57 protein-coding genes and 4 pseudogenes (1 of these 61 running past the window's edge) are annotated in these 57,365 nt (G+C 40.8%); 30 read left to right on the top strand and 31 right to left on the bottom strand.

What is annotated here, in order from left to right:
- Window positions 1-130: the end of a DUF4336 domain-containing protein gene (locus C7B70_RS01675; protein WP_106367338.1), read on the top strand. The gene continues 1,073 nt to the left of window position 1, outside the view; only the last 130 of its 1,203 coding nucleotides appear in the window; its start codon lies beyond the left edge, outside the window; the stop codon is at window positions 128-130.
- A gap of 18 nt (window positions 131-148) precedes the next feature.
- Here the strand turns inward: C7B70_RS01675 and C7B70_RS01670 are convergent, their stop codons facing one another.
- Both C7B70_RS01670 and patD read right to left on the bottom strand, forming a co-directional pair.
- Entirely contained in the window at window positions 149-1,792 is a 1,644-nt protein-coding gene (locus C7B70_RS01670) for an ABC transporter ATP-binding protein (RefSeq protein ID WP_106367337.1), read from the bottom strand.
- Entirely contained in the window at window positions 1,789-2,142 is a 354-nt protein-coding gene (gene patD / locus C7B70_RS01665; protein ID WP_199191993.1) for a heterocyst frequency control protein PatD, read from the bottom strand. Before patD ends, C7B70_RS01670 begins: the two co-directional genes overlap by 4 nt.
- Window positions 2,143-2,348: 206 nt before the next feature.
- Here patD and C7B70_RS01660 point away from each other — a divergent pair, with 206 nt between their 5' ends.
- A complete protein-coding gene (locus tag C7B70_RS01660; protein WP_106367336.1) occupies window positions 2,349-4,586 on the top strand; it encodes a bifunctional (p)ppGpp synthetase/guanosine-3',5'-bis(diphosphate) 3'-pyrophosphohydrolase in 2,238 nt (745 codons plus the stop codon).
- Here C7B70_RS01660 and C7B70_RS01655 read toward each other — a convergent pair.
- Window positions 4,552-5,355, bottom strand: a complete 804-nt coding sequence (locus C7B70_RS01655; RefSeq protein ID WP_106367335.1) for a pyridine nucleotide transhydrogenase — start codon at window positions 5,353-5,355, stop codon at window positions 4,552-4,554. The genes C7B70_RS01660 and C7B70_RS01655 overlap by 35 nt on opposite strands.
- A 357-nt stretch (window positions 5,356-5,712) precedes the next feature.
- Here C7B70_RS01655 and C7B70_RS01650 point away from each other — a divergent pair, with 357 nt between their 5' ends.
- The 4 genes and pseudogenes from C7B70_RS01650 to C7B70_RS25840 form a co-directional block, all read left to right on the top strand.
- Window positions 5,713-14,370 carry a type I polyketide synthase gene (locus C7B70_RS01650; RefSeq protein ID WP_106367334.1) on the top strand — a complete coding sequence of 2,886 codons (8,658 nt, stop codon included), beginning with the start codon at window positions 5,713-5,715 and terminating at the stop codon, window positions 14,368-14,370.
- A gap of 6 nt (window positions 14,371-14,376) precedes the next feature.
- Complete coding sequence (locus tag C7B70_RS01645) at window positions 14,377-15,780, top strand: YdiU family protein (RefSeq protein WP_106367333.1); 1,404 nt, start codon at window positions 14,377-14,379, stop codon at window positions 15,778-15,780.
- 181 nt (window positions 15,781-15,961) lie between these two features.
- Entirely contained in the window at window positions 15,962-16,639 is a 678-nt protein-coding gene (locus tag C7B70_RS01640) for an HAD family hydrolase (protein WP_106367332.1), read from the top strand.
- Between the two features lie 39 nt (window positions 16,640-16,678).
- Window positions 16,679-16,882 (top strand): annotated as a pseudogene (locus C7B70_RS25840) (protein adenylyltransferase SelO family protein); the annotation flags it as partial.
- A gap of 479 nt (window positions 16,883-17,361) precedes the next feature.
- On the opposite strand, the gene crtW reads toward C7B70_RS25840, so the two are convergent.
- A complete protein-coding gene (crtW, locus tag C7B70_RS01635) occupies window positions 17,362-18,084 on the bottom strand; it encodes a beta-carotene ketolase CrtW (protein WP_106367331.1) in 723 nt (240 codons plus the stop codon).
- Window positions 18,085-18,503: 419 nt separating this feature from the next.
- Here crtW and C7B70_RS01630 point away from each other — a divergent pair, with 419 nt between their 5' ends.
- A complete protein-coding gene (locus C7B70_RS01630; protein ID WP_106367330.1) occupies window positions 18,504-19,316 on the top strand; it encodes an SDR family oxidoreductase in 813 nt (270 codons plus the stop codon).
- Between the two features lie 299 nt (window positions 19,317-19,615).
- On the opposite strand, the pseudogene C7B70_RS01625 reads toward C7B70_RS01630, so the two are convergent.
- Window positions 19,616-19,894: pseudogene (locus tag C7B70_RS01625) on the bottom strand (glucosidase); the annotation flags it as partial.
- 176 nt (window positions 19,895-20,070) lie between these two features.
- Between C7B70_RS01625 and C7B70_RS01620 the strand changes: the two are divergent.
- Entirely contained in the window at window positions 20,071-20,271 is a 201-nt protein-coding gene (locus C7B70_RS01620) for a hypothetical protein (protein ID WP_106367329.1), read from the top strand.
- Window positions 20,272-20,339: 68 nt separating this feature from the next.
- Here the strand turns inward: C7B70_RS01620 and rfbB are convergent.
- The 3 genes and pseudogenes from rfbB to C7B70_RS01605 all read right to left on the bottom strand — a co-directional run bounded on the left by rfbB (window position 20,340) and on the right by C7B70_RS01605 (window position 23,732).
- Window positions 20,340-21,346: pseudogene (gene rfbB / locus C7B70_RS01615) on the bottom strand (dTDP-glucose 4,6-dehydratase).
- A 35-nt stretch (window positions 21,347-21,381) separates the two neighbouring features.
- Window positions 21,382-22,893: a hypothetical protein gene (locus tag C7B70_RS01610; RefSeq protein WP_106367328.1), complete on the bottom strand. Its 1,512-nt coding sequence runs from the start codon at window positions 22,891-22,893 to the stop codon at window positions 21,382-21,384.
- Window positions 22,894-23,012: 119 nt separating this feature from the next.
- Complete coding sequence (locus tag C7B70_RS01605) at window positions 23,013-23,732, bottom strand: precorrin-2 C(20)-methyltransferase (protein ID WP_106367327.1); 720 nt, start codon at window positions 23,730-23,732, stop codon at window positions 23,013-23,015.
- A gap of 26 nt (window positions 23,733-23,758) precedes the next feature.
- On the opposite strand from C7B70_RS01605, the gene C7B70_RS01600 reads away from it, so the two are divergent.
- Window positions 23,759-24,454, top strand: coding sequence for a lipase (locus C7B70_RS01600; protein WP_106367326.1), 696 nt, complete (start codon window positions 23,759-23,761; stop codon window positions 24,452-24,454).
- Between the two features lie 75 nt (window positions 24,455-24,529).
- On the top strand, window positions 24,530-25,165 hold the full coding sequence (locus C7B70_RS01595; protein WP_106367325.1) for a cytochrome b N-terminal domain-containing protein: 636 nt from the start codon (window positions 24,530-24,532) through the stop codon (window positions 25,163-25,165).
- 17 nt (window positions 25,166-25,182) lie between these two features.
- Here C7B70_RS01595 and C7B70_RS01590 read toward each other — a convergent pair whose 3' ends face one another.
- The 5 genes from C7B70_RS01590 to bchB form a co-directional block, all read right to left on the bottom strand.
- The gene (locus C7B70_RS01590; protein ID WP_369831799.1) at window positions 25,183-25,677 is read right to left on the bottom strand and encodes a CHAT domain-containing protein; all 495 of its coding nucleotides are present in this window, start codon (window positions 25,675-25,677) and stop codon (window positions 25,183-25,185) included.
- A gap of 200 nt (window positions 25,678-25,877) precedes the next feature.
- Window positions 25,878-26,492, bottom strand: coding sequence for a hypothetical protein (locus C7B70_RS01585; protein WP_233220788.1), 615 nt, complete (start codon window positions 26,490-26,492; stop codon window positions 25,878-25,880).
- A gap of 5 nt (window positions 26,493-26,497) precedes the next feature.
- The gene (locus C7B70_RS01580) at window positions 26,498-26,872 is read right to left on the bottom strand and encodes a hypothetical protein (RefSeq protein WP_233220787.1); all 375 of its coding nucleotides are present in this window, start codon (window positions 26,870-26,872) and stop codon (window positions 26,498-26,500) included.
- Entirely contained in the window at window positions 26,859-27,650 is a 792-nt protein-coding gene (locus C7B70_RS01575) for a TIGR04255 family protein (protein ID WP_106367321.1), read from the bottom strand. Before C7B70_RS01575 ends, C7B70_RS01580 begins: the two co-directional genes overlap by 14 nt.
- A gap of 156 nt (window positions 27,651-27,806) precedes the next feature.
- Window positions 27,807-29,333, bottom strand: a complete 1,527-nt coding sequence (gene bchB / locus C7B70_RS01570; protein ID WP_106367320.1) for a ferredoxin:protochlorophyllide reductase (ATP-dependent) subunit B — start codon at window positions 29,331-29,333, stop codon at window positions 27,807-27,809.
- Window positions 29,334-29,635: 302 nt separating this feature from the next.
- Between bchB and C7B70_RS01565 the strand changes: the two are divergent.
- A pseudogene (locus tag C7B70_RS01565) lies at window positions 29,636-30,582 on the top strand (DNA adenine methylase).
- Here C7B70_RS01565 and C7B70_RS01560 read toward each other — a convergent pair.
- From C7B70_RS01560 to rph, 3 genes are all read right to left on the bottom strand, one after another.
- On the bottom strand, window positions 30,579-31,352 hold the full coding sequence (locus C7B70_RS01560) for an XRE family transcriptional regulator (protein ID WP_106367319.1): 774 nt from the start codon (window positions 31,350-31,352) through the stop codon (window positions 30,579-30,581). The pseudogene C7B70_RS01565 and the gene C7B70_RS01560 sit on opposite strands and share 4 nt — an antisense overlap.
- A 146-nt stretch (window positions 31,353-31,498) precedes the next feature.
- Window positions 31,499-31,759: a helix-turn-helix domain-containing protein gene (locus C7B70_RS01555; protein WP_233220784.1), complete on the bottom strand. Its 261-nt coding sequence runs from the start codon at window positions 31,757-31,759 to the stop codon at window positions 31,499-31,501.
- An 86-nt stretch (window positions 31,760-31,845) separates the two neighbouring features.
- Window positions 31,846-32,565, bottom strand: a complete 720-nt coding sequence (gene rph, locus C7B70_RS01550; protein ID WP_106367318.1) for a ribonuclease PH — start codon at window positions 32,563-32,565, stop codon at window positions 31,846-31,848.
- Between the two features lie 197 nt (window positions 32,566-32,762).
- Here rph and C7B70_RS01545 point away from each other — a divergent pair, with 197 nt between their 5' ends.
- On the top strand, window positions 32,763-33,299 hold the full coding sequence (locus tag C7B70_RS01545) for a P-loop NTPase family protein (protein WP_106367317.1): 537 nt from the start codon (window positions 32,763-32,765) through the stop codon (window positions 33,297-33,299).
- 98 nt (window positions 33,300-33,397) lie between these two features.
- Window positions 33,398-33,961 carry a dCTP deaminase gene (dcd, locus tag C7B70_RS01540; RefSeq protein WP_339376708.1) on the top strand — a complete coding sequence of 188 codons (564 nt, stop codon included), beginning with the start codon at window positions 33,398-33,400 and terminating at the stop codon, window positions 33,959-33,961.
- On the opposite strand, the gene C7B70_RS01535 is transcribed toward dcd, so the two are convergent.
- The gene (locus C7B70_RS01535) at window positions 33,947-35,461 is read right to left on the bottom strand and encodes a thymidylate synthase (RefSeq protein ID WP_106367315.1); all 1,515 of its coding nucleotides are present in this window, start codon (window positions 35,459-35,461) and stop codon (window positions 33,947-33,949) included. The genes dcd and C7B70_RS01535 overlap by 15 nt on opposite strands.
- Window positions 35,462-36,098: 637 nt before the next feature.
- Window positions 36,099-37,169: a 23S rRNA (adenine(2503)-C(2))-methyltransferase RlmN gene (gene rlmN, locus C7B70_RS01525; RefSeq protein ID WP_106367313.1), complete on the bottom strand. Its 1,071-nt coding sequence runs from the start codon at window positions 37,167-37,169 to the stop codon at window positions 36,099-36,101.
- Between the two features lie 120 nt (window positions 37,170-37,289).
- On the opposite strand from rlmN, the gene lgt reads away from it, so the two are divergent.
- Window positions 37,290-38,162, top strand: coding sequence for a prolipoprotein diacylglyceryl transferase (gene lgt / locus C7B70_RS01520; RefSeq protein ID WP_106367312.1), 873 nt, complete (start codon window positions 37,290-37,292; stop codon window positions 38,160-38,162).
- Between the two features lie 124 nt (window positions 38,163-38,286).
- Window positions 38,287-39,090, top strand: a complete 804-nt coding sequence (gene cobM / locus C7B70_RS01515) for a precorrin-4 C(11)-methyltransferase (RefSeq protein WP_106367311.1) — start codon at window positions 38,287-38,289, stop codon at window positions 39,088-39,090.
- A 97-nt stretch (window positions 39,091-39,187) separates the two neighbouring features.
- On the opposite strand, the gene tatA is transcribed toward cobM, so the two are convergent.
- Window positions 39,188-39,355, bottom strand: a complete 168-nt coding sequence (gene tatA, locus C7B70_RS01510; RefSeq protein ID WP_106367310.1) for a twin-arginine translocase TatA/TatE family subunit — start codon at window positions 39,353-39,355, stop codon at window positions 39,188-39,190.
- Window positions 39,356-39,620: 265 nt separating this feature from the next.
- Between tatA and C7B70_RS01505 the strand changes: the two genes are divergently transcribed.
- From C7B70_RS01505 to C7B70_RS01495, 3 genes are all read left to right on the top strand, one after another.
- Window positions 39,621-39,938: a hemolytic enterotoxin gene (locus tag C7B70_RS01505; protein ID WP_106367309.1), complete on the top strand. Its 318-nt coding sequence runs from the start codon at window positions 39,621-39,623 to the stop codon at window positions 39,936-39,938.
- A 106-nt stretch (window positions 39,939-40,044) separates the two neighbouring features.
- Entirely contained in the window at window positions 40,045-40,647 is a 603-nt protein-coding gene (cbiT, locus tag C7B70_RS01500; protein ID WP_106367308.1) for a precorrin-6Y C5,15-methyltransferase subunit CbiT, read from the top strand.
- A gap of 133 nt (window positions 40,648-40,780) precedes the next feature.
- Window positions 40,781-41,644, top strand: a complete 864-nt coding sequence (locus tag C7B70_RS01495; protein WP_106367307.1) for a phosphatidate cytidylyltransferase — start codon at window positions 40,781-40,783, stop codon at window positions 41,642-41,644.
- Here the strand turns inward: C7B70_RS01495 and C7B70_RS01490 are convergent.
- Window positions 41,641-42,336, bottom strand: coding sequence for a DUF2993 domain-containing protein (locus C7B70_RS01490; RefSeq protein WP_233220783.1), 696 nt, complete (start codon window positions 42,334-42,336; stop codon window positions 41,641-41,643). The genes C7B70_RS01495 and C7B70_RS01490 overlap by 4 nt on opposite strands.
- Before the next feature lie 75 nt (window positions 42,337-42,411).
- On the opposite strand from C7B70_RS01490, the gene C7B70_RS01485 reads away from it, so the two are divergent.
- Both C7B70_RS01485 and C7B70_RS01480 read left to right on the top strand, forming a co-directional pair.
- Complete coding sequence (locus C7B70_RS01485) at window positions 42,412-43,233, top strand: pseudouridine synthase (RefSeq protein ID WP_106367306.1); 822 nt, start codon at window positions 42,412-42,414, stop codon at window positions 43,231-43,233.
- Window positions 43,234-43,244: 11 nt separating this feature from the next.
- A complete protein-coding gene (locus C7B70_RS01480) occupies window positions 43,245-44,033 on the top strand; it encodes a RodZ domain-containing protein (RefSeq protein WP_106367481.1) in 789 nt (262 codons plus the stop codon).
- A 35-nt stretch (window positions 44,034-44,068) separates the two neighbouring features.
- Here the strand turns inward: C7B70_RS01480 and malQ are convergent, their stop codons facing one another.
- Window positions 44,069-45,580, bottom strand: coding sequence for a 4-alpha-glucanotransferase (malQ, locus tag C7B70_RS01475; protein WP_106367480.1), 1,512 nt, complete (start codon window positions 45,578-45,580; stop codon window positions 44,069-44,071).
- 120 nt (window positions 45,581-45,700) lie between these two features.
- Between malQ and C7B70_RS01470 the strand changes: the two genes are divergently transcribed.
- From C7B70_RS01470 to C7B70_RS01445, 6 genes are all read left to right on the top strand, one after another.
- Window positions 45,701-45,964 carry a type II toxin-antitoxin system ParD family antitoxin gene (locus tag C7B70_RS01470; RefSeq protein ID WP_106367305.1) on the top strand — a complete coding sequence of 88 codons (264 nt, stop codon included), beginning with the start codon at window positions 45,701-45,703 and terminating at the stop codon, window positions 45,962-45,964.
- On the top strand, window positions 45,961-46,266 hold the full coding sequence (locus tag C7B70_RS01465) for a type II toxin-antitoxin system RelE/ParE family toxin (protein WP_106367304.1): 306 nt from the start codon (window positions 45,961-45,963) through the stop codon (window positions 46,264-46,266). The genes C7B70_RS01470 and C7B70_RS01465 overlap by 4 nt, the downstream gene beginning before the upstream one ends.
- Window positions 46,267-46,293: 27 nt before the next feature.
- Window positions 46,294-46,728: an NUDIX hydrolase gene (locus C7B70_RS01460; protein WP_106367303.1), complete on the top strand. Its 435-nt coding sequence runs from the start codon at window positions 46,294-46,296 to the stop codon at window positions 46,726-46,728.
- 2 nt (window positions 46,729-46,730) lie between these two features.
- Window positions 46,731-47,120 (top strand): RidA family protein, encoded by a 390-nt coding sequence (locus C7B70_RS01455; protein ID WP_106367302.1) that lies wholly within the window; start codon window positions 46,731-46,733, stop codon window positions 47,118-47,120.
- On the top strand, window positions 47,120-47,908 hold the full coding sequence (locus tag C7B70_RS01450) for an HAD family hydrolase (RefSeq protein WP_106367301.1): 789 nt from the start codon (window positions 47,120-47,122) through the stop codon (window positions 47,906-47,908). Before C7B70_RS01455 ends, C7B70_RS01450 begins: the two co-directional genes overlap by 1 nt.
- A gap of 342 nt (window positions 47,909-48,250) precedes the next feature.
- The gene (locus C7B70_RS01445) at window positions 48,251-48,595 is read left to right on the top strand and encodes a DUF1815 family protein (RefSeq protein ID WP_106367300.1); all 345 of its coding nucleotides are present in this window, start codon (window positions 48,251-48,253) and stop codon (window positions 48,593-48,595) included.
- 89 nt (window positions 48,596-48,684) lie between these two features.
- Here C7B70_RS01445 and recA read toward each other — a convergent pair whose 3' ends face one another.
- On the bottom strand, window positions 48,685-49,767 hold the full coding sequence (recA, locus tag C7B70_RS01440) for a recombinase RecA (RefSeq protein ID WP_106367299.1): 1,083 nt from the start codon (window positions 49,765-49,767) through the stop codon (window positions 48,685-48,687).
- A gap of 211 nt (window positions 49,768-49,978) precedes the next feature.
- On the opposite strand from recA, the gene xseA reads away from it, so the two are divergent.
- Window positions 49,979-51,211: an exodeoxyribonuclease VII large subunit gene (gene xseA, locus C7B70_RS01435; RefSeq protein WP_106367298.1), complete on the top strand. Its 1,233-nt coding sequence runs from the start codon at window positions 49,979-49,981 to the stop codon at window positions 51,209-51,211.
- Window positions 51,211-51,444 (top strand): exodeoxyribonuclease VII small subunit, encoded by a 234-nt coding sequence (xseB, locus tag C7B70_RS01430; protein ID WP_106367297.1) that lies wholly within the window; start codon window positions 51,211-51,213, stop codon window positions 51,442-51,444. Before xseA ends, xseB begins: the two co-directional genes overlap by 1 nt.
- A gap of 92 nt (window positions 51,445-51,536) precedes the next feature.
- Here the strand turns inward: xseB and C7B70_RS01425 are convergent, their stop codons facing one another.
- From C7B70_RS01425 to C7B70_RS01415, 3 genes are all read right to left on the bottom strand, one after another.
- Window positions 51,537-52,292, bottom strand: a complete 756-nt coding sequence (locus C7B70_RS01425; RefSeq protein ID WP_106367296.1) for a nucleotidyl transferase AbiEii/AbiGii toxin family protein — start codon at window positions 52,290-52,292, stop codon at window positions 51,537-51,539.
- Window positions 52,289-52,555 (bottom strand): hypothetical protein, encoded by a 267-nt coding sequence (locus tag C7B70_RS01420; RefSeq protein ID WP_233220782.1) that lies wholly within the window; start codon window positions 52,553-52,555, stop codon window positions 52,289-52,291. Before C7B70_RS01420 ends, C7B70_RS01425 begins: the two co-directional genes overlap by 4 nt.
- 106 nt (window positions 52,556-52,661) lie before the next feature.
- On the bottom strand, window positions 52,662-53,504 hold the full coding sequence (locus tag C7B70_RS01415; RefSeq protein ID WP_106367295.1) for a prephenate/arogenate dehydrogenase: 843 nt from the start codon (window positions 53,502-53,504) through the stop codon (window positions 52,662-52,664).
- A gap of 71 nt (window positions 53,505-53,575) precedes the next feature.
- Between C7B70_RS01415 and C7B70_RS01410 the strand changes: the two genes are divergently transcribed.
- The gene (locus C7B70_RS01410) at window positions 53,576-54,172 is read left to right on the top strand and encodes a DUF1517 domain-containing protein (RefSeq protein WP_199191992.1); all 597 of its coding nucleotides are present in this window, start codon (window positions 53,576-53,578) and stop codon (window positions 54,170-54,172) included.
- Window positions 54,173-54,262: 90 nt separating this feature from the next.
- A complete protein-coding gene (locus C7B70_RS01405; RefSeq protein WP_106367294.1) occupies window positions 54,263-54,661 on the top strand; it encodes a CAAD domain-containing protein in 399 nt (132 codons plus the stop codon).
- Between the two features lie 125 nt (window positions 54,662-54,786).
- Here the strand turns inward: C7B70_RS01405 and C7B70_RS01400 are convergent, their stop codons facing one another.
- From C7B70_RS01400 to C7B70_RS28220, 6 genes are all read right to left on the bottom strand, one after another.
- A complete protein-coding gene (locus C7B70_RS01400) occupies window positions 54,787-55,170 on the bottom strand; it encodes a type II toxin-antitoxin system VapC family toxin (protein WP_106367293.1) in 384 nt (127 codons plus the stop codon).
- Window positions 55,167-55,400 carry a type II toxin-antitoxin system Phd/YefM family antitoxin gene (locus C7B70_RS01395; RefSeq protein WP_106367292.1) on the bottom strand — a complete coding sequence of 78 codons (234 nt, stop codon included), beginning with the start codon at window positions 55,398-55,400 and terminating at the stop codon, window positions 55,167-55,169. Before C7B70_RS01395 ends, C7B70_RS01400 begins: the two co-directional genes overlap by 4 nt.
- 96 nt (window positions 55,401-55,496) lie before the next feature.
- On the bottom strand, window positions 55,497-56,258 hold the full coding sequence (locus tag C7B70_RS01390) for a hypothetical protein (RefSeq protein ID WP_146134000.1): 762 nt from the start codon (window positions 56,256-56,258) through the stop codon (window positions 55,497-55,499).
- Between the two features lie 250 nt (window positions 56,259-56,508).
- A complete protein-coding gene (locus C7B70_RS01385; protein WP_106367290.1) occupies window positions 56,509-56,847 on the bottom strand; it encodes a type II toxin-antitoxin system RelE/ParE family toxin in 339 nt (112 codons plus the stop codon).
- Window positions 56,831-57,091: a hypothetical protein gene (locus C7B70_RS01380; protein WP_106367289.1), complete on the bottom strand. Its 261-nt coding sequence runs from the start codon at window positions 57,089-57,091 to the stop codon at window positions 56,831-56,833. The genes C7B70_RS01385 and C7B70_RS01380 overlap by 17 nt, the downstream gene beginning before the upstream one ends.
- Before the next feature lie 9 nt (window positions 57,092-57,100).
- The gene (locus C7B70_RS28220) at window positions 57,101-57,223 is read right to left on the bottom strand and encodes a hypothetical protein (RefSeq protein ID WP_255409301.1); all 123 of its coding nucleotides are present in this window, start codon (window positions 57,221-57,223) and stop codon (window positions 57,101-57,103) included.
- Window positions 57,224-57,365 lie beyond the last annotated feature (142 nt).

The following is a 57,365-nucleotide window of genomic DNA, read 5'->3' as shown; positions in this document are numbered from 1 at the left end:
TTTCGCCTTTCTAGAACAGCCAATTAGTCCAGACAATTCTCTTTTAGAGGCAGACTTTGAACTAATAAAAAAAATTGATGCAGGTTTGCAAAAAACTGGCATTGTTCCACCACCCGCCAATCAGTTGTAGCGATCGCATCGGGAATAATCACGATCGCGCTAATAAAGGCGCGGCTTTTAACAACGTTTGCGTGTACGGGTGTTGAGGATGATTAAAAATGTCTTCGGTTGCACCAATTTCGACAATTTTTCCGGCTTGCATCACGGCAATGCGATCGCATAAAAATCGTGCCACAAAAAGATCGTGAGTAATAAATAAATAAGTAAGTTCAAATTGCTGTTTTAATTCCAGCATCAAATCTAATACTTGCGCTTGAATACTCGCGTCTAACATACTTACGGGTTCGTCGCAGATTAAGAGTTTGGGGTGTGTAATTACTGCGCGTGCGATCGCACAGCGTTGTTGTTGTCCTCCCGATAGTTGCGACGGGTAACGCTCGTAATACTCCTTTGCTGGAACTAAGCCAACTCTTTCCAACATCTTCATTGCTTGTTGCGACGCTGAAAAATCTGGGGTTTCTAGCTTGTGAATTAGTACGGGATCGGCAATATTTTCGCCTACTGTCATCATTGGATTTAGGCAAGCATGGGGATCTTGAAATACCATTTGCATTTGTCGCCGTTGCTGTAACAAGTTTTGCCGCGACAAGGTAGTAAGTTCTGTTTCTTGCAACTGTACTTTTCCCCCAGTAGGGCGAATTAGCTGCAATATGGTACGAGAAAGGGTACTTTTGCCGCAACCAGATTCCCCCACAAGTCCTAATATTTCCCCTTGATACAGTTCTAAATTGACATTATCTACTGCTTTAATGGTTTGCTCTTTTTCTTTAAAAAATCGCTCGATTAAATTGGGTTCGATGGTGTAGTGTTGCTGTAAGTTAATAGTTTTTAGTAAAGGCGATCGCTCTTGCTTATTTACTGTTGCTTTTTTATCGTTCTCGTGCAAACGTAAAGCCGCTTTTAAGAGGCTTTGCGTATATTCATGCTGGGGCTGCTGCAAGACGCTTTTAGAGTCGTTTAATTCCACAAGCGATCCCTGGTACATTACGCCCATGCGATCGCAGTATTTCCCTACTAGCGCCAAATCGTGAGATATCAATAGCAGTGCCATTTCTCGCTCTCGGCATAATCTCGTTAATTCGTCTAGAATTTGCGCGGCGATAGTTACATCTAAACTGGTGGTGGGTTCGTCTGCAACAATAAGTTTGGGATTGAGTAATAAGGCAAGTGCGATCGCAACTCTTTGTCTCATTCCGCCGCTAAACTCGTGGGGGTACTGATTAGCGCGACTTGCAGGAATACTAACGGCTTCTAAAGTAGCAATGGCTTTTTCTTTAGCTTGTTTGGCTGATAAGTGGGGTTGGTGCGAAAGCAAAGTTTCGGTACAATGTTTGCCAATCGTCATCAAAGGATCTAACCTTGTCATCGGATCTTGAAATATTAGCGCCACTGCTTCGCCACGAAACTTTCGCACTTGGGAACTATTCATTTCAAAAACTGGCTGACCATCAAAGTTAACGCTACCTTCAATTTGCGATGATGGTGGTAGCAAACGCATAACGGCTCTACCTAAGGTCGATTTACCACAACCCGACTCTCCTACTAAGCCTAAGCGATCGCCCCTTTGCAAGGTTAAAGATACATCATTTATTGCCCAATTAGGTTGTTGCCCACTTAGTCGGCGTTGGGGATAGGCTACTTTAAGATTTTCTATAGTTAGTAGAGATTTCATGTTTGACAAGCTTGAAGGATAGCGTTGCAATAATTAAGTAAAGTGGGGAGGCGCTGAAGTAGTTGTTTTTGTCTATTTGCGGCGGTTTCGGGTACTTTTGCTGCTTGCAAAAATATTACATCCATACCGATTAATTGCAACTGTTTGCTAATTTCTGTTTGATAAGAGCGGATTTGATAATTGTCTATTGGCTCTAATGTTAGTATCTGTTGAATGAAAAATTGCTGCGCTTTTTGGTGACTTTGGCGCAAAAGAGCCAAGTCTTGCTGTTGAGATTGCAGTTGCTCTATTAGTTTGACAAATTGCTGATAATGCTGGTGGTATTCTGGCAACATTGGGCTAATTAGCATAAGATTAATGTAAATAATTTTGCCCTATGAATAGATTTTAGAGGTTTAGCAGACAATTGCTAATCTACAAACATTTTTTATAACTGCGCCGCCTATGTTTTGGCACAATTGGCGCTACTATTAACAAACCTAATAATTTGTTTTGCTTTACCCGTCGCCTTTTTTAATAGTTCTACCCCAAATAGTTTATTGCAGCCCCGATCCCTATGAATGCCGTTGCGCCTACCGCTTCCTTTGATTGTGTTATTCCTGAATGGTTACAAAAGTGTTTAATTGCATCGTCAGATAATGATTCTAGCGATGCGGCAATTATCTGTCGCGCTTTTGATTTTGCCTATAAACTCCATGAAGGACAGTATCGCAAATCTGGCGAACCTTATATCTGTCATCCGGTAGCGGTGGCGGGTTTGTTGCGCGATTTAGGTGGCGGTAGCGCGATGATTGCGGCGGGTTTTCTTCATGATGTGGTTGAAGATACTGATATTACAATTGAACAATTAGAACAGTTGTTTAATCCCGAAGTGCGCCAATTGGTAGAAGGGGTTACTAAGTTATCTAAGTTTAATTTTTCTAGTAAAACCGAAAGTCAAGCCGAGAATTTTCGCCGAATGTTTTTGGCGATGGCAAAAGATATACGAGTAATTGTAGTCAAGCTTGCCGATCGCTTGCACAATATGCGGACTTTAGAACACTTAGCTGATGAAAAGCGCCGCCGCATTGCTCAAGAAACCCGCGATATTTTTGCCCCCCTTGCTCATAGACTGGGGATCGGGCGCTTTAAGTGGGAATTAGAAGATTTAGCTTTTAAATACCTAGAAGCCGATGCTTATCGTCAGATGCAAGAATTGGTGGCGGAAAAGCGCGGCGATAGAGAAGATAGACTCACTAGAGTTACAGAGATATTAAAAGCAAGGCTAGACCAAGCAGGGATTAATTACAGCGATGTTAGCGGTCGTCCTAAGCATCTTTACGGCATTTATCAAAAAATGCAGCGCCAACAGAAGGAATTTAGCGAAATTTACGACTTGGCGGCAATTCGGATTGTGGTACAAACGAACGAAGAATGTTATCGGGCTTTAGCCATAGCTCACGATGAATTTAAGCCGATTCCAGGGCGGTTTAAAGACTATATTGGCTTGCCCAAACCAAATCGCTATCAATCATTGCATACGGCGGTTGTAGGCTTCACAGGCAGACCCGTAGAAGTGCAAATTCGCACGATAGAAATGCACCACATCGCTGAGTATGGAATTGCCGCCCACTGGAAGTATAAAGAAAAAGGTAGCAGTCATACGCAAATGGCTCCAGGAGACGAAAAGTTGACCTGGTTACGACAGCTATTAGAATGGCAACACGACCTTAAAGACGTTAAAGATCCCCAGGAGTATTTAGAAAGCGTTAAAGATAATTTATTTGAAGATGATGTTTATGTATTTACTCCCAAAGGCGATGTAATTCCCCTTAGTCCCGGTGCGACTACGGTAGATTTTGCTTACCGGATTCATACAGAAGTTGGCAATCGTTGTAGTGGTGCGCGGGTAAATGGACGGATGGTAACGCTAGATACGCGGTTGAAAAATGGCGATATTGTCGAAATTCTTACCCAGAAAAACAGCCACCCCAGCTTAGATTGGTTAAATTTTGCCCGGACATCGGCGGCAAAAAATCGGATTAGACAATGGTACAAGCGATCGCACCGTGACGAAAATATTTCTCGTGGTCGAGATATGTTAGAAAAAGCAATAGGTAAAACTGGCTTTGAATCTTTGCTAAAATCTGAGCCAATGGTACAAGTTGCCCTCAAATGCAATTATCACAGTGTAGAGGACTTGTTGGCGGCGGTGGGTTACGGGGAAGTAACTTTAAACTTGGTACTCAATCGCTGGCGAGAAGTGTTTAAAACCCAGCAAACTATTGATACGACAGAAGTTATTATACCAACTACTGCAACCCGGACTCCTTTACCTACCAAAAAAGCCAGCGAATCGCCGATTGCTGGGGTTGAAGGTTTGTTATATCATTTGGCGGGTTGTTGCAATGCAATTCCTGGAGAGGTAATTATTGGTGTGGTGACGCGCAGCAATCGAGGGATTTCTATTCACCGCCAAGGTTGTCAAAATGTCGAAAATGTTGAAGGCGATCGCTTAGTTCCGGTAAGCTGGAATCCTGTAGACTCGAATAAAGGTCGTCCCCAAACTTATCCTATTGACGTGCAAATAGAAGCTATTGACCGCGTAGGTGTACTCAAAGATATTTTATCTCGCCTGAGCGACTATAGTATCAACGTGCGAAATGCCAACGTTAAAACGACAAATGGGGAACCTGCTATTATTGACTTGGGTTTGGAAATACGCGATCGGGTTCAATTAGAAAAAGTATTTGTCCAAATCAAAAAAATGAGCGATATTCTCAATATTCGTCGGGTAGGACAAGTTGAGAAATAGCAGAATTACTGTTTTTGAAATCAGTTACAAATTCTTTTAGTTCTAATAACACTTGACTTTTGTTATATAAGTATCCCGGCTGAATACCATCAAAAAGTTGGTAATATTTGGTGCGGATATCGTACTTAACTGCGTTTTGTGTTTGGTTTGTAAACTCAAAATCAAAAGCTGTAATAGCTACTTCGGCGACACTGGTAGGCTCAGTAGCAAAGTTAACTACTTTTAAATCGTTTTTGATGGCTACTTGAATATCTTGCCATAAATGGTCTAAGTTATAAAACTGAAACACACTACCCTTGTTGATTTTTTCTAATAAATTGTTGTGGAGAAAATCATAAATTATATTTTTTTTCATTCCCTTACCAAACAAACCAGGTAAGCGCACAACTAAAGCATCAAACTGATTTTGAATCATAGTTTCTAGCTCTAATCGATGTTTGCCGTAAGGATGTAAAATTTCTGCATTTATGCTTGTATCTTCATCTACTTCAACAGGTTGATTATATACATCAATAGTAGAGATTAAAATTACTTTTTTTGCTGATACTTGCTGTAAGTTTTTGATTAATTTCTGTAAATTTTCTTTATCTTTTACTGGCTCTTTATTTGCTAACCATTTTTCGGCTGGAGCCGCCGTACAAGCTAATAAATCGAAACTTTTTCCGGCAACAGATTCGATGTTTTGGGAGTTATAAAAATCATCATACTTTGCTTGACGAATTAAATTACTCCCAATAAACCCAGTGTAGCCAATAATTGCTTTACTCATAATATATGTTTGATTTTTTATAGTAAAAAACATTGAGCTTTTTAAAAGTAGTATACATAATACAAGTAAGATTAATCCTTGTTATATGTCGCTTGTATTCTTTGCTATATAATTACTAAACTCTGATTTTTGTAAAGACAATGTGCGATCGCATATCAATTTTTTATATAAATGTTAAGTTGAAGTTTACCAAAGTGAGCCAATTTTAAAACGCAGAAAAGTACCGCTTTGGTTTAAACTAAAATTAATTTTTAGGGAATAGGATTAATTGAGATTGTAGATACAAATAAATTGAGAAATTCAGCTAATATATTCAGTGCAGATTTGAGTAGTGTATTTGAAACTAGAGCGTAAGTCATGAGTGGACGGGAGTATTTACAACAAATTAAGGGAAAGATAGCATCTATCTTATTACAAAATCTCTTAATTGATGACTGTGCCGTATTTGTCAACAAAACAAAAAGCTCCTCTTTAGCAGAGTTAGTCGTTTACGTCGTTTCTAGCCAACCTCCCTTATTAAATCAACTCCAATCTTACTTGCAAGGCGTTATTCCCGATTCAATATTGCCCACTTATGTGTTGGTGTCAGAGCTACCACGCAATTCTATCGGGGAAATAGACGAAAAAGCGTTAAAAAGTGTTCCCCAAAAGAGTTATCCCCAGGTAAAATTGGCATTTAGCGATGGTGGCGCTTTACCATTTGTAGCGACACCTACTACCTTAATAGAATTACTGCAAACAGCCGCCCAAACTAGCGGAGAGATTCTTTATCTAGAAAATGGTCAAGAAATTAGCCAATCTTACGCCCAATTACTTACGCAAGCTGAGAAATGTTTGTTTGGCTTGAGACAACTAAAACTGCTTGCTGGCGACAAAGTAATATTGCTTTTAAAAAATAATTGCGACATTCTCCCAGCTTTTTGGGGTTGCGTGTTGGGTGGGTTTATTCCGGTAATTATGGAAGTACCGCCAACCTATAGCGATGCTCATCCAGCGTTAGATAAGCTACGTCATATTTGGGAGTTTTTGGCAAAACCGCTAATTATTACTAGCGAAAAATTAGTAAGCTCATCATTTCAAAAAAGTTACGTTGATGTGTCTGAGTTGAGCAATAATGAGTCAGATACTAGCTATTACAAGGCTTTACCCGATGATGTTGCTTTTATAAGTCTAACTTCTGGCAGTACGGGCATTCCTAAATGTATTCAATTGACCCATCGCAATTTAATTACTCGTGCGCGCGGGACAAACCTTTTTAATCAACATCAGTCTGATGATAAAATCCTCAATTGGTTGCCCTTTGACCATATTGGCAGCATTTCAGACTGGCACATTCGTTGTTTGGAAGTGGGCTGTAAGGTCGTCTACGCTCAAAAAGATGAGGTTTTGGGTCAGGTACTCAATTGGCTGGATTTAATCGCTAAACACCGCATTACTCATAGCTGGTCGCCTAGTTTTGCTTATACTTTAGTTAAAGATGCGCTGCAAAATGATGTAGCCAGAAGTTGGGATTTATCTTGCGTCAAGTTTTTATTAACCGCCGGGGAAGCAATCTCAAGTCAATCTGTGCAAGCTTGTTTAGAAAAGTTGGCTAGATATGGATTGAAAAAAACTGCTATTCGTCCGGCTTTTGGGATGGCAGAATTAGGATCGGGTGTTACTTATTATCAACCTACAGAGACAGCACCTTTAAATTTTCATCAGCTAGATAGTAGCAGTTTTGAGGAGATAAAAAGTCGCACCTTTGCAGATTTAGGCGCGCCGATTCCTGGGGTAGCCATTCGCATTGTAGATAGTACAGGGGTAGTATTGCCAGAAAATGCGATTGGTTGCTTGCAAGTAAAGGGCGATGTTGTTTTTCCTGGTTATTACAACTATCCTCAAGCCAACGTCGAAGCTTTTAGCGATGGGTGGTTTAATACGGGGGATTTGGGATTTATTAGTAATGGGGGATTGGCGATCGCTGGACGCATTAAAGAAACTATTATTATTAATGGTGCTAACTACTACAGCCATGAAATCGAGCAAGTAGTTGAAACCGTTACCGGGGTAGAAAGTACCTATACCGCCGCCTGTGCTGTTCAAGTTGATACAACGGAAAAGTTAGCAATATTTTTTAGTTGCGGCTTAGAAGGTGAGGAATTACTAGAGTTACTACGACTAATTCGCCAAACAGTTTTAACTCAAATCGGCATAAATCCGAGTTATTTAATCCCTGTTGCTAAAGACATTATCCCCAAAACCGCTATAGGCAAAATTCAACGCCAACAATTGAGCAAGCTTTTTGAATTGGGAGAATTTGATAGTATTATTGGGCGTTTAGAGCTTTTGACTCGAAAAATAGTTAAAACTTCAATGACGGACAACGAAACTCAAATTGCCCAAATATGGCAGCAAGTGCTGGGTTTTACGGTGGGAAGTGAGAGTAATTTCTTTGAATTAGGGGGAAATTCTTTACTATTGCTCCAAGTTCAGCATAAATTACAAACGCAATTTGGCAAGCAACTAACTGTAGCAGATATGTTCAAATATGCCACTGTAAAGGCGATGGCGGGTTATTTGAGCAATCAAACTGTAAAAAATGCGATCGCCAAAAGAATTACGACAGACACCTGTGATATTGCTGTAATCGGTATGGCTTGCCGTTTTCCGGGCGCTAATAACGTTGATGAATTTTGGCAAAATTTATGTGATGGGGTGGAATCAATTTCGTTTTTTAGCGATGAGGAAGTTTTAGCTTCAGGGGTAGATCCGATGCTATTAAACAATCCTAACTACGTCAAAGCCAAACCTGCGATCGCAGACATTGAATTATTTGATGCTGAGTTTTTTGGTTATAGTCCCAAAGAAGCACAATTAATCGATCCTCAACAACGGCTTTTGCTAGAATGCGCCTGGGAAAGCTTGGAAGACTCTGGTTGCAATCCTTTAACTTACAAAGGTGCAATTGGCATCTATGCGGGTGCGGTGATGAATACTTACTTGCTAAATAACGTTTATCCCTCTCGCCATAATTTAGATTCTCAAGACAATTTGCAAGCTGTCACTCTCGATTCTATGGGTGGCTTTCAAATGATGGTGGCTAACGATAAAGATTATTTGACTACACGAGTTTCTTATAAATTAAATCTTACTGGACCCAGCGTCAATGTCCAAACGGCTTGTTCAACTTCTTTAGTAGCGATACACATGGCTTGCCAAAGTTTGCTAAATGGCGAGTGCGATATGAGTTTAGCCGGGGGAGTTTCGGTAGCTGTACCCCAAAGAAGTGGTTATTTGTATCAAGAAGGGACAATTGTATCTCCTGACGGGCATTGTCGGGCTTTTGACGCTAAAGCAAAAGGTACGATTTTTGGTAATGGGGTGGGAATTGTTGTATTGAAAAAATTGCAGAATGCGATCGCAGATTCCGACCGAATTTATGCCGTAATTAAAGGTACAGCGATTAATAATGATGGTAGTGCAAAGGTTGGTTATTTAGCACCTAATGGCGATGGACAAGCAAAAGTTGCCTCTCAAGCAATGGCGCAAGCGGGAGTAAAAGCACAGAGTATCGGCTATGTAGAAATGCACGGTACAGGGACGGTACTGGGCGATCCGATCGAGGTTGGCGGCTTAACCCAAGCGTTTCGGGAAAATACGCAAAACAAAGGCTTCTGTGCGATTGGATCTGTAAAAACTAATGTTGGACATCTGCAAATAGCTTCAGGTGTTGCAGGTTTTATTAAAACTGTTTTGACACTCCATCATCAAAAAATCCCTCCTAGCTTGCACTTTCAGACTCCATCACCGCAAATTGATTTTGCCAATAGTCCTTTTTACGTCAATACCAGTCTGCAAGATTGGGAAGCTTCTCCCCGTTTTGCGGGTGTTAATTCTTTGGGTGTTGGAGGGACAAATGCCCATGTAATTTTGACAGAAAACGTCCAAACTACAACATATAGTTTAAAGAGCGATCGCCCAATACATTTACTTACCCTTTCAGCTAAAAATCCTAGCGCTTTGCAAGCATTAATCAAACGCTATCAAGTGTTTTTGACATCGCACCTGGAGGAAAATCTAGCAGATATCTGTTTTACAGCTAATACTGGGCGATCGCATTTTCAACATCGTATCGCTATTGTTGCTGATTCTATTAATGATTTAACAGCGCAACTCGACAGCGCCAAAACAAAGGTTATTAGTAAGCCACGCATAGCATTTTTGTTTACTGGGCAAGGATCGCAGTATGTGGGGATGGGTCAGGAGTTATACGATCAACCAGTTTTTCGCGCAAATATAGATGAATGCGATCGCATTTTACGTTTGTATTTAGAAAAGCCTTTACTAGAAATTCTTTATCCTTTAACTGAAGATACATCTATTAACGAAACCAACTATAGCCAAAGTGCAATCTTTGCGTTGGAATACGCTTTATATAAATTGTGGCAATCTTGGGGGGTACATCCAGAGATTGTTATGGGCCATAGTATAGGGGAGTATGTCGCTGCCGTTATTGCGGGAGTATTTAGCCTAGAAGATGGTTTAAAGCTAATTGCGGCGCGGGGAAGACTAATGCAGACATTAGCACCGGGGGGAATGGTTGTAGTAAGGGCAGATATAGCAAAAGTACAAGCTGCTATTGCCGATTATGAAGACATTGCGATTTCAGCCATTAACGGCATAGAAAATATTGTTATCTCTGGTAGTCCAGAAGCGTTACAAAGCGTTGTTGCTAGGTTTACAACTCAGGGAATCGAAACAAGGTTTTTAAATGTTTCCCGCCCCTTCCACTCGCCGCTAATGCAGCCGATATTAGAGGAATTTGAACAGGTTGCTAGAGAAATAACTTATAACTTGCCAAGTATAGCGATCGTTTCTAATATTACAGGGGAAATCGTTAATGAGGCGATCGCAACTCCTGAATATTGGTGCAACCACATCCTCAAGCCCGTACAATTTGCCGCCGGAATGAAAACGTTACAACAGGCGGGTTTTAATGTATTTGTAGAGTGCGGAGCTAAACCAATATTACTAGGTATGGGGCGACTGCTTGTAGATGAAGGGGTTTGGCTTCCTAGTTTGCGCCCCTCCGCCAATTGGCGACAAATTCTGTCTAGTTTGGCTTTATTGTACGAGCAAGGTGTAACGGTTGACTGGGTTAGTTTTGACAGCGATTACCCCCGTTGTAAAGTTGGATTACCTACTTATCCTTTTCAAAAACAACGCCATTGGATTGAATCACCTTTAAAAAACCAAAATACCGTAGAGACGTTGCGGTGCAACGTCTCTACATCTACAAACAACGTATTTACATCTACCATTAACGTCTCTACATTTACCCATCCTTTACTAGGGCAAAAACTACCATCGGCGCTTAAAGATATTGTCTTTCAATCGGTACTAACTCTAGATACACCTGCATTTTTAAAAGATCATTGCGTATACGAGCAAGTTGTTTTACCTGGCGCGGCTTATATAGAAATGGCTTTAGCCGCAGCTTCACAGGTATTGAAAAATCAAGTTAGATTAGAAAAAGTAGACATCCAACGCGCGTTAATTCTAGCCGCTAAACCCCAACTCGTACAATTAATCCTCAGCAAAGAAGCGGCGGATTACTCCTTTGCAATCTACAGTCTCGATAAAACCGATACCGAAAATTGGACGCTGCACACTTCAGGAAAAATTGTAGTTACTCAAGATATACCCAAACAGGTAAATATCGCCGAGTTACGGAGTAAATTTACTAGCGAAATAGCTGTAGAAACTCACTATTTGCAATGTCAAGAGCGCGGGATTGCTTACGGGTTAACCTTTAGAGCAATTAAACAGCTATGGAAAAAAGCCGAAGCCGCTTTAGGTTTGATTTGTCTAGAAGAAGAATTAGCAACTTATCAAATTCACCCAGTTTTGCTAGATGCTTGTTTTCAGGTAATATTTGCCACACTTCCAGAAGGAAAGACTTATTTACCTGGAGGTTTTGCAAGTCTGCGCGTTTATAGTCATCCAGGTAAAAATGTATGGAGTTATGTCAAACTCCGCCCCAATCATGACTTACAAGAAATTATCGCCGATGTCTACTTATACGATGAAGTTGGCAACTTGGTAGTTGAAATCAATGGTTTAGTTTCCAAACAAGCCAGCCGTAAAGCGCTACTTAAGAAAACTGAATCGTGGCAAGATTGGTTATATACAGTGGAATGGCAAATTCAAGAGCGTCAAAAAATAGATACTTGTGAAAAATGCGATCGCACCTGGCTAATTTTTGCAGATAATAGCGGCTTAGGGCAAGAGTTGGCGACACTATTAACAGCACAAAACCAAGAATATATTTTAGTATTCCCTGGTAAAGAATACAAGCGTAATTCCCAGCATTTTCAAATAAACCCCACTAATTCAAATCATTCTCAGCAGTTACTAGAAGATTTAGGCGAAAAGAAGCATAAATTAAGCAATGTAATTCATTTATGGAGTTTAGATAGTATCTATAATGAGCTAACAATTGCTGACTTAGAAGCAGCGACAAACCTGGGATGTAGTAGTACATTGCATTTAGTCCAAGCATTAACCGCTAAATGCTCTCAATCTCTGCGTTTAATATTAGTAACTAGAGGCGCAAATTCAGCATCGGGAATTGCCAATTCTTGCTTAGGGGGAATGAGTAAAGTAATTACTTTAGAGCATCCAGAGTTAAATTGTACCCACATAGATTTAGATGAAACTGCGCCGCAAAATGAAGTAAGCGAGTTATTTGCAGAAATTTGGCATCCTCAAAATGAAGCTCAAATTGCTTTTAAAGCTGGTAATCGGACTGTTGCAAGGTTAGTTAGGAGCAGTTTTAGCCCCCAATTAAAAGAAGTTTCTCTTACTTCCAATCAACTGGTTATTACCCACCGGGGAAGCTTGGATAATTTGCAATGGCAGAGTGTAACTCGCTCTGTGCCTAGCTTTGGTCAAGTAGAAATTCAAGTGCAAGCTACGGGGCTAAATTTTCGAGATGTGTTAAACGCTTTAGGTTTGTATCCGGAAGCGGGGGCTTTGGGGTTAGAGTGTGCGGGAAATATAGTTGCAATTGGAGAAGGTGTAGATAATTTTCAAATAGGCGATCGCATTTTAGCAATGATGTCTGGTAGTTTTAGTCAATATGTTACCGTTGACGCACATTTAGTTGTATCTATCCCCGCATCGCTAAGTTTTGCCGAAGCTGCAACTATCCCTGGAGCATTTTTAACCGCGTATTATGGCTTGCATCATTTAGCCAAAATTCAGCCCGGAGAAAAAGTCTTAATTCACGCAGCAACAGGCGGTGTGGGGCTGGCGGCGGTGCATTTAGCCCAAGCAATGGGAGCAGAAATTTTTGCTACCGCATCTCCTAGCAAAGGTTACTTTTTGCGCTCTATAGGAGTAAAACATATTATGAACTCCCGGACGCTAGATTTCGCTGATGAAATTACAGAAATTACTCATGGGTTAGGTGTAGATATTGTCCTTAATTGCCTTACAGGTGAATTTATCCCCAAAAGTCTCTCAGTTTTGGCAGATAACGGGCGGTTTGTAGAGATTGGGAAATTGGGAATTTGGGAAGCAACCCAAGTAGAGCGAATAAAGCCGAATGCTGCTTATTTTATCTTTGATTTATTGCAAGTAACCCAACAACAGCCCGATTTAATCGCCGCCATGCTGCGCCAAATAACGATGCAGTTTACAGCAGGTAAGCTTAAACCTCTCCCTTGTAAAATATTTCCCGTAGAGCAAGTGATTGATGCTTTTCGTTATATGCAGCAAGCCAAACATATTGGTAAAATTGCGATCGCACATCATCACAAAAATACTCCTACTCCCTCTATCCGTAGCGATGCAACCTATTTAATTACTGGTGGATTAGGTGATTTGGGTTTGCTTGTCGCCAAGTTGTTAGCAAACAAAGGCGCAAAGCATTTAGTATTAGTGGGGCGCAACCAGCCAACAACCGAAGTAATAGAGCAGTTAAAAGCCCAATTTGCCGATATTAACCTAGTTTTTGCCCAAGCCGATGTTGCGAAGACATCCCAACTTGCTCAAGTGCTGACAGATATAGAATCTTTACCGCCCTTACGTGGCATTATCCACGCGGCGGGAATATTAGATGATGGTATTTTACAACAGCAAACCTGGGAAAGGTTCGAGAAAGTGCTTGCGCCCAAAGTCCAAGGCGCTTGGAATTTACACAGTTTAACTCGCAATTGTCCCCTAGACTTTTTTATCATGTTTTCTTCAGTAGCGTCTCTCCTCGGCTCGGCGGGACAAGCAAATTATGCCGCCGCCAATAGCTTTTTAGATGCCTTAGCGCATACTCGCAATCAAGCAGGAAGCCCAACCTTAAGCATTAATTGGGGGGCTTGGAGCGGATTAGGACTAGCTGCCAAGCCCGAATTGGAGCAGCAGTTGCAAAGCAAAGGAATGGGAACAATTAACCCCCAGCAAGGACTAGAAGCTTTAGAGCAATTGCTATTTTCTTCAGAGTTTAGTCAAGTCGGGGTAGTACCTATAGATTGGGCGCAGTGGTGGCAAAAAAATCCGTTTTATAGCCAATTAGCCCTTCCACCCACAACACCATTGATGCAGCAAAAATGTGAGGATGTCCCTCCACAGAGTTTTTTAAGACAATTAGAGAATGCAAATAAAACTACACGTCACGAGCTAATAATTGAATATGTGCGATCGCTTGTTGCTAAAATTTTAGGATTAAATTCCCCTCATTCTCTAGACGCACATCAAGGATTTGCCGATTTGGGTATAGATTCCCTGACTTCTGTAGAGCTACGAAACCAATTGCAAAGTAGTTTAGGCTGTACTTTACCCTCTACCTTAGCTTTTGATTATCCCACCGTCGCCAAACTTACCGATTATTTAACTGAAAAATTACTCCAAAACTCTAGTTTTGATCTAAAAGAGAGTAATGCAGACATCGATTCTACTGTAGCCCAAATGCAGCAGCTTACAGAAGCCGAAGCCGAAGCTTTGCTTTTAGACGAATTAGAAAACTTGCTCAAATAAACTACCATGACCAATCCCTTACTCAGTCTCAATTACGAATCCGCGATAGCATCCTTGGGCGATGAATACTACGATATAGTTCAAGCGGCGCAATTTCCCGAACAAATCTTACGTTTTCGCAACGATTCGGTATTACCGCTTTTAGGATTAGAGCCGCAAAATGTCACAAATAATGATTTTATTGAAGCTTTTGGCAAGTTTCAACGTCAGCCTTTACTAGCATTACGTTATCACGGCTATCAATTTGGTTACTACAACCCCGATTTGGGCGATGGGAGAGGTTTCCTTTTTGGACAAGTACGGGGTACAGATGGGGAATTGTACGACTTTGGTACTAAAGGATCGGGTAAAACACCTTATTCTCGCGGCGGTGATGGTAGACTTACGCTCAAAGGCGGTGTACGGGAAGTATTAGCTACAGAATTACTGCATCAAACGGGGGTACGGACTTCTCGCACCTTTAGTTTAGTAGAAACGGGCGAACAACTCTGGCGGGGAGATGAGCCGTCACCAACGCGATCGTCAGTAATGGTACGATTTAGCAATTCTCATATCCGTTTTGGTACATTCGAGCGACTTCATAATCTCAATCGTCCCGACCTAACTCAAAAGCTATTAGACCATGTAATTGAATATTATTATCCAGATATTCACAATAAACCCGACCAATACGTACTTTTTTACGCCCAATTAGTCGCCAGAGTTGCCAAATTAGCCGCGCAATGGATGGCAGCAGGCTTTTGTCATGGCGTACTAAATACCGATAATATGTCAATTACGGGCGAAAGTTTTGATTATGGCCCCTATGCTTTTATTCCTAGCTACGATTTGGAATTTACAGCCGCTTATTTTGACCATTACAGGCGCTATAGTTACGGCAATCAACCAGACGTTTGTTGCACAAATCTAGAAGCGTTACAGCAGCCTTTAGCCGCCGTTATTGACATTGATGCTATGGCGGAAGGATTAGCAAAATTTTACGAATATTATAAGTTGGAATACAAACATTTGATGCTGAAAAAGTTAGGGTTTACAAGTCCAAACTTTCCCCAATCCGATGAGCTACTAGAAGTAACAATTCAACTGCTAAAAGATACTCAGATTGGTTATCATGACTTTTTTACTCAGTTGCGAGAAAGGTTTACCCCTAGCTGGAGAGAGCAAGCATTAATATTTAACTTTGGGGAACTTCCAGCAGAACTTTTATCAAAATGGCAAAGCTTGTATCAACAAAGCTTGTCAAATTTACCTATTGGTGATATAGAAAAAGTATCTCAACAATTACAGCAAAGTAATCCTAAAACAGCGTTACTTCGACCTGTTATAGAATCAGTATGGGAATCTATAGCTAACGAAGACAATTGGCAACCTTTTAATGAATTAGTCAAGCGATTGCAAGCAGGAGAGTAGATATATAGGAGCAAAAATTCGTTTTTGTTCCTGATAAGGTTCAAAAGCAATAGTTAACTAGCTTTGTATCAATCGTTCAGATGACCAGTTAAATGTTATCTGTTAATAGCATCTAATCAGCTAAAAGCTTGTGAAATGCAGATTTAGAATAATTGATGTTGAATCGTAACGTGCAGCAACAATGATATTTTTCGATATCGATCAAACGCTAATTAATCACCAACAGGCTCAAGACACCGCAGCCTTATTATTTTTGCAGCGATTTTCGTCTTTATTACCCTATGCCTCAGAGGAATTTTGCCTGTGTTGGCAAACTGTCATGGAGAAACACTTTGCTACTTTCATGCGAGGAGAAACTACCTTTGTTGAACATCGTCGAAGACGTATGAGAGAGCTATTTCAAGAGGCTGAATCATATCTTGCCGATGATGAAGCAGATGCGCGGTTTGCTATTTATCTACAGCATTATGAAGACAATTGGATATTATTTGATGATGTTTTGTCTTGCTTAAATGCCTTATCAAATCGTAGGCTTGGCATCATCTCCAATGGCAACACAGAGCAGCAAACGAAAAAGTTATGCCAAACAGAGATTGCAACGCGATTTGATATCGTTGTGGTGTCTGAAGATGTTGGGGTGTCTAAACCAAAACCAGACATTTTTCTAAGTGCGTGTCGTCGAGCCAGAGTCAAGGTGCAACAATGTAGTTATGTTGGTGATAGCTTACAAAATGATGCTTTAGCGGCTGAAGCCGTGGGGATGAAAGGTATTTGGCTGAATCGAGAAGATTCACCTTACCATCAGGTGGCAATACCAGTAATTAAGAATCTTGATGAATTGATCACAGTAGTCAGCTAACAACCTCAATGCACTGAGAAATTTCCAGCAGAGCTTTTAGAAAAGTGGCAAAAATCATATCGAGAAATTTTAGTAAATTTACCTATTAGCAATACTGAAAAAGTATTCCAACAAATGCAAAAAAGTAATCTTAAAGTAGCACTGCTAATACTGGTTACAGAAGCAATAGGGGAATCTATAACTACCGAAGACAATTGGCAGCCTTTTAATGAATTAGTCATGCGATTGCAAGCAGGAAAGTAAACAACTACAAACCAGGATTTTTATAAGTTATTCTCTGCTTTTTTCTATTTATAACTTAGAGAAGGTTGTAAAAGTATAGTTGGTAACTTGTAATACTTATAAATCCCCCCTAACGCCCCCTTGAAAAAGGGGGGAAAATATATCGTAGCCACTCTTGATTAAAAAGGGTGGGATTATTAGATACGACTCAAAAAACTTTTAAAACATTTTTTTAGAGAATCAAAATAATATCTTGCGACGATTATTAGTTAATAATTGCTATTTCCCTAGTCCTTTTTATTCTCCCCCGTTTTTAAGGGGGGTTGGAGGGATCTTACTTTACTAACAACAGCAACGATTAGTAGTTAATAACTGCTATTTCCCTAGTTTCTTTTACTAACTAATATTAAATATTCTCCCCCTTTTTCAAGGGGAGTCAAAAAGTGGTGTAGTTCTACTTCCCGCTTTGTTGACGTGGGTTGGGGGGATCTCAAATACCTCTAAATTTCGCGTTGCATTTGAAAAACTTTAGGCAATCCCCACCAAGGAACATCAGGATGTTCGTGGTGTTCGTAATGATAACCAAAGTGATAGCAAGTAATAAACGATAACCAAGTTGGGAGAGGATTTGTTTGAGCGCAATGAATATTTTTATACCCTCCACTTGGCTCTTTATGGGGTGTGAATGTACCAAAATAAAATAGTTGCACTGAGCTTAAAATTGAAGGAATTACCCAAAACAAAGTTAAGTTTTTTTCAGGAATATGGAAAGTAAAAAGAATGACATTATATAAAGCCATTAATGATAATAACCGCGTCCAACTCCAATAACGCAGCATAAAATTAAAGTACCAAGCAAAAAAGTTTTTATGCTTGCTATTGTGAAAATCTGGATCTAATTCGCTGGCTGGATTGTGATGATGAAGCCAATGTTTTTTCTGCAACTTTTCATAGGAAAAAAGCGCATACAAACCCACTGCTAAAGCACCAATAAAGTTATTTATTTTGAGATTACTCGGAAATACGGCTCCGTGCATGGCATCATGAGCAGTAATAAATAAGCCTGTATAAAGGAACGTTTGTAAAACTATTAGTGGTGAAAGCAATAAATTATTAACTTCCGATACATCAACAGACATTAATAAACACCAGCTTGATGCCCATATCCCAATAATGGCAAAAGCTACGATAAGCCCACCATACAAATTTTTACTACTTACCATTCACGTATTTTCTTAATTGCCAGATAAATTTTATCACTTTATTATCTTATCTTGACAGCCGTATCTAATTGTCTGCCTTGGGGTACAATCGCGCTCTATTTCTACAAACTAACTATACCAAGCTACTAAATAGTTGAATATGTAAAACTTATTTAATATCTGCTGAGTATAATATTCTAAAATTCAGCAATCAGCTTTTGAAGTTATTTTCTTTGCCTAAGCGCTGTTAGTATATAACGAAAGTATACAATTTGCAATAAATCGCCTAAAAATTGAACTCACAATTAATAAAATCTCAATTAGATATCAGCTTACCTAATTAATCAATCTACGGCGCAAAAATTTCTACCAAGGGAGAGAGGTTGAAAAAAAGTTAAAAATCCTTATATAGATATAAACAAAACAAATATTTTATAACTATGGTTCCTACAGTTTTAATTACTGGTGCTTCCCAAGGCATAGGCAAAGCAACCGCACTTTTATTTGCTCAAAACGGTTACAATCTGGTACTAGCATCCCGCCGAGTAGAGCCTTTAACTGTTACAGCGCAAGAATTACAAGCTTTAGGGAAGAAAGTTTTAAGTATTCACTGTGATGTCAAAGATCCTCAGCAAGTAGCTAATTTAGTCAATAAAGCCTTGGCAGAATATGGCAGTATTGATGTGCTAATTAATAATGCAGGTATTTATAGTTCGGGAACTGTGGAAGATTTCTCTTTGGAAGATTGGCATCAAACTATAGATACAAATTTGTGGGGATATATTCATACAATTCATGCTTTATTGCCTGCAATGATTGCCAAAGGTAGCGGCACAATAGTAAATGTAATTTCGATTGGCGGTAAAGTGCCTATTCCTTATCTAGTTCCTTACTCTACTAGCAAATTCGCGCTTACGGGTTTAACAGAGGCGATGCACTCAGAATTAAAACCTAAAGGTATTCATGTCTGCGGTGTTTATCCCAGTGTAATTAAAAGTAGCTTAATGGAACGGGCAATTTTTCGCGGAAAAGACGAACAAGATATTGCAGCGCGGCGAAATCAACTCAACCAAGTGTTAAGCACTCCGGTAGTAGAGAAACCAGAGGATGTAGCCAAAGCAATTTGGGACGGAGTTAAAAATCAGCGTGCTGAAGTTTTGGTAGGCTCGGCTAAGTTGTCAACCGCCGCTTACAGCTTGTTTCCTGGTTTGATGCAGTGGGTATTTAGACAAGGTTTTAAACAGAAAACGTAGTACACCCATTCAATTAATCAATTCTTTGCTTTGCTCGATTAGGTAGCGATTAAGCTCGTCCACCCCGTTTGATGACTTGCGCCTAGTCCTGCACCATTATCGCTATGAAAATACTCATGAAACATTAAGTCGCGCCAATGAGGATCGGTTTGAAACTTCGCTACTCCACCATTGAAAGGACGCTGACTAGCATCATTTTGGAGAAAAAGTTGTACCAGTCTTGGCAATAAGTCTGTGGCAACTTGTTCAAGATTCATCATTTGTCTCGAACCTATGGGACACGTTACTAAAAAGTTATTACGTAAGTAATAATGAGTCGGAGTATTGTCTAAATAAAAATAATATTCCTTGACATCTTCGCCATGATTGCTTTCATTACCTGATAAACCAAAAAGTCTTTCTTTAATAATCGGATCTGCGCCCTTCCATAAAGAAATCGCTAAACACAGCCTTTGATGATTGTCAGAAATACCCGCAATCTCATCTTCTCCCCAACGGTAGGCGCGAGATCTGGCGCTATCGTGAGGAAAGTAATCCCAAGCCGCATCATCAGGGCTGTAATCTTCTCTCACCGTACCTCACTGGCGATCATACCAGCCAATCGCCAACGTTTTCAGTAGCCCATGCGATCAGTTTGTAATCTTACTTCTTCTCTCGTTATGGTTTATGGCTTACTAACGCTTTTGCTATATTACAATGTAAATTTTTTCTTAATATGTGATTATTGGCGATCGCACTTCTAGCAATATTGTTTATGCTGGTTCCAGTTATCGGTAGCATATACCCTGTTCCAGCTTTCCCTTACACCGTATTTCCTTATCTGTTTTTGTTGTACCTTGTAGTCGGTGGTGGATGGTTCTTAATGCTCTGTCTGCGTTCTCCCGAAACTATTGAGGAAATAGAACAGGATTTAGAACTAATACACGGCAGATTTGAAAAGCCAGAAGTAAGTTAATTACTTTGAATTTATAACTGAAGGTTCTTACGGAATTGCTAGGTAAACTTAACCTGTCAATTCCATGTTTACAGCAGTAATTCCCACCATTGACGATGATTGAGATACCATTGCACAGTATGACGCAAACCGTCTTCTATGCTTGTTGTTGGTGTCCAACCTAGCTGAAGTTTAATTTTACTTGCATTAATTGCATACCTAAAATCGTGTCCCGGTCGATCTTTAACGTAGGTAATTAATTGATTGCTCGGATTTATCGGTAGCGCCGCCAATTTATCCATTAATGTACATATTTTATTCACTAAATCGATATTTTTAATTTCATTATTGCCGCCAATATTATAAGTTTCGCCAGGTTTACCGCGATTAATTACCGCTTCTATTGCTGTACAATTATCGCCGACATAAAGCCAATCGCGGACATTTTGCCCATCTCCATAAATAGGCAAGCTTTTACCTTGCAAAATATTGATACAAATTAAAGGAATTAACTTTTCGGGATATTGAAACGCACCGTAATTATTAGAGCAATTAGTAACAATTGTTGGCAATCCATAGGTATGAAAATAGGCTCTTACTAAGTGGTCGCTACCAGCTTTAGAAGCAGAATAAGGACTATTTGGAGCATAAGGCGTAGTCTCGGTAAAAGCAGGTTCGGTAAGGCTCAAACTACCATAAACTAAACGTGCAGAAATAGAGGTTTATTTACAACTTTTGCCGTTTCTAAGTATTGACGAAAAGCCTCTAATAAGGTAAAAGTTCCTACTAAGTTTATTTGAAAAAAAGTTGCAGGTTTAAGGATAGAGCGATCAACGTGAGACTCTGCCGCCAAGTGAATGATTGTATCGATATTTTCTGATATTAGTAGTTTATCTACAAGAGCGCGATCGCCTATATTTCCCAGAACAAAAGAAAAATTAGGATTTTTCTCTAACCTGTGCAAATTTTGCTTGTTTCCAGCATAAGTAAGCGCGTCTAAGACAACAAGGCGATCGTCTGGGTAAGTTTTGCACCAATAGCGGACAAAATTCGCGCCAATAAATCCCGCTCCGCCAGTTACTAATAACCGACGCATTTATTTTTATCCCCTCTGTGGTTTTTTAGTCATTTCTAAAAGCTAGGCTTATTAGGATTGAGAGGTAAAGGTGTACTTGTGGGTTCTGGTGAAAGGTTCGGCGCTGGCGTACTATCTGGACTAGGTGTAGGCTTAGGACTACTTAAAGCTGGTGAAAGGTTCGGCGCTGGCTTACTATCTGGAATAGGTGTAGGCTTAGGACTACTTAAGGCTGGTGAAAGGTTCGGCGCTGGCTTACTATCTGGAATAGGTGTAGGCTTAGGACTACTTAAGGCTGGTGAAAGGTTCGGCGCTGGCTTACTATCTGGAGTAGGAGTTGGTGTTGGCTTTGCTTGGGCGCATTTACTAGCAATGTAGTCAAACTCAAGCCGAAAAATGTAATTAGTAGTTTTACCAGTTTTAGTAAACCCATAATTTCTGACATCATTTTGAGCGAGAGTAAGATTTTCCCTTCTTGGCTGAGTAATTAAAACAGGTTCAGATAATCTTTTTCCTTGGGGATTGACGACTACAGACACGACGGCTAAATCATCCAAAGCGCGATCGCAACTTATCAGTTTGCGCCTAATTTGTTTTGTACCTACACCAGGGTATTTCTTTTGGACTTCTGCGCGAGCAACTGTGTATTTATCTAAATTGTCTTGTTCGATTGAAAGCTCTTGCGATCGCTCGTTTGATAAATTACGGTTTTGTCCTCTTAGAGCGGCGGCTATTTCAGAGCGGCTCAGAGCGCGAGTATTTGGTGATGCTGGTTGGTTACGACTTTGCTGACCCCTTAGAGCGGCGGCTATTTCAGGGCGACTCAGAGCGCGAGTATTTATTGATGCTGGTGTAACAACCTGCTGGGGAAAATTATTTCTCATGCTATCGCGCATCGCTAATAGCTCTTTTTTGCCTCTTTCTGGTAGTTTCGCTGCTTCAGGGGGTTTAGCTGCGGGGGCAATTAGATTAGCTTGGCTTGGTTGTGTTGGCTCTGGGGAAGGTGTAGCCCTTGCGATCTCCTCGTCAGCAGGTAAAGTGCGATCAGGAGTCAAAGGCGCGTCAGGCAATCCGTTATTTGGGGGCAAAACAAAAGGCGGGGCTTGAGGAATAGGCGGTAACGGATTAGAATTTGGGATATTTTCGTAAGGAATGGCAGGAAAAGAAGTTTGTGGCGGTGGTGGTAAGGGTACTTGAAAAGTTTGCAGGGGAGGAGCGGAATTTTGATTAGGAGAGGCATTATTAATGAGGGCGCTACCGGGCGACAGTTGCACCGGAGGTATTACGCTTGTTTGATAAGGTGGTGCGGGGGGCAAAGGTGGCAACGCAGTTAATTGAGAAGCAAAGGCTGGTAGGGTATTGTCTGCGGGGTTAGAAACTTGGGGGAGACGGCTTTGCTCTTGGGGGGATAATTCTATAAGGTTTATAGTCCTCTCCGATGGCGATTTATCGGCTTGGGATACCGTTAAACCTGGCAAAACAGCCCAAAGTAATCCGTGAATGCCTAGGGAGGCTAGTATAGCGATCCCAGTGCTTGATAAGACATTTTTATTGGCAACGTTAAACATAAAAAGTTTTTAGTTATGAAATTTTAACTTAATTTTTGGGTGGAAAAAATCGATAATTTGAGAGCAAAACTATACTATTTTAATCAGCAATAATATATTTTCGTCGATTTAATGAAAATTTAGTAATTACTGCGTGTTACTTGCACAATTAAAATCGAAAAATAGGGTAATTGTAAAGAAGGGCGATCGCGTAATCCATTATAAATTACCATCTCTGGCAAAGTAGCTCTTTCTACAACTCGGCTGCGTTCTAGTAAATTACGCTGGTTCAAGATTTGCCATACTTGTTCGTATACCGAAGCAACTTTCATTAAAACTACTACATCAGCCCAGTCTAATACAGCCTCTAGCTCTTTTAGCTGATAGATGGCTGGCAAAACCACTAATTTTTCTGCGCCAACAGTTAAGGGTAATCCAAGCATTGAAGAAGCAGCCATTGGCGAACAAACTCCGGGAATTGATTGGACTAATACTTCAGGATGGATTTTCTGTAAAGTTTGTGCTAAGTAACTAAAAGTACTATAAAAACTAACATCCCCTTCACAGACAAAAGCAACATCTTCCCCTTGTTGCAAATATTGCCAGACTTGGACGGCGGCGTTTTTCCAAGCAGCTTCTAAGATTTCTTGCTCTTGCACGTAGGGAAAAGTTAAGGCTAGTTGTCGCTGAAGTTGGCTCATCCAAGGCGCTACAATTTGTTGAGCGATGCCAAGTTTGCCTTTTATTCCCGCCGGAAAAGCAACTACTTTAGATGCTTGGAGGATTTTTAGCCCCTTAACTGTAATTAATTCTGGATCGCCCGTACCGACGCTAATTCCGTATAAAGTGCCAATTTTCACAAGTTTAGTAGTCTGAATTAAACCTAATGTTGCCTACAGTTATTTTGCCTGGATACTTGGAAAGTGCGATCGCCTATTTGCCTTTGCAACAAGCTTTACAACAATTGGGTTTTCCCACATCCACCGTACCATTACGTCGCCGCGATTGGTTATCTACTTTGGGCGGACGACCGATTACACCAATTTTGCAGCAACTTGATCGCACAGTAAAGCAAGCTTTAGAACAATCTGATACTGGGCAAATTAATTTAATTGGTCATTCGGCGGGGGGTTGGATTTCCCGAATTTATCTAGGAGAAAAGCCTTATTTGGGGCGAAAAGAGTTAGAATCTCAAGCTTTTTGTCATGCTTACCCTAATATTGCTAACTTAATTACCCTTGGTACGCCGCACATCAGTCAAGAGCGGTGGACGCGGTGGAATTTAGATTTTGTAAATAATAACTATCCCGGCGCTTTTTATCCTAGCGTTCGCTACATTTGCGTTGCGGGAAAAACAGTTTTTGGAAGTCGCATTTCTACTAAATGGCTGGCTTACAGCAGCTATCAGCAAACTTGCGGGGTAGGAAATACTTGGGGAGATGGGATTACACCAATTGTAGCGGCGCACTTAGAAGGGGCTGAAAATCTAGTTATAGAGAACGTTTTTCATTCTCCGCGATCGCCGGGACTTTGGTATGGCTCCCCTACAATTTTACCTTCTTGGGTGTCTTATCTGAGCTAACTATCTACTTTAGGATGACCTGCACAAATTGGCGATCGCGTTAGGATTGTAAACAAAACTATACATTGAGCAGCTATGATTTCTACTTACGATTTTAGATTGCGGCGGACGGCGACAATATTATCGGTGGCGATTGTAACTTTAAGTGCGATCGCGGCAATTACAGGTGTCTTGATATCTTTTTACTACGAACCAGCCGCAGGCGGTGCTTATCAGTCGCTAAAGTGGATAAATACAGAAATTACGAATGGTTTATTGATTCACACAATTCACGATCGCGCGGGAACATTGCTGATCGGCGTAAGCTTAATTCAAATGGTAGTCATGTTTTTAGGCAGACAATTTCGTTCTAGCTGGTTGACAGCTTGGGTAAGCGGTATTTTATTGACATTGACATCGATTGGTCTTGCTTGGACGGCAATTATTTTAGATTGGAGTCAAGAAGGTTACTGGCGCTTTCGGATTGAATTAAGCACCATTGAGGCAATTCCGCTAATTGGTTCGACGTTGAGAGATGTATTAGTTGGTGGTGGGGCGTTAAATACAACTACTGTAGAGCATCTTTATACTATTCATAGTTACTTGCTATCGGCTGGAGCAATATTACTTGCAGTAGTGCATTTGTGGAGCATATTGAAGCAGGAAAAAGAAATGAAAGGCGAACTTGTTGCGCCTGAATTGCCAGCCCAAAAAGAAGTTGAATTAACTTAAATTAGTAGGCATTATACCTACCGCGCATCCCCAATTAAAATAAATGGCGACCAGTACAAAGGATGCTTGTCAATTAGGCTTAACTTTGCTTGACGCAGGGCTTCTCCTTTAGTCATTCCCTTGTTGAGATTTTGGTAAAAGGCAACCATCAATTGCTTAGTTTCCTCATCTTTAGCTAACCAAAGACTGGCAATTATAGACCGCGCCCCTGCACGTTCAAATAGGTAGGCAATCCCGGCAAATTCTTCACCGTTAGAATTGGCGCTAACTGCGGTTTGACAAGCACTTAAGACAACTAAATCGGTGTTTTTCAGTCCCAGTAACGCAGCATCGGCGATATTGAGATTGCGATCACTAAACAAGATAGTATTCGCCTCTAGCTTCAAGTCAGGACACCCTTCGGGACGGAAACAACCATGAGTCGCAAGGTGCAAAATGGAAAACCGAGGAGCAAGAGTAGGAAAAATATTGAGTTTAGCATCAGCACCTAAATGAGCCTCACTTCCTGGCAGCAGTGGAGTGATACTTTTCTTTTGATTTCATCTTCCGCTCCTTAAAGGCTACGATCACCTCCACGCCTGAGTTATTAGAACCAAATGAAGCTTAGTTAATGACTAATTTGATCTACCACAGATAAACTTTAGGCATTACAATAGGCAAACTCTCAGCACTCGGCTTCAATGATTCGTTGTAGTGCGCTGACTAAACATACTTACCCTTCACGTTCACTTTCATACTGAGAAGGAAGCGCAACTCTACCGTGAAAGCTATGATATCGTCGGGAAAAATGCTCCAAGTAAGGACTAGCTAGAATTGTTCGCCGTTTAACTATACCAAGTTCGATTTGACGATATAAAGTTGCCGCATCAATACCAAAAACTTTCTTAAAGTCAGCAGTAAGTTCAGGTAAACCTTCTTGCTCTACCTCATATTCAAAAGGAATCTTCTCGAAGAAGTAAAACCTTTCATGACGATGAGAAACAACTAATTCCCATTCCTTGCGATTCATTCCATCTGTACCTCTAATTGACTCTGCTGTGCCAATTTCACATAGAACAATCGAATTTAGGAGTTTAGCTGGATTACTGTTGCTAGTTCCTCTAACTTTATAATCCCAATCAAGGTCACAGTCTTGTGTAACAACAATTGCATATGGATGAAGAACAGGCGTAAAAGGTATATCCTTTAGTTCTTGCCACTTTTGTGATAGCTCTTCAACAATAGGATTAAACTGAACCACACCTGTCAAAATTTCCCCTTGTCTCAGCGAGGAATCTTTGTCTGATGTTTGGTAAATAGCCCGTTCTTCCATGTAGTAAATTACCAAACAATTTAAGGTTCCAAGACAATAGGTGGTCTAACTTGTGTAGCTTTCAACTTACCTTTGATGCTACTGGCAGGAATCAAAGGTAAGTTGACTTGAGGCAGACGATTAGCATAAAAGCGAGAAATCCCCTCTAATTCCTCAGCAGCTTCCTCTAAAGCAGCTTCTGGGAGGGTTTGAATAATAAGCAAGCATTTTATTAACAGGATCAACTTGTCTGGCGACAAACGTTGAGAATCGGTTCTGAAGGATAAGTACGAACTAGACATCATCAAATCAAAAGAAGGATGCTGAATTATGATAGGTTTGCCACTTTCTCTATCAAAAACCACATTATTGAGGGCAATACCTGATGAGGTTTGACTATGCTTATGCTGAGTCAACTGATTGGGGTTGCATGGCGTTATGGAGGGTATCTGTGATGCTCCACCTAAAGAGCCTTCCGGCAGATTGATTGAATTGATTGAGTACGTTCCAGACATCTCCATTTCCCTCTATCTTCTTTTCTATGTAAAAATCAGCATCAAATAAGTAAGCAATCTCATCACTATTGTCTTGTGGATTTTTTACAATAACCAGCCCATGATTCAAATGGATTTGACCATTTTCTGTTTTCAGAGTTAGATTTTTTAATAATGTCTCAATTGAAGAAGAAAGTTGTGGGTCGTGCAACTCTGAAGCAATATGCTTGGCAATCAATTCTGACCAATTCTTATGCTCAATTCCAAGTTTTGAACGAATAATTAAGTCTTGATACCGGAGACCGACCCTTGTATAAAAAGATGGTTTATATATACGTTCAAAAACCTCTAAAGCTTCTTCAAAACGTTGCTTCAATTGCTCGTAACGCTCATAGACAGAAGTAGTTAGAGCAATAAAATCTTTAGTAATAGACAAATTCCATCTTTGATCTTCTGACTTAAAGCTATAAGCAATATCGCTTTGTAGAGGTACACCGAGTTGTTGCACAATCTTTAATATTTCTGGCGAAACTCGCGCTTGGGTTGTCTCAAAAAGTGGGTACTGAGACCTAATCTCATCTTGGAACTCTACTGGCTCTTGGTGAGAAATCTTGAGTATGGGCGGAAAGCGCAATTGGCAAACAACCTCTACCAGAGGGTTATGCTTATAGACTACACGCTCAAACTCAGGCAATTTCATCAAACTTTACTTTTACTTAAGACTACCACTATACGTATAGCTTAAATTACAGCGCTACATTTCTACCAATAGGTTCAACAATTTTTCAAAATCTGAGAAACAATTAATAAAGGCATTCTCAACTGAGAACGCCCAAATACTAGACAATTAATGAAATTACGCGCCTACAGATTCTTTGGCGGCGTACATGACTTCAAGACTAATTACACTAAAACCGCGATCGCGCGCAAACTTTTCGGTATTGCGCTTAACTTTACCGCGTACAAACCCCGGCACTTTATTTAATTCTGCCTGAGCTTCTTTATTCCAACCTAAATCGGAACCTGCGGAAATGCCTTTAGTAATTACTTCCTTGGTATCGTGTCCGCCGAAAATTTCGAGTAAGTGATCTTCCATGCCCAAAGTAAAGGAATTGTAGACCAAATCGGCGATCTGGTTTGTACCTTCATAGCCACAAAATGGCTTGTAGCCGATGGGGAAGTTCTGAATATGTACTGGTGCAGCAATTACACCACAAGGGATGTTTAGACGCTTGCCTACGTGCCGCTCCATTTGCGTACCAAAGATAGCTGATGGTTCAACGCGGGCGATCGCATCGCCAATTAGTCCGTGATCTTCCGTTATGATTACTTCATCGCAGTATTCGCCGACTTGCTCCTTAAACCACTCAGCGTCGTACTTGCAGTAAGTACCCGCCCAAACTACATGAATGCCCATTTCTCGCGCTAATATCTTTGTCATCGCGGCGGCGTGGGTACTGTCGCCAAAAACTACAGCTTTTTTCCCGGTTAAATTCTGACAGTCAATCGAGCGCGAAAACCAAGCTGCTTGCGAAACATACAAAGTTTGCTCGTTGATAAAGTCTTCGTAATTTACATCTGCACCTTGATCGTTAAGAATCTGCTGAATTTTGCGAATGCAACGCGCCGTTTCTACTACACCCATCGGCGTAATATCTACATAAGGCATCCCAAATTCTTGTTCTAGATACTTCGCCGACATTACCCCTAGTTCCCGATAAGGTACTAGGTTAAACCAAGCTTGAGAAAGTCTTTTGAGGTTGAGAACGGAAGCTGCTTCAGGAATTACCTCGTTAATTTCGATTCCCAAATCAGTCATCAATCGCTTTAATTCAGTGCAATCGTGGTGATTGTGGAAGCCGAGACTAGAAATACCAAAGATATTGACTGAAGGCTTTTCAGTTTTACCTGTAGGTAATTCGCCCTTTTTCCGTGCCTTTTCGGTATATAGCTGGACAATTTGCCGCAACGTAATATCCGCCGCTTGCAATTCGTTAACGCGGTAATGGTTGACATCTGCAAGCATTACATCGCACTTTGTATCAATAGAAGCGCGTTCGACAAAGTTTTCTAAGTCTTCCTGCAAAATGCTAGAGGTACAAGTAGGCGTAAGAACTATTAAATCAGGATGTTCTTCGGTGTCCTTGCGAGTGATGTTGTCAACTACCTTTTCTTGAGAACCCCGCGCTAATACGTTGCGGTCTACTGAACTAATGGTAACTGGAGTAAAATTGCGATCGCGTTCTAACATCGAACGCATAACATTAAAGTAATCGTCGCCAATCGGTGCGTGCATGATGGCATGGACGTTTTTAAAAGAGCTAGAAACTCGCAAAGTCCCAATGTGGGCTGGCCCTGCATACATCCAATAAGCCAATTTCATATCTTTGCAATGCTCCTTAATTTATATAGATGGGGATAGTTATTATTAGTCCTGTATTTTCTGATTGTCCCAGAGATATCGGGTGCTAGTGCGGTTACTGACAATTTTTGCAACAAAACGATAAATTGCGATCGCTTTCCCAAGCCTCAATCAAGTTTAGTTAAGCTAATGCTTGTCCTGTCTTTAAAATGGCTTCTAAGCTTTTGCTTAAATTTACGATACCTTTGTCTGCTATTGACAATTACAGTTTTTGAATACTATAGTTAGCATTCTCCCTCGTTAATGTTTAAGATGAAATCATTATGAATGGTTCTCTCTTGAAAACCTTTGGGACGGGAAACCACGCCTCTAAAGTTTCCGCTATCAACTCACCGTTTCGCTACGCTGGCGGTAAGTTTTATGCTCGTAACCTGATTCTCGAACACATTCCTCCTCACTCAGACTATATTGAGCCGTTTGCTGGAGGCGCGTCTATATTTTTTGCAAAATCAAAGGTAAAGAAAATTGGCTAAACGATATAGATGCAACGTTGATAAATACTTATTTAATAATTCGAGATCGACCAGAAGAATTAATTAATTTTTTGGCTGGGGAGCAGGCTACTAAAGAACGGCATACATACTATAAAAAAGAATTTGTCCCCCAAAATAATTTGGAAGCAGCCGCAAGGTGGTTCTATCTAAATCGAACATCTTACTCAGGCATAATGAAACTACAAAACTGTTATTGGGGCTACGGAGAAAAGTATAGTATGCGTCCAGAAAACTGGGGTAGAAATATCTTAAGAACCTCAGTTAAACTTCAGGATATTGAAATTACTTGCTTTGACTTTGAGCAGGTTATAAAATCTGTGCCTGATGGAGCTTTTTTGTTTATCGATCCTCCTTATTTTAATGCAGATCAAGAAAATTTTTACACACACTCTTTTTCAAAAAACGACCATTATCGGCTAGTTAAATTACTTAGAGAGCATAAAGATAGGACTAAATTTCTTTTGACTTATGACAACAGCGTAGAAGTTAGAGAGATGTATGATTGGGCAACGCAAATACACGATAAAGAGTGGAACTATACTATCAATAGGACAGACGATCAAAGAAATAAAGTAGAAACTTCGGGAGAAACAACCGCCTCTCCCGAAGTTTCCAAGAAAGGAGAACGTTATAAAGGCAAGGAAATATTTATATTGAACTATAATTCAATAGCTGTTAAAGATAAAGATTCAGAGCAATTAGCCTTATTTGTCTAAATTCTATCCAATACCTCTTTAAAAAGCTGTTCGACTCTCTCTATTTCTATCCAATGATTTTTAGGAGAAGGAATAAGATCGGGCGATAACTCTGTAATATTTCCAAAGTTGATAACTGGATAATTGGGAATAAACCCGCAATCTGACTTATCTAAGCAACTACGTTTATTACAAACAACACCACTTTTGCTTGACACAGCAATATCTAGAGAACTAGCAAAATAAACCTTGTTGTAAACAAATTCTTGTAAAGCTATTTCATTATCTACAGGTGGGTTTAACCGTTTTATAAACTTTTTTCCTGCTTCTGTTGGCTGAAACTTATACATCAAGTTGCCATCTTCATCTTCTAAAGTTTCATAAAAAGCATTACCGATTGATGTAGCAACTACATCAAAATTAGATGCGCGATATTGATCGCTATGAGTAAGAAATGCTTCTGGACTAACAGAGAGCATTCTTGCGGCTGATGCAACTTTTGCTGGAGTTTTAGTTGTACGCGATCGCATACACTTAACGCTGATAAGATAATCGTCTTTTGATGCAATTCCAGCTTGGCTTTTCTTTGCTACTCTAAATCCTCCCTTGCCAGCTAGTTTACATTCAACAGATATAACTTTACCCGTTAGATTATGCTTTACCATCAGATCGATGTCATGTGTCCCTGTTTGTGCGTTCATTACAGGTTTAGTAACCGTCCATTCTTCTGCTGGTAATATTTGTTTTAATCTTGAGTAAGTAGAAAATTCAAAAGCTTTACCGCGAATCATTGGCGAGACTTTGAGATCGGTTACTATTTTGTAAAGCTCTCCGGGGGAAGCTTCCCCCGGAAGACTTTACGTAGAGATCGCCCGTTGAAATATTCAACGATCGGCAATAGTCCCGCAAGTGACTAATCCATTGTTCTTCTGGAACCTTATTCATTTTTACTACTTTCTTTTAACAGTTCCTCAATACTTATTTCTAGAGCATTAGCAATTTTTTCAATGTTGATAAGAGTAATATTTTTCTCGGCTCTTTCAATCATTCCTATATATGTTCTGTGCAAACTTGCTTTTTCGGCTAATTTTTCCTGAGAAAAACTCCGCTTTAATCTTTCATTTCTTACTCTTTGACCAAATCTTTTGAGTATTTCCGCCCCCATACAACTTTTCTCATCCAGGACTAAAACAGTCATAAACGGCTGCATACTAAAATTCTACATACTATAGTTATCATTAGCTGTCTATCACTCAGTGAGTATCAATTTTTCTGTCAATCTTTTTATTCAGTCCGCAACGCTTGCTGCTGCGCGATAAACAGTTCCTTAATTCCTTTTTCGGCAATATCGAGCATTTGGTTAGTTTGAACTCGGCTAAAGCTGCCTTCTTCGGCGGTTCCTTGGATTTCTATAATCCCTAAGTTGCTGTCCATGACTACGTTTAAATCTACTTCGGCGGCTACATCTTCGGGGTAGTTTAAATCTAAATAGGGTTTGCCTTGGAGTATCCCTACAGAAACCGCCGCTACTTGGTGACGAATCGGAGAATGTTCTAAAGTCCCTTTTTTTATCAGGGAGGCGATCGCATCTGATAGCGCCACAAAGCCCCCCGTAATAGAGGTTGTCCGGGTTCCAGCATCAGCTTGGAGTACGTCAGCATCAATAGTAATTGTTCGTTCTCCTAGTGCCTCTAAATCAATGGCTGCGCGTAAACTGCGCCCAATTAAGCGTTGAATTTCTTGAGTACGTCCCGATAGTTTTAACAATTCTCTTTGTTGACGCTGAGGGGTTGCTCCGGGTAACATTCGATATTCCGCCGTTAGCCAGCCTTTTCCTGAACCTAACAAAAACTTAGGTACTCCATCGCTAATCGTTACCGTACAAAGCACTTGCGTATCGCCGCATCTCGTTAAAACCGAACTAGCCGCAAAGCGCGTAAACCCAAGTTCAAAGCTAATCGGACGCAACTGTTCGCTTTGTCTACCATCGGGACGTTGCCACATGACTATTACTCGTTTAGTTGGGGGAATAGAGCCAAGTTTAGGACATTTTGCGGATTCTTCTCTACTGCTAGTTTTTTGTCAAAGTAACTATCTTCGAGCGGTTGACCTTCACTCATATCTAGTGTTAAATCAAAGAACTTAGCTAATAATTGCGCTATATATCTGTATTATTTTCTTCAACAGTCAAACATTGTCCTATGGTTGCCCAGCTAGAAACACCTGTATTACCTACTCCTAATAACCTACCTTATGCGATCGCGGGACTTGTGCAAGTATTTACCTGTTCCCCCCGTTGCTTTTTTACAAGCGTCATCGCCCAAGCTTTGAGAATTGCCGGACAAGGTACGTCTGTATTAGTGGTTCAATTTCTTAAAGGCGGTATAGGGCAAGGGTTTGAGCATCCGGTACAATTGGGACAAAACCTAGATTGGATTCGCTGCGATTTACCCCGTTATATCGATACTCCCCAACTAGACGAAGCCGAAACAAAGTCACTACTAGCATTGTGGCAGCATACGCAAAAAGTTGTATCTGAGGGTAAATATGCTTTTGTGGTACTGGACGAACTAAGTTTAGCGATTTCTTTTGGGTTAATTCCCTTAGATGAGGTATTGGAATTTATCAAAAAACGTCCCAGTCATGTAGACATTGTACTGACAGGTACAGAAATGCCCCCAGAAATTATAGAACTAGCCGACCAAATTACTGAAATTCGCCGCAGTCACCAACCTTAAGTATTAAATATATTCAAAAGTTAATATCTCAAGTATCCTAGAGAATCTGTTGATTTAGTTGTGATGCTGTGATTAAAAACGATATTTGGATTACTAAAATGGCGGCTGAAGGTATGATTTTGCCTTTTGAGCCACAATTAGTTAGAAAACATCAACATGACTCGGTATTACAGCCTGTAATTAGCTATGGACTTTCATCTTACGGCTACGATATCCGTCTTTCTAGTGCAGAGTTTCGCATCTTTCGCCACATTCCCGGAACCGTAGTAGATCCAAAAAACTTTAATCCTGAAAACTTAGAGCAAACCCAACTACATACAGATAATAATGGCAAATATTTTATTTTGCCTGCTCATTCTTACGGTTTAGGAGTAGCTCTAGAAAAGCTAGAAGTTCCCGCAAATATTACAGTTATATGTATTGGAAAAAGCTCCTATGCAAGATGTGGTATAATTGCAAACTTAACTCCCGCCGAGGCCGCGTGGAGAGGACATTTAACATTAGAATTTTCTAATTCTTCTAGTGCAGATTGTCGAATTTACGCTAATGAAGGTGTAGTACAACTGCTATTTTTAGAAGGAGAACCCTGTGCTACAAGTTACGACGATCGCCAAGGTAAGTATCAAGATCAAGCCGAAGTTGTCACTTTAGCTAGAGTTTGATTTTAAAGCTTTGTCTTGAGTGTATAAAAATTTATTTAGCAAAGCTACTTCTGCTTTTTGTAATTCGCTTCCTAAATACATTGCGTGTCCAACTTGTAAAGCTGGACAATCGGCGGCTATTTGTCTACAAAGCCCCGTTGCAGATTTACCAGAATAACAATTAACAACTGATCCTGTTCCAGGGGTCATGTGTTCCACAATAATTGTGTCATCTTGGACGTTAATTACAAAACTACCAGAAGGATCAGCATAATCTCTTTGCGCTACAAGCTTTTTGTACTGATTTTGAATTAAATTGTCGGCATTTTCCCAGCAATCATCGTAAATATGGGCGCTTTGGCTAATAGTAATTAATGCCCCCATTTGTAAATTATGGTTAGCGCGATCGCAGACTTGATCTAAAATATGTTTTTGCAATGCTCGTAACCCCATCGCATTCGCCACCCAAGCAGAAAACATATCGTTGCTGCGAAACGTAGCAGTTAAAGATAATTCGTTATCTACAACCCTTACCCAAATATGATTGAGACAAGGGGGACTATTATTTGCTTCGCCGTCCTGTACGTCCCATAAAGACATTACTGCTCTAGCGGAATCAATATCGGTGCTTAGTTTATCAATTACTTGCTCTATTTGGTCTAATCCAAAATGCGATCGCAATCTTTGCCCATAAGTATACTTAACTCCGTCTATAGAGGGCGCATCGTCTAGGATTTGGGAGACGTATTGGTTAATAAAAGTGCGATCGCATGGTAGATAATTAGGTTCGGGAAAATAAAACTGTTCTGGTTCATCAGTAACAATTGCAACTAAATCGATTAATTCTTGCCATTGTCCATCGTAGAGAGTAGGTCTGATTGTCCCTGTAGTTTTAATACGGTGAACAATTTTTACCCAAGTTTCGGCAATTGTCCGTCCTTCGATGCGGTGTCCGTAGCGTGTCCCTGGTAAAACTGTCGGTTCTAAAGTAGCTAAATCGTAGGTTAACGGATTACTCCAAGGTTCTATTGGCTCTCTAAGCGCTAATCGCTTTACTTTATTTACAGCATCAGTAATAGTTTTAGCTTCAACCCATTCTATTGATTGGCGTAACTGTTCTAAAACCTCAGAGGGAATTTCTATATCTATATAACCCGTTGCGGTAGAGCGAATTAGCCAGCACTGCTTACCTGTATCTGTAAGTCCTAATTCAAAGCCGTTACGGAAAAAATCAATTAAACACTCCACCGCTCCGGCGTTGCGGTCTTCTTTAGTAGCGTTGATAACTACTAAGTACCGTACAAAGGGATTTGCCAATAAATTGCGAATTAATAGCGAAATACCCCGCGTTGGGCTATAACAAGCTCCTATCCCGGCGTATTCGTAGGGTTGTAAGTGTTTGGCGACGCTCTCTTTTACCGTCCACCCGGTCGCCACTACTGTTTGACCTGTACCGCAAATTATTTGATTTGGTTTGTATAGGGGTTTGTACAGTGTTTCCCTAATTAGCGAAGAAGTCATTTTTGCACCTCAATATATTACGAAATTGCCCTCAGCAAAACTGTATAAGTTTATGTTTCCTTTTATAAAGTAGCGATCGCAGTCTAAATTTTTAGCAAATAATGAGAAAAATATAAATATATGTAATAACGCTTGTGCGATTAACTACATAGTTCATCAGTAATTTACTAAGTTTAATTTTTGATTAAGTTTACGAGCAATCTAGAGATCGAGGCTAGAATATGAAGGAGTTACAAGTGGGGATCATCAAGCTTAGAGGTAAAAGATACAAGAAAAAGTTTTAATCCTCTACCTAAAGTTACACGACAAGCACTCGTACAGGCTTACACAATAAAAACAGGAAGTTACAAATATTGCGGTTGATTCTCATTTAAAAGCTACATATTAAGGTTGATTGGTTAAGTTTTGTAAGTTTTCGTTTTAATTTATTTCTTCTCCGCTCCTCACTAAAGGTACAAAAATGCAAGTAGTTCAAAAAATTCGCTGTCCAAACTGCGGTAGTGAAGGCGAACGCCACTATATCGCCCAAAGCAATATAATTCGGACGCAATGCCCAACTTGTGACTACTTATTGGTTACTTGTTCAGACACTAGCAAAGTCATAGAATCCTATGCGCCAGGAATTGACAGTTGCCGTTTAAACTTGCGTAGTAGTACGAAGTTGTCCGCAAGCAGCGTTAGCCTCCAATCCGCGTGAGTAACGCACGCTAACGGCGATTTGCTGCTGTTGTAGGGTAGTTACAAAAGCTTGAATAGCGCGAGGGGTTGGGCGTTCGTAGTCCGCATCCGCAATGGGGTTGTAGGGAATCAAGTTAACATGGCACTGAAAGCCGCGCAGCAGTTGAGCAAGCTCTGTTGCTTGCCTTGGCGAATCGTTTACCCCCGCTAGCAAGACATACTCAAAACTAATTCGTCGCCCCGTAACTTGCACGTATTCCTTACATTCAGTAATTAAATCGGTCAGCGAATAAGTGTTAGCGCTGGGGATAAGTTCGGCGCGGAGGTTTTGGTTTGAGGCGTGAAGACTGACGGCTAAAGTTACTTGCAACTCGTGTCGAGCGAGTTTGCGAATGCGCGAACGAATGCCAACAGTTGAAAGAGTTATGCAGCGCTGTCCGATACCTACATCCTGATTGAGCAATTCAATAGCTTTTAAAACGTTATCAGTATTTAATAACGGTTCGCCCATGCCCATAAATACTATATGGCTAACGCGGCGTTTAAAATCTTCTTGGACTGTCAAAACTTGGTCAACAATTTCGCCCGATGATAAATTGCGACTAAAACCGCCTTTACCCGTAGCACAAAAATCGCAAGCCATCGCACAGCCTACTTGACTCGAAACGCAGACAGTTAGGCGTTTTTCGGTAGGAATACCCACCGTTTCTACAACCTGATTATCGGCTAGTTGCAATAGATATTTTACAGTTTTGTCTGGTGCTTGCGATCGCAAGTGTACTTTCGATCTCCCAATTGGGATATGAGAAACGCTAGAGCGCCATTGTTTAGAAAAAACCGAGATATCGTCAAAACTACGCGCCCCTTTATGGTAAATCCAATCGTGTAATTGTTTGCCACGATAGCCGGGTTGTCCTTGAAGGATTACCCAGTCTGTTAGTTCTTGTAAATTTAAACCTAATAGCGTTGAGTTAGGCTGAATTAGAGTATTAGTGTCAGTTTGTGATTGAGTTTGGCTTTTGCTGCCCATAAAAGTAATTTTGTATATGTAAAAACAGATATATTACGACCTTAACTTATTGCGGAGGAGACAAACAATTTTGACTGGGCGATCGCAAGGGATAATAAATATTTCTGAGGAATTATTATAATGTTGCCGGATATTAGTCAATTACCTTTAGCAATGCAATTTACTTCCCCCGGCGCGGAGTTAGTGCAAATTGGGCCGATAACTATTCGCTGGTATGGTTTACTAATCGCATCGGCGGTATTGATTGGGATAAATCTCTCTCAATATTTAGCAAAACGTCGCCAGGTTGACCCCGATTTGCTGGGAGACTTGATTATCTGGCTAATTATTGGGGCAATTCCCGCCGCACGGTTGTATTACGTTATTTTTGAGTGGTCGAAATACTCCCAACATCCAGAGACAATTATCAGAATTTGGGAAGGTGGGATTGCAATTCATGGGGCAATTATTGGCGGTGCGATCGCGACGCTAGTTTTTGCTAGAGTTAAAAATATTTCATTTTGGCAATTAGCCGATTTAGTAGCACCTTCGTTAATTTTAGGTCAAGCGATCGGGCGCTGGGGCAATTTCTTCAACTCTGAAGCGTTTGGAAGCCCGACTAATTTACCTTGGAAGCTATACATACAGCCACAATATCGCCCCGCTCAATTTGCCGATGTTGCTTATCACCCGACATTTTTATACGAGTCGTTGTGGAATTTAATGGTATTTGGCTTGTTAATGACGCTATTTTTTCGGGGATGGAAAGGAAAGCAACTCAAAACCGGGACATTATTTTTAGTTTATTTGGTTACTTATAGTTTGGGGCGGTTGTGGATTGAAGGTTTGCGTACCGACAGCTTGATGCTGGGATGGTTGCGGATGGCTCAAGTTGTAAGTTTAGTCTGTATTAGTTTAGGATTAGCGGGATTAGCTTGGCTGTACATTTATCAGCGCTCTTTACCGGATGTTGCACCAGTGAGAAAAAAAGAGCGAGAGTTGTCCCAAAGATAAAATTTGCAAAAAAAAAGCTCTAGAGTCAAATCTAGAGCTTAACCAGGGTGCATCTACCATTTATTACTTCAAGCGCAGATAAGTCCGTTCCGCAAAAAAATATAAAATTAGTAAAAGTTTTTTTATGTCGCAGTCAGAGCTTCTACACTCAACGCCAACTATTCCTTTAGCACCAGCAGTTTACCTCGTAGGCGCGGGGCCCGGCGACCCCGATTTGCTTACCGTCAAGGCGCAAAAACTTTTAGCTCAAGCTGATGTAATTTTATTTGCTGATTCTTTAGTACCCAAACAAGTATTGCAATGGTGTCGCCCCGATGCGGAGATTATTCGCACGGCTAATAAGACTTTAGAGGAAATTTTGCCTTTAATGGTGGAAAGAGTGCGATCGCATAAATCAGTAATTCGCCTCCAATCGGGAGATCCTAGCCTCTACAGCGCCATTCACGAGCAAATGCAAGCCTTAGCCGCCGCCGATATTCCTTTTGAAGTTATCCCCGGAATTAGCGCCTTTCAAGCCGCCGCCGCCAAACTGAAAATAGAATTAACTGTTCCGGGAGTAGTACAGACAATTATTCTTAGTCGCATTAGCGGACGCACCCAAGTACCCGCCACGGAAGAATTAGCCTCTTTAGCCGCCCATAAAGCTAGTTTGTGTCTGTATTTGAGCGCTCGTCATATAGATAATGCCCAAGCTCAACTATTAGAACACTACACCCCCGAAACCCCCGTAGCTATTTGTTTTCGCTTGGGTTGGGTAGATGAAAAGATTTTAGTGGTACCCCTTGACAAAATGGCAGAAGTTACCCAAAAAGAAAATTTAATTCGCACAACATTGTATGTAATTAGTCCGGCGTTGCAAAATATGGGAGAAGTGCGAAGTCGTTTATATCATCCCGAACACAACCATTTATTTCGCCCACAGAACTGAATTTGCAATGCGATCGCTTTTACCTGAAAAATTTACCTCTAGAAAGGAGATAAAATTACCAAATATGAATGAAGTGCGATCGCACTTACATCAACTTTTATTCCTTATCTTCATCGTCTCTAGAATCATCGCCTTTGAGTTCTGCTTTAAAACCGCGCAAAGTTTTACCTAACGAACTACCTAATTCGGGAATTTTTTTTGTTCCAAAAATAAAAACTCCGACTATGGCAATTACTCCTACTTCCAGCCATCCTAAACCAAACATATTAAATCCCCTGTAAATTCCTCTAATATCTTCTAGGCTACTTTACTTGTAATCAATGTGCGATTCTCAAAGTTTTTCGTCCAGCCTTTCTAGCTATTTCCCGCTATACGTAGTAGAAATCGCCGAATATTTGAGTAGTCATTGTTTATGCAGGGGGATTATAACTCTTCTATCGCCTAGGTTGTGACTGCAAGCAAGCTTCTACTTTATATAATAGGACTAGCCAAATATGCCCCTGCATTATTCCCTAGGAAAATGAGCAACCATGACATTAAACGTTGAGTACGACATTAAAGAACTTTTTGACAAACTAGAAAATAAATTTGTCCAACTAGAAAATAAATTTGATACTAAGTTTGAAAAGTTAGAAGCCAAAATAGATAAGCTAGAAGATAAGGTAGACAAAATCGGCGAAGATGTCTCCCAATTAAAGACTGATGTTAAAGTTTTAGACCAAAAAGTTGAAGGAATTGATAAACGATTTGACACGCAGGAATTTATAAATCGTGGAGTAGCAATTGGATTATTGGTTGCTTTACTCGGCGGACTTGCTAAACTATTCGGATTTGATGGGATTCATTAACGCAAAAACTCCAAACAAATAATATTTACGTCTGAGTCAGAACAAAGAAAAGTTTTTTGTTAAAGCTGATTACAATCTATATGTTCTGGATTTATACAGGTATTTTATGCCCAGCAAAATATGGCCCTACATTACTTCTGGGATTCCTGATGAGTTATTTGAGCGTTTACCAGGAATTCCCCTCACAAAGCGTGAAACTCGGCTGTTATTAATTGCTCAATTGCGACTGCAAGCTGATTCTGTGTTGTGGGATATTGGCGCAGGGACAGGAACAATCCCCGTAGAAGTTGGGTTACTGTGTCCCCAAGGTAAAATTATCGCCATTGAAAGAGATGAAGAAGTCGCAAACTTAATTCGGCGCAATTGCGAAGTCTTTGAAGTAAAAAATGTTGAAGTCGTTGTTTCTAGCGCCCCCGAATGCTTGTCAGAAATAAAAAATCCTCCCGGAAGAGTTTGCATTGAAGGCGGTCGTCAAGTTAAAGATATTTTAAAAGCTGTATGGAAGTATTTGCCAGTCCAGGGGCGCGTTGTAGCCACCGCTATTAGTTTAGAAACCCTGTATGCAGTTTCTCAAACCTTGTCCGAACTCCAAGCCCGTAATATAGAAGTAGTACAATCGGCGGTTAACCGTTTGGAGACGCGGGGGACGCAACAAACCTTTGCGGCGGTAAATCCAATTTTTATTTTGAGCGGCGAAAAGCTAGACTAAAGCGAATATGAAAGTAAAAGCTCAATGTATGGTTTTCAGTTTTAAGTGAAAGATAAAACTGAGCGGTGCAAGTGTAATAACCATTAGTTACAGCTTTTGAGCTTTAAGTTTTGTCTATTTTTGTCTTTTGCTTATGTCTTGGTCACGACTTATTAGTGGAATTATTGCGATCGCACTGGCTTTAAGTGCTACTCTGCTCGGCGGGTGGTATTTTACCTTAATGTTTTGCGCGATCGTTTATTTGGGTCAGTTAGAATACTTTGATTTGGTACGCGCTACAGGTATAGCACCCGCCGCCAAAACTACTTTAGTTGTTAGTCAATTGCTGCTGATTGTGGCGACATTATCGCCTGATTTAGCCGATGTTGTCATGCCTGTAGCCGGAACATTTATTTGTTTTTACCTGCTATTTCAACCCAAACTTGCCACTATTGCTGATATTTCTACCTCAATTTTAGGGCTATTTTATGGCGGGTATTTGCCGAGTTATTGGGTAAGAATGCGGAGTCTGGATACGGTAAGTAATTTACCTTTGGGTGGCTACTGGGTGGAAGATTGGACAAATCTGCAAGTATTACCTCAAGGTTTAAAAATAACTCTACTAACGTTTTTGTGTATTTGGGCGGCGGATATTGGCGCTTACTTTATCGGCAAATTTTTCGGCAAAACCCGTCTTTCCAATATCAGCCCGAAAAAAACTGTTGAAGGGGCAGTTTTTGGCGTATTTGGTAGCGTAGTTGTCGCCATAACTGGGGCGTGGTATCTAGACTGGTCAAGTTGGCAATGGACGGGTTTAGCCTTGGGTTTAATCATTGGGATCGCAAGTTTGCTTGGCGATTTGACAGAATCAATGATGAAACGTGATGCAGGAGTTAAAGATTCAGGTCAGCTAATCCCCGGTCATGGCGGGATTTTAGACCGTGCAGATAGCTATGTTTTTACGGCTCCTTTGGTTTACTATTTTATAACTCTGCTATTGCCGTTATTACCAAATTAAGGTAGAACGTTAATTTTGCCCCTACAGATAATTTTACCTTGATGCAAGGTTAGTTCCTCAAGCTCCACTTCCGCTCCTAAGTCAACATTGAAACTATCAAGGTTGGTTAAACTGACTCCTGGAATTTCTATTGTTGGCTGACTAATCTCTAATTCTTGATTTGTAGATAATTTTAAACCAGCTTGGAGGATAATCTGTTGGCGATCGCCCATTGTTGCACATAACCTGATTTGACCATCGTTGACTATAATTTTATCCCATTGCACTTGTTTATCAGCAGCTTGGGGAGCTAGTTTTAGGAGTAATTCCGTTAAAGCATTAGATAGTAAAGGCGATCGCAAGGACGCATTAATGTCGGCTTGTTGCAGTTGCAATTTACCCGTTACAGGCACTTTTTCTAACAGCTTCAATGGTTGACCTTTAATAACTTGACCTAAATTAATCAAAATACCTGTAGCATATAGCTGAATTTCTGTTACGTGCAGCCCTTGATAAACCGCATCACTGGCTACTATAGAAACGCCTGGGATATTTCCTGTCAGGATTTGGCGACTTTTTCCTTCTATTTGTACCTTGAGATTAGATACTTGCTGAACTTGGGATCTTAGCCACAACTCAATTGCTGGCGATAGAATATTGCCAATCAGTCGGCTAGGCTTTTTTGTCGGATTATCAGTAATCAAAGCGTTCAATATATTTAAGTGAGGGATTGCAAAATTCCCGTGTAATATCTGTAAATATATAGCGGAAATTAGACCTAACTTAGTATGGAGGAAAGGTTACAAAAAATTCTCTCCCAATGGGGGATTGCTTCTCGTCGTCAAGCAGAGGCGCTAATTGTCGCGGGGAGAGTGCAATGCAATGGCGTAGTAGCAAGTCTGGGCGCAAAAGCCGATCTCGAAACTGATCGAATTTCTGTAGATGGTAAACTCCTTCAGTCTCAGTTTCGCCCTAAACTTATTTACTTACTACTCAACAAACCCAAAGGAGTAGTTTCTACTTGCGACGATCCCCAAGGACGCAAAACAGTTATCGAATTGCTACCAAAAAACCTCCAAATAGGGATGGGAATCCACCCTGTAGGGCGTTTAGATGTTGATTCTACAGGAGCATTGATCCTAACTAATGATGGCGAACTAACAAATAAACTTACTCATCCCCGTCACAGCATCCCGAAAACCTATCATGTTTGGGTAAAAGGTCATCCACCCGAAACCGTTTTACAAAAATGGCGACAGGGGGTTATTTTAGAAGGAAGAAAAACTCGTAATTGCTCTTTACGAATCATTGCCAAAGGTAAGCATTTCGAGCAAACTACTTGTTTAGAGATTGTTTTGAAAGAAGGGAGAAATCGGCAGATTCGGCGAATTGCTGAGATTTTAGGATACCCCGTAATTTCCTTGCATCGTACCGCCATTGGGACGATTGAATTGCAACCGTCAACAGAGGCGCTGTTACCCAAAGGTTGCTATCGTTACCTTAAAGATTCGGAAATTTGCTTTTTGCAAAAGGGTGAATTGGGATCAGGGAAAAACCTTTCCCAGAAGGCTGTGAGCATTGCATCGGTTGAGGAGCCAGATGCTTTTTAGGAGTGGATAAAATGAAGTGGTGTGGGAAAAAACAGAGTGAACCAGTACGTCCAATTGAAGCACAAGCTGAGATATTAAGGTGCATAGGAGATAAACTACGCCAAAAGCGTCTAGAACAAGCTTTATCTATTGAAGAAGTAGCCGCAAAAACCTTAATTCGTCAACATTTATTGGTAGCGATTGAAAAAGGTTTATTAGAGGAGTTGCCAGAGCCAGTATATATCCAAAGGTTTATCAAACAATATGCTCAGGTGCTAGGCTTGGATGAATACGCCTTAGCTAGTAGCTTCCCGACCAACAAAAGTAATCGTACTAATAATAAGCCTGCTTGGAGTTTAATATTACCTGTAATCCAGTTGCGTCCGATTCATTTGTACGTAATGTATATAATTGCGATCGCTCTAGCAGTGAGTACGCTATCGCGCTCTTTAAGTCGTAACGAGGGGCTAACTAACAACCAATTGCCAGAATTGCCCCTAGTTGCCGATAGTACCACCGCACCACCCAAAGGCTCAAGCAATGTAGAGTCTGTTAGCAGTACGCCTAAAATTAACAAACAAATTCAAATTGGCGTTACTTTAAAAGCGCCATCGTGGATTAAAGTAGTAGCCGACGGCAAAATTGCCTTTCAAGGACTTTTACCATCGGGAACTCAGCGCACTTGGGTAGCAAAAGACAATTTAACAGTATTGGCGGGTAATGCTGGCGGAGTATTGCTAACAATTAATCAAAAAGAGTCTAAGCAAATGGGCAATTTAGGCGAAGTTCAAGAGCTAACCTTTGCTGCACCAAGACTTTGAAGCTAGGGGGAGACAAATTTGTCTCCCTAATAATACTACTCTCCCGCAACCATTGGCGATCGCCCGTAAAGCTGAACTAAAGTTTTCAGGCGAAAGCTCAAATCCTCCGTCAAGTCATCGTATTGATAACGCCATTGCCAGTTACCATCGCCAAAACTTGGTACATTCATGCGCGCCTCAGTCCCCAATCCGAGCAAGTCTTGCACAGGAATAATAGCTTGATTGCTTACCGAACTTAAAGCTAGTCGAATCAAATCCCAGTGGATGCCATCAGGACTAATACAACCTAAATAACGTTCCACTGTCGTTTTTTCGTGGTCTGACAGGTCGTTAAACCAACCTACCGTTGTATTATTGTCGTGAGTGCCAGTATAAACAACACAATTGCGCTGGTAGTTAAAAGGCAAATAAGGATTACCAGGATCGGAACCAAAAGCAAAATGCAAAATCTTCATCCCTGGAAACTCAAATTCATCGCGCAACGCCTCTACTTCGGGAGTAATTACCCCCAAATCTTCCGCCATCACAGGCAACTTACCGAGCTTATCATTTAAGACTTTAAACAACGCTGATCCGGGGGCTTCAACCCACTTACCATTCATCGCTGTAGTTTCACCCTGCGGCACTGCCCAGTAAGCCTCGAAGCCCCTAAAATGGTCAATTCTGATGATATCTACATAGTCGAGCATCGCTTGAAATCGCTGCACCCACCATTTAAAATTGGTCGCTTGCAATTGCTCCCAGTTGTAGACAGGATTACCCCACAATTGCCCAGTTTCGCTAAAGTAATCTGGTGGAACTCCTGCCATTTGGGCGGCGTTACCTTGTTCATCTAAGCAAAAATTTTCGGGATTTCCCCATACGTCGGCGCTATCGTGAGCTACATAAATCGGAATATCCCCGACAATTTCAATTCCGCGCATATTGGCGTATTGCTTTAATGTTGACCATTGACGGAAAAATTCAAATTGAGTGTATTTGTAGTAAAAAATTTCCTCTGTAAGTTTGCTCCGCCATTGTTCAACTGCTTCCGGTTGCTTTTTAGCTAATTCTGGCTCCCAAGTATGCCATCCGGCGTTTTGTTTAGCATCTCTAATCGCCATAAATAAAGCATAATCATCCAGCCAGTAAGCTTTAGTTTCGCAAAAGCCGGAAAACTCTTTTTGCTGTACAGGTGCGGCTTTAGTTTTAAAATTCTCGCAGGCTTTTTTTAGTAATGGCATTTTGATATTGATTACCTGCTCAAAATCAACTTTTTGGCTAGGAAAATCGGGCAAATTAGCAAAATCTTCCTCGGCGAGTAATTCTTGTTCTAGCAAAGCTTCGGGGCTAATTAGTAAAGGGTTTCCCGCCATCGCCGAATAAGACATATAAGGCGAATTGCCGTACCCTGTGGGCCCTACAGGTAATACTTGCCAAAATTGCTGATTGCTTTTTGCCAAAAAATCAATAAACTTGTAAGCTTCTAAACCTAAATCGCCAATCCCAAAGCGACCGGGAAAAGAAGTCGGATGAAGTAAAATACCACTGGATCTAGGAAAAGGCATAAGTAAAATTGCGCTCAAAAAGCGATCGCCAAAAATCTATCATGGTACAAACCACTTAGAAACTATCTTAAGACGTGGCAGTGTAAGCTTATTGTAGAAACAACAGTAAAAATATCGATTATGAGCATGACGTTAAAGCCAGAACAAGAACAAGTAATTCAAAACTTGCTGGCAATGGGTAAATTTAATAATGCTGATGAAATTATCGATACTGCATTGCACTTGTTGGCAGAAAATTGTAGTTATCAGCAGTGGACGCAAGAAGTTCGAGAGCTAATAACTGAAGCGCACACAGCATCACAACATACTCCGCCAATTGATGGTGAAACTTTTGTTGCTAGTTTGCTAGAGCGTTTTGAGCAAGCGCCCAAAAATCAAAAATGAACCGTTATGTTATTAATATTGTTGCCAGTCAGGATTTAGCCGCGATATCCGATTATTTTTACACGCATAATATTGAAGCTGGAGAACGCTTTTTACAAGAATTTAGCCGTAAGTGTAAGCAGTTAGCCAATTTTCCGAGCTTAGGTCGAAGTTATGCTGATATTGAACCAGATTTACGGGGAATTCCGCTAGAAAGTTACATTATTTTTTACAGAGTAATTGAGGATGGGATTGAAATTATGCGTGTCGTTAGTGGTAGGCGCGATTTATCTAATTTGTTTCCGCACCCAGAAGATGAGTAAATGATGAATAATTAACTTTTTATTTTAATGACTTACCGCAATCCGGCTCCTACTGTTGATATTATTATCGAACTTGGCGATCGCCCCCACAGACCAATTATCTTAATTGAACGACGTAACGAGCCTTTAGGGTGGGCTATTCCTGGGGGTTTTATTGATTATGGGGAAAGCGCCGAAGTTGCAGCTAAACGCGAAGCCTTAGAAGAAATCGGCTTAGAAATAGAACTAATCGAACAATTCCAGGTATATTCCGATCCTAAACGCGATCCCCGCTCTCACACAATGAGCGTAGTATTTTTAGCCACAGCAACAGGAGTTCCCCAAGCGGGAGACGATGCTAAAAGCTACGGAATATTTGAATCGTGGCGGATTCCTGCTAACTTATGCTTTGACCACGATCGCATTTTAAAAGATTATTGGCATTACAGACATTACGGCATTCGTCCCCGTTTATCTAATTAATTATGAACAAACAAGTTATCAATACAAGCCTTGCACCCGCACCTGTGGGCCCTTACAATCAAGCAATATCTGCAAGCGGACAAATGCTATTTGTTTCTGGGCAAATTCCCCTCAATCCCAGCACTGGCGAACTTGTCGGCGATGGCGATATAACAAAGCAAACTAACCAAGTGCTAACAAATCTTAAAGCTATACTAACCGCCGCCGGGGTAAGTTGCGAAAATGTGGTGAAAACTACAGTATTTTTGGCAGATATGAATGATTTTGCCACTATGAACTCAGTTTATAGCCAATACTTCAATGAAGCTACAGCCCCCGCTCGTGCTTGCGTTCAAGTTTCCCGTTTACCTAAAGATGTATTAGTAGAAATTGATTGTATTGCGGTAATTTAATGGCTGATAAACTTATAAACGCTGCTTTAAGCGATATTTGCCTAATTGCTACCGATATGGACGGGACTTTAACCCAATCGGGGAAATTTACGCCAGCATTACTCCAAGCTTTAACAGATTTAACCGCCGCAAAGATTCAAGTAATAGTTACAACTGGGCGCTCGGCGGGTTGGGTAAGTGGACTTGCGGCTTATTTACCCGTTGCTGGCGTGATCGCCGAAAATGGCGGTTTGTATTACCATAATGGGGAGCAATTACTTACAAGCCTAAGTTCCATAACTGATTTAACTAGCCATAGACAGCAGTTAGAGGAGATTTTTCAAAAACTCAAGCACAAATTTCCTTATATCCAAGAATCCGCCGATAACCGATTTCGCCTGACTGACTGGACGTTTGATGTGCAACCTTTGCAGGTAAAACAATTGCAACAATTAGAACAATTATGCGCTCAATTAGGGTGGGGTTTTACATACAGTAATGTGCAGTGTCATATTAAACCCCTCAGCCAAGACAAAGGCGCAGGATTATTACAAGTTATGCGTCAATACTTTCCGCAATTTACCTTAGAGCAAGTTGTGACTGTAGGTGATAGTCCCAACGACGAAAGCTTATTTAACCCCAGCTACTTTAAGCATTCTGTAGGTGTTGCCAACGTGCGAGACTATGCAAACCAGATGCAGCACCAGCCAACTTACATTACAAGCGCCGCCGAAGGTGAGGGATTTTGCGAGTTAGCCGCCTATCTACTTAAAAATAAACTTAAATCAGCTAATCAAATTGAGCGATAAGTCTAAAATGTTGCAGCCCAAGTTAAATATAGATTAAGTTCACGCCTTTGATAGGTAGCAACATTGGTATATCTAAGGTATTAAATATAAATTGTTTAATTTTCCCGAAGAAATACTTACTTTGCTCGTATAGCAAGCACTTCAACTGTAGGTTCCTAGAAATAATAGCGTTTTTAATTGGATAAACCTACCACTTCCATCGGGGATCGGTTAACCTGAGTGTGAATAGTTAAAGTAACGCCCGTAAAGTGTATTTGCAGATTTGTTTACCTAATTTGGCAACAAATCTAAAGAAAATATAAAAAAGGGTTTACAATAAAACGTGGTGTTTGGAGTAAAACAGTGTTTTTAAGATTAGCACAGCAACACCGACAATTTGTGCAGGATCTGGTAATGAACTTACAAGCTTTAGCCATTGTACTAGAGCGTCGCGGCTACCCAGCATCTTGTTATACCTGTGGCGGTCAAATGAGTAGTGCCTCATTCATGGTTAGCTTAAATGAAAACCATCTGATCCGGTTTTTAGTATCCGATTATGGAATCACCTGGACAGAAATGCGGGATGACCGCGAATTGATGAAGTTAGAAGGAGCAGAGGCAATCAGCCAACTTCAAGAATTGGCAGATTTGGTTAAATACTCCATCGCGCCTTGCGAGGCTCCAACTTTAGTTACTAAAACAATCTGATCGGTGCAGATAAATACAGAGATAATAAGCATATCTACCATAAAATAGCGCTCCTACTAAAGAGCGCTATTTTGTGCCAATAATTTTATCTAATCGCCGTCAAGCTCGTCGATTTCATCGACTTGATCGTCTTCACTAACTACCGCTACAGAGTTAGCAGAAACAACGGCTCCCATTTCTAGTTTTTGGCGTACCTGTTGCTGGACAATTTCGGCAATTTCTGGTTTTTCTTCTAGGTATTTGATCGCATTATCTCGACCTTGAGATATATTTTCGCCGTTGTAGCTATACCAAGCACCTTTACGGACAATCACCCCAGTTTCTTCAGCTAAATCTACGATACAACCTAGAGTAGAAATGCCTTTGCCAAAAATAATGTCAAACTCAGCAATCCGAAATGGTGGAGCGACTTTGTTTTTAGCTACTTTAACTTTGACGCGGTTGCCAAACTCATCGGTACCTTTTTTCAAGGTTTGAATCCGGCGGATATCTAGCCGCACTGAAGCGTAGAACTTTAGCGCATTACCGCCCGTTGTGGTTTCGGGGTTACCATAGGAAACGCCAATTTTTAAACGTAACTGGTTTAAAAAGATTACCGTGCAGCCAGACTTGCCAATATTGCCAGTAATTTTACGTAAAGCTTGACTCATCAACCGAGCTTGCAAGCCCACATGAACATCTCCCATCTCGCCTTCAATTTCTGCGCGGGGAACTAGCGCCGCCACCGAGTCAATAACTACAATATCAACGGCAGCACTTCGCACTAATTGATCGACAATTTCTAAAGCCGATTCTCCGGTATCTGGTTGTGAAACTAGCAAGTTGGCAATGTCTACACCCAAGGCGGCGGCGTAGGTAGGATCGAGAGCGTGTTCAGCATCAACGAAGGCGGCTACACCGCCATTTCTTTGCACTTCCGCTAAGGCATGGAGAGCTAAAGTTGTTTTACCAGAACTTTCTGGGCCATAAATTTCAATTACCCGTCCTTTGGGTAAACCGCCGCCTAGAGCCAAATCTAGGGTGAGCGCGCCACTAGAAATTGTTTCTACTCTCATGCGAGTGGCATCGCCAAGGCGCATAATTGCACCTTTACCAAAGCTACGCTCGATTTGGTTAAGAACTAAAGTTAGGGCTTTTTGCTTGCCAGTGGTGTCTGTTGTTTCTGTTGCCATTCGCGCCTCTAAATAGGGAGGGATATAAAAAATTGTCAGTTGATTCAGCAGTAGTGCAGATATACTATTTTAACTAATTTTTCGCCTCTACGCTTGGTAGGCGATTGGGCGTTAAGTGAAGTAATGTAAAGGCGAGGAGCGGAGATTTTTAGAGCCACTCTCGATTTTGCAGTAGTTTAAGATTAGTGTGTGTAAAGAGCGCGTTATTTCCATGATCCCTTCATCAGATACTGTCCCCGAATTAGCTCCAATTTCTGTAGGCGGAATTACGGCTTACATTCAAGAATTGTTAGAGCAAGACGGACAATTACGCCAAGTTTGGATTACTGGAGAAGTTTCTAGCACCAATCACCACCGCAAAGGACTATTTTTTACCCTCACAGATCCCCAAGACAAAGCCGCAATCAGTTGTGTCGCTTGGCATGGTCAGTTAGAAAAATTAGCCCAAGTTCCTGTAATGGGGGAGCAGGTAATAGTTTTAGGTAGTATTCGGTTGTATCCAGTTCGTGGACAATATCAATTAACGGTGTGGCAAAGTTTGCCTGCGGGATCAGGCTTATTAGCGTTGCGTTATCGGCAGTTGCGCGGATTTTTGGCGGCAGAGGGGTTGTTTGACCTTGAGCGGAAAAAGCCCCTACCCCTGCATCCCCAAACCATCGCTGTAGTTACTTCAGCCTCCGCCGCCGCCTGGGGAGATATGCAAAAAACTTTAGGACAGCGTTACCCAGGTTTGCACGTGTTATTTTCTCCGGCAATTGTCCAAGGAGAACAAGCGCCAGCATCGATTGTTAAAGGCATAGAGCGAGTAGAAAGAGATGGACGGGCAGAGGTACTAATATTAGCTCGTGGTGGCGGTGCAACAGAGGAATTGGCGTGTTTTAATGATGAAAGAGTAGTAAGAGCGATCGCCAACTGTTCAATTCCGGTAATTACTGGCATCGGTCATCAACGGGACGAATCTTTAGCCGATTTGGTCGCCGATGCCTATGCTCATACTCCCACCGCCGCCGCCGAACAAGTTGTACCAGAACTTACTAGCCTTTACGCCGAACATCAAGAACGCTTGCAAGCTTTGCAAAGGGCGGCTAAAAGTCAATTAGATACTGTCCAAAATCGTTTTGGGCGCTTGCAAAGTCGCTTGCAACGTTTGCCTTTAGAGCGCCAAATTCAGCAACAAACACAGCTAATTGGTTGGCAAAAGCAACAGTTAGTCCAAGTAACGCAAAAATGCTTACAAACTGAGACTCTGCGTTGTAAGTTTTTGCAGGAAAAACTTGCAACTTTAGACCCCAAGGAGGTGTTAAAAAGGGGTTATGCGGTAGTGAGAACAGAAAAAGGGGCGATCGCGCGCTCTAGTTCCCAACTAGCCTTGGAGCAAGAGTTACTTGTCCAACTAGGTACTGGTCAAGTTAAAGTTAAAGTAACAGAAATTCTCGATAAATAATGACCGATCCCCGCGCTAAAAAGAAACCAAATTGGAATTATGAGGCGACTGTTGCTAAAGTTGAGAAAATTATCAATCAACTAGAATCCGGGCAATTAGAGCTTGCGGAAGTTTTTACAGAATTTAGTACGGCGGTGGAGTATTTGCGCGAGTGCGAAGCTTTTTTAAATCAAAAGCAGCAGCAAATGACTTTGTTAGTAGAAACTTTGACAGAGCAACCCGATTCTTTTTAAGGTTACTTTGTTATCTAAATATTTTTGGGCATTACCCAGTTCAGAAAATGATACAGACGTTGCATTGCAACGTCTGTAAACAAAATTTCATACTATAAATCGAAATTCAAAAAAATATCTGGCTGTTCGTTGAAAACTCTTTCTGTCGCAGCTAAACCTACATCTCTAGCCAGTAAATCAATGCCATCAATAATCTTAGGAACTTGCTGAGTATCAATTTTAAGACCAGCAAAGCATTCTCGTCTGTATTCTGGTCTTTCCTGAAAACGTTGGATTGCTCTTTTTAGCGGACGCATGACTTCGTAAGCTTTCTCAGCCTTATTCACTGCTGCGAGAGGAATTACAGATTGGAGTCTAAGAACTGCTAAATCAATCAAATCTCTAGAGTCAACACCATCGACCATAAAGCGATCGCTATTTGCCAATAATTTAGATGTAAAACAATCAATTATACTTAAACAAGCAACGGGCGACCAATCTGGATATCGAGGCGAATCCAGTTCAAAGCGCACCTCCGCAATAATTTCCGTTTTGATCGGCTCATCATCGACCAAAACTATCATCCGAATTCCGTATTGGTCAGTAGTACCACGCCCGATTTTGATTTTGCTTAAATCGCGGAATAATCCCTTATAACCGCGATCAAATACAACAGTTCGTAAGTATCCATAACCGGAGGAAGATATTGAAGAAATAAAATCAATATCTTTACTCCAGCGATAGGCGTCAAAGTCGAGTGCTAAAAGGGTTCCGCCTCCAAAGTAAGCAGAACCCTTTTTAAGAATTTCATCATCTAAGCTATTTAAAATAGTCAGGATTTTATTGTGATGAGCCAACTTAAAAGTCATAAAGTGGCTTGTAGCCAAGAATTGTATCGTTTTGCCAGCTTCTGCAAAAACTTTAATTCCTCACCCTCAAGATTATTAAATAGCTGACGGTATGACCAACCCCGTTCGTAGCGACTTAGCATCTGCTCACGAGTAAAGCGATAAACATTATCCGTTTGCCAACAAATTGACTCTAAAAAAGGCAATTTTTCCGGTACTGTAATTACTTCGAGCGTTGGATTAGAAGTCGCCATGACTCTTAAAAGTAGATTTTCTAAATTCATCTACCTTAATAAGATAACTTAATCGAGCGTAAAGCAACCAGTACCAATAGTACATATAGGGGTAAAAGTTGCTTTAATATTTCATCATTCAAACATTGATCGGCTTCTATTCACGGACAAAGTGCGATCGCGCTGCATGATTAGACTGTAATTGTTGTTCTAACTCCACCCAGTTTTTTTGCTCAATTAAATCAATTAACCCATCTAAATTTTGCCGATAGTGTTGCAGACTTCGGAGCAATTCATCGCGGTTGTAATGCGCCATCATTAAGCCTAATTCGGGATTTCCCCCACCTACGCGGCTCGTATCTCGAAAGCCAGAACTAGCAAGGTTTTGGGCTAATGTTAAAACTTCTGGATTAGCTTCACTTTGACAAGCAGCAATTAACGCTCCACTGACAATTACTGGTAAGTGAGAAATCCAACTAACCGCGCGATCGTGAGCTTGAGGAGTGCAGTGATAAATTTTTGCGCTCAGACTCTTGACAATGTTTTCAACTACCGCAACGGCTGCAAGGGGAGTAGATGCAACTGGTGTTAGCACGTAAGGCTTAGATACAAACAAATTGGTTTGCGCGGCTTCAATTCCACATTCAGAGTTTCCCGCCATCGGATGTCCGCCAACAAAGTTTGACCATAAAGGCGTGATAGCTTCTATTACTGGCACTTTAACGGAGCCAACATCGGTTAATACTGTAGATGGATTGAGAACAGGAATTAATTGGTTTACGGTAGGTAAAATCGCCGCTATGGGCGTACAAATAAATATAACTTCCGCCTCTGCAAGGATAGCAAAGTCCATACTTGCCAAATCTACGACACCGCGATCAATTGCTTTTTGACACACTTGTTCGCGCCGACTTACGCCCAAAACCTGATAACCACAAGCGCGTAAATCTAATCCCAAAGAGCCGCCAATTAGTCCTAGTCCCACAATGCCGATATTCATAGATTAAATAAAAACTTAGCTAGTATGATCTTGCCAGGGATAAAGTAGTTTAAGTTGTGGAGTAAATAAATATGGGTTTGCGCGATCGCTTTAGTAAATTAACTGGTGGTACTCGTTTTGTTGTTTCTCGTTTATTTTTGCATCTCGCCGGACAAGAAGTAGCACCAATATTAGGGGTTTTCAATCGTACTGCTAGAGCCGCTATGGATGCTGATGGCGACTTGGAAGTATTGGGAGAGGGGTTAGTTGAAATATGTCAAACTCTGTTGCAATACGATGAATACTGGCTTTCGGCGGCGAACGAAGGGGATGTATTTTGGAGTGAAGGAGACGCGGGAGACTACGTTAATGAACTATTTACTGACTCTGCACAGCGTTACCTCAGCGAACCAGATTTTAGCAACACCCCAACAAATGAGCCTTTGTCTATACCGATAACTCGTAATTTGGTAGTGATGATTACGGCGGCTTTTACTGGAGAAGTACCAGAACTTGAAACCGATCTTTCTAATATCACCGCTCTCAAAGATGGCTTGAAAGCATTGATTAATCTGCATTACCAAGAAAAATTGCAAGCAATTCAAGTACATTTTTCTCCCGCGCAATTGGGAGATGAGTTGACGAACGATCAATTGTTGCAAAATTTTACAGAGTTAATCCCGCTTTAAAGATAAATATAGTAAGTGCGATCGCCTAGCATAATCTTAAACTTTGCATGGTAATTTACACTTATTCGATAAGTTAAAAAACACAGAATTATGGAAGTAGATCCAACCCAACCAGCAATTGAAACTCCTGGAGTCAAGGTAACTATACCTGAACCTCAGACTTTCTCCCCTACCAGTCAATCTATCCAAAAAGGACAATGGATAGTTACTCAGGTTGTAGACTTTTTATCGCAACTATCAGAAAATTTAGGCAGTTTTTTTGGCGAGAATCAATCACTATTAATCAACTTGGGACTGATTTTTGGCGCAATCATTGCGTTTCGAGTCAGTTTAGCGGTGATAGCAGCTATTAATGAGATTCCTTTAGTAGCACCAACCTTTGAATTAGTTGGAATTGGCTATTCTATTTGGTTTATTAGCCGCTATTTGCTCAACACCTCAAATAGGCAAGAGTTGGGTCAAAAAATCCAAGGATTTCTAGACAAGTAGGTTTGATTGTAGAAGATCGCTTTTTAGTTTAATTACTAGATGCGATCGCTTATTTATGCAACTTTAGCAAGAGCGATCGCACTTCTTGTCTAGTTATGGCTAGTAGAATTGTCTTGTGGGAAATTTCACATTACACTAACTGAGTAGGCACGAACTGCTGTATCTACGGTCACAATCGTTAGACTATTTTGTAATGCTTGACAGATAAGCATTCTGTCAAATGGATCGCGGTGTAATAGTGGCAGTTGGCTTAGTTGAATCACGCTACTTTCGTCAAGAGCAAGACTAGCAATTTGATGTAAATCGCGTTGTTTGGGTAAATAAGTGGCGGGATGCTCTGGTAAAGGCAACTTATTCAACTGATACTTGATAATTGCCTCCCAGATAGAAATTACACTTAGATAACCTTCATTTTCTGGATTACGAATAGCATTTTGAATATTTTTTGATAATTGAGGATCGCCACTAATAAACCAAAGAAAAATATGTGTATCTAGCAAAAGCTTCATTTACCCTCAAAGGCTCTAAGCATATCTTCCGGTAAGGGATCGTCAAAATCATCGGGAACGGTAAACTCGCCTGCACATAAACCAAATGGTCGCAATTGATTAGTAATAGCAATAGGTCTAAGTTCAGCGATCGCTTTATCCTGTCTAATAATAACGATGGTTTCACCAGCTTCTACTCGGCGGAGATATTGTAAGGGGTCGCGTTGCAAGTCATCAACAGTAACGTTCATTCGTTAGATTGCCTTAATATACTTGTCTTGTATATATGTTAGAGCGATCGCTTATTTACGTAAGTTTAGCCAGTGCGATCGCACTTCTTCACGGTTTTATGTAGCAGGTGTGGCAGGTAAGAGGCTGATAACATAATCCTTTGAAATGACAGATGCACCACAAATGAGCAAGAATAAAATCCGCAGAGTATCAAGAAAAGCATCCCAATTGTCAGGAGAAACTTTGTAGGGAGAGCAAGCCTTACCTTCATACAGACAGACGGTTATGGATGAGGTTTGAGTTGAATCACTAATGTCAAGACCAATACTAAAGCGCAGATTAGAATTCTCTTCTTGTGCATCCCATTCCATCAGACCACCAATTGAGATAAGCATATAGATTGCGCCTTCTATTGCGGCTATAAATCCAGCCACGAGATCGAAATAAACGGACAAGTCGTCTATTTCAGGAACTGAATATTCATGCTCAACCTTGTTGCGGATGCGGTTTAAATGGACAATCGACCGGGACGGCATCAATTCAAGGCGTTCAAGCGCTTCGAGTTTCTGAGGAAAATTCATGCGCCGACTAATTTGAAGCACATGAAAAAATGTATCAGCTTCGCATTCCACAGCCCGTTTAAGGTGGGAAATACAGTTGATTCTGTTTGCATCAGAGGAATCGGACAATGCAATGTTAGCGTACGCAAGGTAATTTTGTGGCATCAGATCGAATTCTGGAAAGTTTGGACTAATGCCAAAGCCGCCGGAGTGGTCGAGGTCGTTTAAATTAGAGCGAAGAAAATCGACGAACTGTGGGAAGGTCACCTCAATCGGTTGTATTTCATCAGTCGAAGCCATGCTCTCTTTTTTTTCCATATGATTGTTTACTATAATAAAACTTTCCGTATAATTTTTTAGAAAAGTAGAATATATAAGCATCTTAGTCATTTTTAGGCATCATATGTGGAATCCCCATAGCATCCATAATTCGGAGATGCTACAGAATTTTTGCGTATAATACTTTTTACAGAGTGAATGCAAAGAAAACATCTGTAGCAAAGCTTAAAGTATTCAGACATCGCGCATTGAGCCAATTTAGACTATGCAAAGCGATCGCAAAGATTGCCTAAACCCCACCTTCCAATTCCTCAACGTCATCTAACGTTAGCGGTGCTTGGTTACTATGCCGAACATACAACGCATAAACCGTAGCATCTCGAATTGTAAAAAGCACTCGGTATACATTTTTGGCTCTCCCATAAAGGAGTTGTCGTACTTCTTCTGAAAAAATCTCATGTTCGACTGCTAAAATACAGCGTTGGGGCTTTTCTTGTAGAGTAGCGATCGCATTCATCAATCCTCGAAACCAACGATCGGCAAATTCAGGATTACGCTCTCGATACCAGCGATAGGCTTGATCGATCTGAGCTTCTGCAATTGGGGTAATCTCAACTTGAAATGCCATATTTTTGTTGCATTTCTTGAACGAAATCCCTAATAGGGCGAGTTTGACCGCGCTCTAGTTCCTCAAAGCCTTGTCCAATACCCGCAATTGTTTCCAAACGAGCTATCAGTTGGCGTAGTTTGACGGGATCGATTTTGCTAGGATCGAGGAAGGTGACAAGAACTTGGGATTCGCTAACATCTTGTGGTAGCTCGGTAAGATGAATTTGCCCATCTTGATAAATTCCTTTGACGGTTTTTAGCATAGGTTGCAGTTAGTGTTGAATCTGTTTTAATTTTAAGCTGATAACCACTATTGCAAGTGCGATTACCCAAGGGGTAGCGCCAGGGGCGATCGCAAGTTGCTCAATTGTCCCTAATCCAAAATACTGCGCCATATCTGCGTCTCTTTGCTAAAGTCCTAAGCAAGACTATTTTTTCAAACCTGCATAAGATTAAAATCAGGCGTTGCATAATTGAAGAATGATATTGAGGGAACAGACCATGCAATGCCCTGACTGTGGATCAACCCGCATTCGG

The sequence above is a fragment of the Chlorogloea sp. CCALA 695 genome, from assembly GCF_003003885.1.
Taxonomy (GTDB): Bacteria; Cyanobacteriota; Cyanobacteriia; order Cyanobacteriales; family Chroococcidiopsidaceae; genus Aliterella.
The sequence above is the reverse complement of the archived record's forward strand: the minus strand, read 5'-3'. Positions and strand labels throughout refer to the sequence as shown.

Bases quoted from the DNA above. Each gene is read 5' to 3' on its own strand.
- C7B70_RS01390 (WP_146134000.1), bottom strand. From the start codon at position 56,258: ATGGAAAAAAAAGAGAGCATGGCTTCGACTGATGAAATACAACCGATT.
- C7B70_RS01670 (WP_106367337.1), bottom strand. From the start codon at position 1,792: ATGAAATCTCTACTAACTATAGAAAATCTTAAAGTAGCCTATCCCCAA.
- patD (WP_199191993.1), bottom strand. From the start codon at position 2,142: ATGCTAATTAGCCCAATGTTGCCAGAATACCACCAGCATTATCAGCAA.
- C7B70_RS01535 (WP_106367315.1), bottom strand. From the start codon at position 35,461: ATGACTTCTTCGCTAATTAGGGAAACACTGTACAAACCCCTATACAAA.
- C7B70_RS01455 (WP_106367302.1), top strand. From the start codon at position 46,731: ATGAACAAACAAGTTATCAATACAAGCCTTGCACCCGCACCTGTGGGC.
- C7B70_RS01395 (WP_106367292.1), bottom strand. From the start codon at position 55,400: ATGAACGTTACTGTTGATGACTTGCAACGCGACCCCTTACAATATCTC.
- C7B70_RS01480 (WP_106367481.1), top strand. From the start codon at position 43,245: ATGAAGTGGTGTGGGAAAAAACAGAGTGAACCAGTACGTCCAATTGAA.
- xseA (WP_106367298.1), top strand. From the start codon at position 49,979: ATGATCCCTTCATCAGATACTGTCCCCGAATTAGCTCCAATTTCTGTA.
- C7B70_RS01645 (WP_106367333.1), top strand. From the start codon at position 14,377: ATGACCAATCCCTTACTCAGTCTCAATTACGAATCCGCGATAGCATCC.
- C7B70_RS01460 (WP_106367303.1), top strand. From the start codon at position 46,294: ATGACTTACCGCAATCCGGCTCCTACTGTTGATATTATTATCGAACTT.
- malQ (WP_106367480.1), bottom strand. From the start codon at position 45,580: ATGCCTTTTCCTAGATCCAGTGGTATTTTACTTCATCCGACTTCTTTT.
- C7B70_RS01630 (WP_106367330.1), top strand. From the start codon at position 18,504: ATGGTTCCTACAGTTTTAATTACTGGTGCTTCCCAAGGCATAGGCAAA.
- C7B70_RS01650 (WP_106367334.1), top strand. From the start codon at position 5,713: ATGAGTGGACGGGAGTATTTACAACAAATTAAGGGAAAGATAGCATCT.
- C7B70_RS01425 (WP_106367296.1), bottom strand. From the start codon at position 52,292: ATGACTTTTAAGTTGGCTCATCACAATAAAATCCTGACTATTTTAAAT.
- C7B70_RS01560 (WP_106367319.1), bottom strand. From the start codon at position 31,352: ATGATTCGCGGTAAAGCTTTTGAATTTTCTACTTACTCAAGATTAAAA.
- bchB (WP_106367320.1), bottom strand. From the start codon at position 29,333: ATGAAATTGGCTTATTGGATGTATGCAGGGCCAGCCCACATTGGGACT.
- lgt (WP_106367312.1), top strand. From the start codon at position 37,290: ATGTTGCCGGATATTAGTCAATTACCTTTAGCAATGCAATTTACTTCC.
- C7B70_RS01660 (WP_106367336.1), top strand. From the start codon at position 2,349: ATGAATGCCGTTGCGCCTACCGCTTCCTTTGATTGTGTTATTCCTGAA.
- C7B70_RS01405 (WP_106367294.1), top strand. From the start codon at position 54,263: ATGGAAGTAGATCCAACCCAACCAGCAATTGAAACTCCTGGAGTCAAG.
- crtW (WP_106367331.1), bottom strand. From the start codon at position 18,084: ATGGTAAGTAGTAAAAATTTGTATGGTGGGCTTATCGTAGCTTTTGCC.
- C7B70_RS01415 (WP_106367295.1), bottom strand. From the start codon at position 53,504: ATGAATATCGGCATTGTGGGACTAGGACTAATTGGCGGCTCTTTGGGA.
- C7B70_RS01470 (WP_106367305.1), top strand. From the start codon at position 45,701: ATGAGCATGACGTTAAAGCCAGAACAAGAACAAGTAATTCAAAACTTG.
- C7B70_RS01600 (WP_106367326.1), top strand. From the start codon at position 23,759: ATGTTGCCTACAGTTATTTTGCCTGGATACTTGGAAAGTGCGATCGCC.
- C7B70_RS01655 (WP_106367335.1), bottom strand. From the start codon at position 5,355: ATGAGTAAAGCAATTATTGGCTACACTGGGTTTATTGGGAGTAATTTA.
- C7B70_RS01485 (WP_106367306.1), top strand. From the start codon at position 42,412: ATGGAGGAAAGGTTACAAAAAATTCTCTCCCAATGGGGGATTGCTTCT.
- rph (WP_106367318.1), bottom strand. From the start codon at position 32,565: ATGTGGCAACGTCCCGATGGTAGACAAAGCGAACAGTTGCGTCCGATT.
- cbiT (WP_106367308.1), top strand. From the start codon at position 40,045: ATGCCCAGCAAAATATGGCCCTACATTACTTCTGGGATTCCTGATGAG.
- cobM (WP_106367311.1), top strand. From the start codon at position 38,287: ATGTCGCAGTCAGAGCTTCTACACTCAACGCCAACTATTCCTTTAGCA.
- C7B70_RS01575 (WP_106367321.1), bottom strand. From the start codon at position 27,650: ATGAAATTGCCTGAGTTTGAGCGTGTAGTCTATAAGCATAACCCTCTG.
- C7B70_RS01545 (WP_106367317.1), top strand. From the start codon at position 32,763: ATGGTTGCCCAGCTAGAAACACCTGTATTACCTACTCCTAATAACCTA.
- tatA (WP_106367310.1), bottom strand. From the start codon at position 39,355: ATGTTTGGTTTAGGATGGCTGGAAGTAGGAGTAATTGCCATAGTCGGA.
- C7B70_RS01385 (WP_106367290.1), bottom strand. From the start codon at position 56,847: ATGGCATTTCAAGTTGAGATTACCCCAATTGCAGAAGCTCAGATCGAT.
- C7B70_RS01420 (WP_233220782.1), bottom strand. From the start codon at position 52,555: ATGAATTTAGAAAATCTACTTTTAAGAGTCATGGCGACTTCTAATCCA.
- C7B70_RS01620 (WP_106367329.1), top strand. From the start codon at position 20,071: ATGCTGGTTCCAGTTATCGGTAGCATATACCCTGTTCCAGCTTTCCCT.
- C7B70_RS01380 (WP_106367289.1), bottom strand. From the start codon at position 57,091: ATGCTAAAAACCGTCAAAGGAATTTATCAAGATGGGCAAATTCATCTT.
- rlmN (WP_106367313.1), bottom strand. From the start codon at position 37,169: ATGGGCAGCAAAAGCCAAACTCAATCACAAACTGACACTAATACTCTA.
- dcd (WP_339376708.1), top strand. From the start codon at position 33,398: ATGGCGGCTGAAGGTATGATTTTGCCTTTTGAGCCACAATTAGTTAGA.
- C7B70_RS01495 (WP_106367307.1), top strand. From the start codon at position 40,781: ATGTCTTGGTCACGACTTATTAGTGGAATTATTGCGATCGCACTGGCT.
- C7B70_RS01400 (WP_106367293.1), bottom strand. From the start codon at position 55,170: ATGAAGCTTTTGCTAGATACACATATTTTTCTTTGGTTTATTAGTGGC.
- C7B70_RS01555 (WP_233220784.1), bottom strand. From the start codon at position 31,759: ATGACTGTTTTAGTCCTGGATGAGAAAAGTTGTATGGGGGCGGAAATA.
- xseB (WP_106367297.1), top strand. From the start codon at position 51,211: ATGACCGATCCCCGCGCTAAAAAGAAACCAAATTGGAATTATGAGGCG.
- C7B70_RS01610 (WP_106367328.1), bottom strand. From the start codon at position 22,893: ATGTTTAACGTTGCCAATAAAAATGTCTTATCAAGCACTGGGATCGCT.
- C7B70_RS01640 (WP_106367332.1), top strand. From the start codon at position 15,962: ATGATATTTTTCGATATCGATCAAACGCTAATTAATCACCAACAGGCT.
- C7B70_RS28220 (WP_255409301.1), bottom strand. From the start codon at position 57,223: ATGGCGCAGTATTTTGGATTAGGGACAATTGAGCAACTTGCGATCGCC.
- C7B70_RS01505 (WP_106367309.1), top strand. From the start codon at position 39,621: ATGACATTAAACGTTGAGTACGACATTAAAGAACTTTTTGACAAACTA.
- C7B70_RS01595 (WP_106367325.1), top strand. From the start codon at position 24,530: ATGATTTCTACTTACGATTTTAGATTGCGGCGGACGGCGACAATATTA.
- C7B70_RS01450 (WP_106367301.1), top strand. From the start codon at position 47,120: ATGGCTGATAAACTTATAAACGCTGCTTTAAGCGATATTTGCCTAATT.
- recA (WP_106367299.1), bottom strand. From the start codon at position 49,767: ATGGCAACAGAAACAACAGACACCACTGGCAAGCAAAAAGCCCTAACT.
- C7B70_RS01465 (WP_106367304.1), top strand. From the start codon at position 45,961: ATGAACCGTTATGTTATTAATATTGTTGCCAGTCAGGATTTAGCCGCG.
- C7B70_RS01410 (WP_199191992.1), top strand. From the start codon at position 53,576: ATGGGTTTGCGCGATCGCTTTAGTAAATTAACTGGTGGTACTCGTTTT.